Raw genomic sequence first — 57,671 nt, forward strand, 5'->3', positions numbered from 1 at the left:
TTTATTAATCGAGTTCAGGTTATGATGGTTTTTTTAATGTTTTGAAAAAACATAAGACTCACTTTGATCAACATAATGAAAAAATAAAGGTTAAACTCGGGCAAAACGGAAATGAGGCAAAATACCAATCCTATATCAATAGAGAGTTTAATAAAAATAAAACCCTTAGCATTTATATTGGAGAGGAATACACAAACTGGGTACAAGCCAATTTCAAATTGGGTGACACAATGAAAGTAGAGATAGTTAACCCCAATTCAATAATCCTTTATGCAAGGGGAGAAGAGCATTAATCTAAATTGGAGTGTAGGTAATGCCTTTATTCGCTATGTAGGGGGTAATCTAAGATATAGAAATAAAGCGGCGTATAAAAAGGTACGTATTGTCGAAATACAAATTTCTGGCGAACAAATACTTTTGTTCACTATCCAATCTTTTGTTAAAGAAACCCTAGGCATTGCTATGAAAGGACATCATGCCTATCAATTTATTAAAGATGAATGGGTTAAAGTAGAAAAATCATCAGGTGTTGTTTCTAGTGTGATGGTTTCCAATCAAGAGGTTTTTATTAGAGCTAAATTTGGGCACGAAAAAGTAATTAACCAAAATAATGTATATATCGAAAGACATGAAATAGATGCAATTTTTCAAGTAAGTCCGAAACTTATTGAAGTGTTGCAAAAACATGAGATAAAACTTTATGATTTTAGAGTAGCATTAAATTAAGCCTTCATCTATTATAAATGAAAGATAAGCACAATAGTCTATTTGATAGAATTGGGGAGGTCATAAGAAAGTTAATTATTCTTGCTTTCTTACTGTTTTTAATTTATGCTATAATTTCGGGTTTAATTGAGCGAATAACATATGGGTCAAAGCACGGCTATTTTTAGCCTAACTTCGCTGTTCGACATTTGCAATGTCGAACTCCTATCGGTGCATTTGTAATGCACATAGCTATTGCAGATTAAAAACCTGTCGATAAAGCTTCGGAATTGCAAATTCCGAAGAGCAACAGGAACTTTTACCGTTTAGCCAGTACCAATGTGTTTACCCTGCGCATTAACAAAATGCTGATAATGGAAATAACCACAATAATATAAGCTACCAAATTGTAATGCTCCAGTGGTTGTCCTTTACCATTTTGCGTAACAATTAAACCCGAAACAGCGGCGGCTACCCCACCAGAAATTTGTTGTAAAGAGGCGTTAATGCTCATGAAAGCACCTCGGTCTGCCAGTTCGGGAATGGCGCTGGTTAAAGCCTGCGAAGGGATCATTCGGCTCATAATGCCAGCCATCATTAAAACATTTAATAACATTACCCAAACAAGTGGTGTAACAGCTAAATTGGTATAAACAACACAGACCAACATCATCCAGATAGAAGCAAAAGCAAATAGGTTAAGCTTACTAATCTTGTCGCTCATTCTGCCCACTAAAGGCAAAATAATTAGCGAACTTATGCCAGAAACCATGAACAACATGGGCAGTTGGCTTTCGCTAACGCCTAAATTATTAACCGCAAAGGCACTTCCAAAAGGCATCATCATAAAGCCGCCAATAGAAAGTAGTGCGGTAGAGGTAAAGCCAATGCGATGCTTTTTCTGTGCCACGGTATGCCATAGGTGGGCCAACGCCGATTTATCTCTTTGTATCGATAAATGTTGGTTTACAGGTTTTAGTTTTACAGCAATAAGTACCGCAATAATTACGGCCAAACCCACTACCAACCAAAAAGGCGCTTCCCAGCCCCAAATGTTGGCCAAGTAAAGCCCAATAGGTACGCCTAATACTTGGCTGGCGCCAAAACCCATTTGTACAAAGCCCATTACTCTGCCACGTTGCTGTAAACTAAACAAATCGGTAATAATGGCCATGGATATAGAACTAATTACACCACCAAAAAGGCCGGTAATGATACGTGCCGCTACCAACTGAACGTAAGTATGTGCCAAGCCACAAAACGCGGTACCTAAAATAAACCCGATATAAAAAAACAGCAATAACTTTTTACGATCAAACTTATCTGCAAAACCAGCGGTTAATAGGCCAGAAACACCCGCACTAAAAGCATAGGCCGATACTGCAATTCCAAAATCTTTTGGGCTTAAGCTTAACGATTTCATGAGAATATCGCCCAAAGGAGACATGACCATAAAGTCTAAAATTACCGTAAACTGGGTAACCGCCAATAAAAAAATAACTATTTTTTGATAAGAGGTAAAGGTACTGCTTTGTGATTGGGCGGTCATAAATAAGAAATTGCTGTGCAAATATAATTAATCGGCAGCTTCTTCATTTCACCCACTCGTTATAAGATTTCATCAAAGCAATTAGCGCACTTTTTCATCGAAAATTTCGGGGGCTTTAATGCTTTTGGTTTATAACATAAGCTAAAACATTAACCATTATTAAACAAAGCCAAGTAATCGTTAAAAACATACAGTTTGTTACGTTGTGTACCCGATACTTCCCTAATTATCTCTAACCGTTCCAAGTCGGTAAGTAGCTTATAGGCTGTTACGTTTGATTTTTGTATAACCGCCTCAACCTTAGCAACATCAACAATAGGTTGTGTGTACATAAATGCTATTACTTTTTTAGCATCTACACTTCTGCTGCCCAAATCCTTAACCGTTATTTCCAGGTTTTTTTGCAACTGCATAATGCCATCAAAAGTTATAACTCCTTTTTTTGCAGTTTCTATTACTCCAGTTAAAAAGAATTTTAGCCATTGGTTTAGGTCATGATTGGTTCTTACCCGCATCAAATTATCATAATACAATAGCCTGTTTCTTTCAAAAAAGTCGGATAGATATAATATAGGTTGCTTTAATATACCTTTTGCCACCAGATAAAGCGTAATCAGCAATCTGCCAACCCTGCCATTTCCATCTAAAAACGGATGTATCGTTTCAAACTGGTAGTGAATAATGGCAATTTTAACTAAATCTGGCAGGGGGTTGAGCTCATCGTTGGCAAATTTTTCTAAATCAGACATCAATTCGGGAATAGCGCTGTGTACCGGAGGAATAAATATTGCATCGTTTAACGTTGCTCCTCCAATCCAGTTTTGGCTTGTCCTATATTCGCCAGGTAGTTTGTGCTTACCTCTTACTCCTGTTAGTAAAATTTTATGAGTTTCTTTTATCAAACGTGAAGAGAAAGGTAAGCTGTGCAACAACCTTACTGCTTCGTTCATGGCCGAAATATAGTTCTGAACTTCCTCCCAATCGTCTCTTTTTTCTTGCACAATTTCTTCTTTGGTCAAAAAGGCTTCTTCCATATTGGTCTGTGTACCTTCTATTTTCGACGATTGTGTAGCTTCTTTAGCGATGTGCATTCTGATAAACAAATCTATATTTACATATTCAGAATACATATCTAGTCTGCCCAAATGCCTATCGGCAGTACTAAGCAGCTGGATGACCTGCATATCGGTAAGTCGCCACTCTTTATTAATTAAGGAAGGTTGGAAACTCTTGTAATAGCCTTGATTAATTTTACCACCTGATTGATAAGTATTCATAAACACTACATTTTCTTAAACAAAGATATATTTTATTTAAGAAAATAACGAAAAACTTAATTAGCGAAAATGTTATTTAAGAAAATAACGAAAAACTTAACTAAGCGAGATTGCTATTTAAAGTTTTAACAAATATCTCTCTGCTGTTCGACATTTGTAATGCACATAGCTATTGCAGATTAAAGATCTGCCGATAAATCCTATGATAGTGCTTGCAGAAACCGTAATTCGTCAATCTAAAATCGCAAATCCCCTTTACTTCACCGATTCGTTATAAGATTTCACTAAGGCAATTAACACTTTTTCATCAAAAAACTCGGTGGCTTTAATGCTTTCTGTTAAACCGTCATCGCCAGTTAGCTTGGCTAACAATAAATTTTTAGTAGCAGCAGTTCTAGAACCATCGGCAGCAATTTCTTGCATGGGGCCTGTGCCAGGTTTTTCAAGAAAGTAGAAAACTTTTGCCTTTGGTGGTGCGCCAGCAGGACGTTCAACATCGTTTCTTCTCCCTCCAAGGTTGATACTTACACCACCCCCTAAGCCGCCACCCATGCCACCGCCAGTGCCCATGCCCACACCAAATGTAGGGCGAGCTTTTACACGAGGTTGCACAGGCTCTGCCACACCTGAAGATCCACCAACGGCATACAAATTCACTTTTCCACCCTCTACTAATCTAAAAAATTTAACCACGGCTTTTTTGCCTACTATAAAAGGTTTGCTCTCGTAAGTATCACCATTCCAAAGAAACGATTTAATGTCTTTTGCCTTATATTCTTTTAAGCCCAGTTCTTCTGTTTGTATAAAAACAGATTCGTAATCGGTGCCTTTAATTTCGCCACGCACAAAGTTACCTTCGCTAATCAATACCGCATCTTGAGCTTTTGTTGTAAAAACAAGCAAACAAATTAGGGCTATCAATTTTAAAACTCTCATGTTCAAATTAACGGAAAATAATGTAGTATTGTTATGTACAATAACATTAATTAACATCTCGTAGCACTTCCTATGTTAAACGCATAACGGCCTTATTGGATTCAGCAGCAATACGCAGTGAAACTTTTGCAATAACAATAGTTTTGCTTGCGTAGTGCAAAGAAGGCAATACAGCCTTGAACTTTTGTTACTTTTGGTTCAAGCCAAAAGTAAAAGAAAAACAAATTATAAAATATTAACTTTACCAAGGTTGTATAATGCTTTTCTCGTCATTTCGAGTGAAACACAGTGAAGCCGAGAAAATTTTAATCAAGTTAAACCAATTCAAAGATTTCTCCCTATGGCCGAAATGGCGGCAAGAACAACCCAATTAAACGACAAAAAATGAGCAATAAAAAACTTTTCCTTTTAGATGGCATGGCACTCATCTACCGAGCGCATTTCGCACTAAGTAAAAACCCACGTTTTACCTCAACAGGCATTAATACTTCGGCGGTAATGGGCTTTACCAATACACTGTTAGAAGTGCTTAAAAAGGAGAAGCCTAGCCACATTGCCGTAGTGTTCGATACCGCTGCGCCAACCGAGAGGCATACAGAATTTGAAGCTTACAAGGCACACCGCGAGGCTATGCCCGAAGATTTGGCCGCGGCAATTCCCTATATCAATCGTTTAATTGAAGGGTTTAACATTCCGGTAATTACCAAAGATGGTTACGAAGCCGATGATATTATTGGCACGTTAGCTAAAGAAGGCGAAAAGCAGGGCTTTAAAGTGTATTGCATGACACCCGATAAAGATTTTGCACAACTAGTATCAGAAAATATTTTTATTTACAAACCTGCCCGTATGGGTAACGAAATGGAAATATTGGGCGTGCCAGAGGTGTTAGCAAAATGGGAAATTGAACGGGTTGACCAAGTAATTGATATATTAGGATTGTGGGGCGATGCGGTAGATAACATTCCGGGCATTCCGGGCATCGGCGAAAAAACCGCCAAAGCTTTAATTAAGCAATACGGTAGCATGGAAAATATTTTTGCCAATAGCCACGAACTCAAAGGAAAGCAACGCGAAAATATAGAGAACCATGTAGAGCAGGGCTTGATTTCGAAAAAACTGGCAACAATTATTCTTAACGTTCCCGTAGAATTTAATGAACAAGCACTTTTGCTAGAAGAACCAAACAAAGAACTGTTAGAGCCTTTGTTGGCAGAGTTAGAATTTAGAACCCTAGGCAAACGTATTTTTGGCGATAATTTTAGCGTAACCGAGGGCAAAACTAACGGACAGCAAGATTTATTCGGAAATACTGTGGCAACAAAAGAAGTTGAAAATCAACCCTCGTTATTCGACACCCCAATTGATGCCAAAAACATTGATAACACCCCACACGATTACCAATTGGTAGCCACCCCACAAGCTAGAAAAGAACTAATTAACCTGCTATTGCAACAAAAAAGAATTGCTTTCGATACAGAAACTACCGGTACCGATGCCAACTTTGTAGATTTAGTGGGCTTATCATTTTCCGCAGAAATCGGTAAAGCGTATTATATTCCAACACCTCAAAACAAAGAAGAAACATTAGCTATTTTGGAGGAGTTTAGGCCTGTTTTTGAAAACGAAAATATTATTAAAATTGGGCAAAACATAAAATACGACTTGCTTGTGCTAAAATGGTATGGCATTGAGTTAAAAGGCGAACTGTTTGATACCATGTTGGCGCATTACCTTATCGATCCAGATACCAGACATGGCATGGATGTGCTTTCGGAAAATTATTTGGGCTACACGCCAATTTCTATCACTTCGTTAATTGGTGCAAAAGGCAAAAACCAATTAAATATGAAAGATGTTCCGGTAGAGAAAGTAGTGGATTATGCTTCGGAAGATGCCGATGTAACTTTACAGTTGGCCAATATTTTTGAGCCGATGCTGGCCGAAAGAAATGCCAATAAGTTAGCGGCCGAAATTGAAAATCCACTCATTTACGTATTGGCGGACATGGAGAAAGAAGGCGTTAGAATTGATGCTGAAACCTTAGCCAATTATTCGGCGCAGCTACAGGAAGAAATTTTAAAAGCAGAGCTGAATGTTTACGAAAAAGCAGGGCTAAAGTTTAACCTGGCATCGCCAAAGCAATTGGGCGAAGTACTTTTCGATCATTTAAAACTAGATCCTAAAGCCAAAAAAACCAAAACGGGGCAGTACCAAACTGGCGAAGATGTGCTAACCGCATTGGCCAACAAGAGCGATATTGTGCAAGATATTTTGGATTTCCGCCAAATGCAAAAATTGAAATCTACTTACGTGGATGCCTTGCCTTTGTTGGTAAACCCACGTACAGGAAGAGTACACACCAGCTACAATCAGGCCGTTGCCGCAACCGGAAGGTTAAGCTCTAATAACCCTAACTTGCAGAACATCCCAATTAAAACAGACAGAGGAAGAGAGGTAAGAAAAGCATTTATTGCCAGAGATGAAAACCATATCCTCCTATCTGCCGATTATTCGCAAATTGAATTGAGAATTATTGCCGAAATTAGTAAGGAAGCAAATATGCTGGATGCATTTTTAAACGGAATCGACATCCATACCGCAACTGCGGCTAAAGTTTACGGAATTAACATTGATGAAGTTACCAGTACGCAGCGTAGAAATGCCAAAGCAGTAAATTTCGGTATCATTTACGGCCAATCGGCCTTTGGCTTATCGCAAAACTTGAATATTGCACGTAAAGAAGCTGCCGAAATTATAGAACAGTATTTTACGCAATATCCAGGCATTAAAAACTACATGAGCGACACCATGAACTTTGCCCGCGAAAACGGTTATGTAGAAACCATTATGGGCCGCCGTAGGTATTTGCGAGACATTAACTCTGCAAATATGACGGTGAGGGGCTATGCAGAACGAAATGCCATTAATGCGCCAATTCAAGGCTCTGCCGCAGACATGATTAAGATTGCCATGATCAATATCCACCAAGACATGAAGCAACAAAAATTACAATCTAAAATGACCATGCAGGTGCATGACGAGTTGGTGTTTGATGTAGTTAAAAGCGAAAAAGAACAGGTAAAAGAGATTATCACTAATAGAATGAAGACAGCCATTAAAACCGAAGTGCCCATTGAAATTGAGATTGGCGAAGGAAAAAACTGGCTAGAAGCACATTAAAAATAAATAACGTGTAAGGATTAAATATTTTCGCCCCAACCCAAAAAACCACATCCAATATAAAATGAAAAAACTAACGTTTATTCTCCTTTTGGCAATTGCTAAAATCGGCTTTGCGCAACAAGACACTACATTGGTTTATAACAGCCCAATGTACACCAAAGATCCCATTCGCTCTAAATGGCACCCAGTTGTTAAACGTGTTGGCGAGTTTTATCAGGTAACTTTTTATGATAGGAAAGATATTATGCAAGAAGTCATCAGCTTTGAAGACAAAGATTTAACCGTAAGAAAAGGACCATATATAAGCTATAACAAAAATAATTTGAGAGAAAAAGGCAATTACGACAAAGGGCATAAAAATGGCGAATGGATTACCTATACTAACGACGGTTTGCAAGAAAAGAAAATAGAGAATTATAGCTACGGCAAATTAGACGGCAAATTTGTTGAATATTGGCAAGGCAACAAAGAAGAGGGCAGTTACATAAACGGTAAAAAAACAGGTAGCTGGAAGTTCACTTACAAAGATGGCAAAACAGCTGGAGAAGAGGCTTACGATGAGGGCGGCAATAAAATAGAAGCTAAATATTACGACAAAAATGGTAACAAGGTTAAATACGAAGATTTGTTTACGCCACCAACATACAAAGGAGGTATTAGGGAGTTTTACAAATATCTTTCGTCAGAAATAAAGTATCCTGCTCAATCTGCAAAACAGGGCACACAAGGTACGGTATTACTTAGTTTTAGTGTAAAAAAGAATGGTGATGTAGAGGCTGTTAACATAGAAAAAGCACCCAATAACGAACTTGCCCTAGAGGCCGTTAGAGTGCTCAATATGTCGCCAGATTGGATGCCAGGAAAGATGTTTGGCGAGGTGGTGAACGTACGCTACAACATTCCTATTAAATTTTCATTAAACAGATAACATTCTGTATATTAATGTCGTTATTAATCCACTAAAATTAATATAAGCCACATGAAAAAACTCTTAACCCTTGCTGCTATTGCCTTATTTGGCCTTAGCACCACCTTTGCACAAACTGTAACCACAGTTAAACAAACGCCCAAAAAAACTACGGTAACTACAAAAACAAAGTCAACAAGTGTAAAGCTAAAAGCTGATGGCACGCCCGACATGCGTTACAAAGAAAACAAAGCTGTAAAAGCGAATATAGCGGGGCCTAAGAAAAAAGACGGCACTGCAGATATGCGTTACAAAGCGAATAAAGCCGCTGCTAAAAAGAAAAGTTAAACTAAAAAGTCCCGATAAAGCTATCGGGATTTTTTAGTTATAATGCAATAGTTTCGCCAATTGCAGGTAATAACAACTGTTTTTGTGCTCTTTTAAAAATTTCAACAGCGGTGTATTTATCTATGGAAATTACTGGAAACGAATCGTAATGCACGCCAATCACTTTTGGGCAGTTTACATATTCGGCAGCAATAGCCGCATCGCCTGCATCCATGGTGTAGTTGCCGCCAATTGGTAAAATAGCGTATTCCAGCTTGTACAATTCGGCCAAAAGCTTCATTTCTAAAGTTAAGCCAGTATCGCCAGCGAAATAGATTTGCTTACCATCTACATCCAAAACAAAGCCCGCAGGATTACCGCCATAAGAGCCATCGGGCAAACTACTAGAGTGTGTAGCCGTAACCATACGTACCGTACCAAAGTCGAACTTAAACTTGCCAATATTCATGTCGTGAATATTGGTAATGCCCTGCTTTTGTAACCATCCAGCAATTTCTGGCATACAAATTACTTTAGCATTGGTTCTTTTAGCAATAGCTACCAAATCGGCCACATGGTCGCCATGGCCATGGCTTACCAAAATATAATCTGCTTCAATTTTCGAGACATCAATGTCTTTTGCTAATGGATTTCCGCTAATAAAGGGGTCAAACAATAGTTTTGCCAACGAAGTTTCTAACAAAAAACAAGATTGTCCGTAATAGGTATATTTCATAGTTTGCGTATTATTTACCGAATAACCCACCAAGGCCACCAAGCAAATCGCTTGTAGCTGCTTGCATTTCTGTAGCACTTACCAGATCGGCTTGTGCTAGCGCCTTATTTACTGCCGCTTGCAATAGTTCTTCCAGTTCCTCCTTGTCAGAATTTTCATAAAATTCGTCTGTTATTGCGATAGCGGTTATTGCTTTGTTTGCTGTTGCGGTAACTTTTATGGCACCACCCTCTACTTCGCCAAACACCAATATGGTATCTAGTCGTTTTTTTATTTCTTCGGCCTTGCCTTGTGCAGCCATTAATTTATCAAACATAACTTTTTTTATTGATTGCCCTAAATTACAAAAAACCTCCTAGTTAAACGCTGAAGGCGTGGTAAGGTTTAAAAAAATATCGTTTTTTACTTGTTAATGCCCGTAATTTGTAGTTCAACACGCCTATCGTTTTTCTCTCCCCTGCCCAACGGATAATCGGCCATCATGCCTTTGTAGGTGAGACGTTTTTTATCTACACCTTTGTATATTAAATAATCGTAAATGATTTTTGCCCTGGCTTGCGAAAGGTTGTATTCTCCCGTTTCAAAATCTTTTACATCTCTACCTGGCGGATTACAGCAGATATGGCCCAGTATGGCAATGTTATACTGTTTTTTTTCTTTAATTACAGCGGTAATTTGCTCTAGCACCGGAATAGATTCCTCCAACAGAACCGACCTGCTGTTTTCGAAAAGAATGTTTTCGAGAATAATTTTATCTCCAACTTTAAGCGTATCAGAAAGAACAGAGGATTCGGTAGAGAGCTTTTTCTGGGTATAACTGATCACTAAATCTACTCTCCTATTAAAAGATCGTTGCTCGTCAATATTTTTAGGTTCTTTTAAATCTATTTTTCCATTTCCGTTCAAAAAAGTTACCTTTTCGGCATTAATTCCTTTTTCCATTAATAAGCCTTTAATGTGGTTGGCTCTTTTTACAGAAAGCGTATCGTTATAGCCTTTTCTACCTCGGTCATCGCAATAACCAAATATAGAAATCGCAATAATTTCGGTAGAGTCTAGCTCGGTTATAAATTGGGCAAATGCTTCTTGTTGCGTTTCGTAAAGTACGCTCCTATCGGTATCGAAGAAAAAGCTGGTTGTCTTTTTTTTCTGCGCATAAGTTATGCTTATACAGCAATAAAGAAATAGGATTAATATGATCCCTTTATTTAGCATACATGTTTATCAATTGGCTATATAAAGATATAAAAACTTAGAAACTGTTTAAATTTAAGTGAAAATAAATACTTAGGCGGGTATCCCAACCAGCTTATAGCGGAATGCTAGCATTTGGTGCCCTCACCAAACTTAACGATAAAATATTTATATCATTTTTAAGCAGTTGCTAATTCGCTAACACTGTTGAGAGGCCTTTTAAGTGTGAAATTTTAAACATTTCAAATGTGCTTTTCATTTGTAACACTTTATTTTATTCGGGTTTCATTCGGATATTATACGGACCTTATTCGGATTTCAATCGAAATTAAACCACTTTTTGCCGAATGAAACCCGAATGAAACCCGAATGAAACCCATAAAAAACAGCAAGAAAACTAGTTTTTAAGTAGAATGGTGTTTTTTTGCTTTAAGACACCTCACGTGCGTATAGAATAGGGGTATGACGGCGCAGGAAAGGCCGTACAAAATGTACTACAGCATAAGGCCTTGCCAAAAAATTCGAGTGGCACCTTATTTATTCCATTTTTAAACAGTTTTTTAGCTCCCTAAAAAATAGCAGATTTTTATCTTTAAAGATCACCAGAGTAAATTGTATTATGTGCGGGGCGGTGATGATTGCTCTCGGTTGTAGGGATAGCCAAGCTATAATTTATTGATAGGCATATAGCCCAATACTACCTCATCGGTGGGAAAGTTTGTAGCTGGGGTAAAAATTAGTTGATATTTATCTTTCATTTCTTGAGATAACGCTTCTTCTATTTCAAAAATATCATCTATATCCACACCGTATTTATCGTCAATGTGCGGGCTAAAAAATTGCTTAAAAAAGTCACTTTCTTTAGCTTTTTTAATTGCTTCCGATTTTTCTTTGGCCACCATCAGCATTTTATAGTGAGCTTCTTCAAAAATATTGCTTTGGTAGCCGCCTAAATTCATAAAGAATAAACGATTTGCAGACTTTGCCGTACCATCTCTTGCGGTTATTTCTACTTTATAACCACTTACATGGTTAACTATTCTGTAAGCATCTAAATGTATTTTTCCATTTGCCTCGGGCCAAAAAGCATTAATGGCTGGTACCAACTCTTTTACTTCATTCGCAATGGCGAAGAAAATATCGTGCTGCTCTGTATGTCGTCCTTGTGGCTTGCAACCAAGTAAAACCATGAATAATTTTGGTGCAGTCATTGCAGTATTTTTAACGAAGATACTCCATAAGAAGTTAACTAATTAGATAGCTCTTTTACTATTTCTTTACAACGCTCTTCTACTATTAAGCTTACGGGCTCAAACAGATCATTGTCGTAATAAGGGTCGGTTACTTCTCCATTTGGAAGAAAAAGCGTTACTTTTTGGCGGTGTGCTGTTGTTTTGGCTAATTGCAATACATCTCTTAAATTATTGCGATCCATCACCAAGATATGGTCATAATCGTCGAAAAAGCGAACGCTGAAATGCTGGGCTCTTTGCCTAGAAATATCATAGCCTAAATTACGTGCTGCCGCCACACTTCTTTCGTCTGGCGGGTTGCCCACATGCCAATTACCCGTGCCTGCGCTATGTACCTGCCAGTCTAAGTTTTTTTGATCGGCTAAATGTTGCAATATGCCATGTGCCAGCGGCGACCGACAGATATTACCCAAACAAACCATGAGGATTTTCATTTTTTTGAAGTTGGGAAGTCCAGAGTCTGCAAGTACGAGGGCTAAGAGCTTAAAAGCTATATCATCAGACTTGCGGTCTTCGAACTCTAGTCTATTTATAAATCTCGTTCAAAACTTTGGCTAAGCTTATACCGCCTCTTAACAGCTGTTGGTTTAAGGTGCTTATCCAATCAAAATTATAGTTGTAGCCCAATTTGTCGTCGTTTTTGATACCAGTGGCATAAATTTTATTACAAATCTCGTAAGAGTTGTAGATCATGTCTTTAATGCTCGATTTGTTCCATTTCTCTAATACATCTGGGGTTACAAAATTGATGGCGTTGGTGTATTCGGTATAGCTTAACTGTTGATAGTCGATCAATTGTTCGTCCCAAACGCGGTGTAAGTTTGATCTTTGTCCGAACCAAGTTACAAACACTCTGTTACCGCCTAAATCTTCTTTACGAGCCGTGTGCATGGGCTGGTGCATGTCGCCAATTAGGTGCACTAATACACGCATGGCGAATACCCTTTTTTCTGCCGAAGTTTTAGGGTTTTTTAACAAGGCAATCATCTCGTTAGTTTGGCTGTAAATATTAGCCTCGGGATATTTTTCTAAATATTTGTCACAATCACTTTTACTTAAGCCTTCGGGCAAATTAATATAGTGCCAAGAGTTCATAAACTTATAGGCAGTATCCGATTTAATAAAATCGGGCCAATTAGCACTCATGGCCAAAGTTTCGTTGCCTAAAATTGCTTTTACTCCTTTTTTTGCATTGGGCGTTAAATAGCTTTCGGCAATTTGGCCCACTATACGGTGGCCTAATAAACCCCAGGCATTAACAGCAATGGGCGCATACATAAGGGCAATTGCTAAGATTATTCTTTTTAATTTCATGTGCTTTGTATTAAAGTGCTTTTTGTACACAAGTTATTTTTTCTTTTAAGTTAAGCTTTAATTCTGTTTGGTTGCTTAGATTTTCTAATTCTAATTTTTCAGCACTCCAAGAGTTTACCTTAAAACTACTCACATATTGCCCATTACGGTAGCAGCCCGAAACTTTTTGTTTGTAGTTTTCTTTGGTAAAGTTGCCTACCAATATTAAGGTGTCATTGCGCACCTGGTAGGTGCCTTTAGCATGTTCTTTCCATACGCCGTTATTAAAGCAATCTTCTTCATAATAATTTACCTTAGCGTGAGTGGTAAAATCAACATAAAAAGAATCGCAAGTAAACTTAAAATGGTGTTGCGTGTAGTTTTGCAACTGTGCCTGATTAGTAATGCTGTCTTGGTTCCATACGCCTTGCAAAAATGTTTCGCCCTTGCCTTGTACATTGGGCATGCGAGAGCAGGATAAAAAAAGAAGTAAAAAGTTGAAAGTAAAAAGTAAAAAGTAAACGCCTTTCCTATTCATCATTGCTTAAACATTAAACTTTTAACTTTCAACTAAACGACTATTTCAAACTACCAACCATATCTTCTGGCTTAACCCAAGCAGTAAATTGCTCGTCGGTTAATAAACCAGTTTCTATAGCAGCTTCTCTTAATGTTTTATTTTCTTTATGTGCTTTTTTAGCAATTTTAGCAGCATTTTCGTAACCAATGTGCGGGTTCAACGCAGTAACCAACATCAAAGAGTTTTCCATGTGTTGTTGAATTACCGGACGGTTTGGCTCAATACCCTCAGCGCATTTATCGTTGAAAGAAACGCAAGCATCACCAATTAAACGACCGCTTTGCAATACGTTGGCCGCAATTACAGGTTTAAAAACGTTCAACTCGAAATGACCGTTACTAGCACCAATACTCACCGCCACATCGTTACCCATTACCTGCGCACAAACCATAGTTAAAGCTTCTGGCTGCGTAGGGTTCACTTTTCCCGGCATAATTGACGAACCTGGCTCGTTATCAGGAATGACGATTTCGCCAATGCCACAACGAGGACCAGAACTTAACATCCTAATGTCATTAGCAATTTTCATTAACGAAACGGCAACTCTTTTGTAAGCGCCAGATAGTTCAACCATGGCATCGTGAGCGGCTAAAGCTTCGAATTTGTTCGGTGCTGTTACAAATGGCAGGCCCGTTAAATCGGCGATTTTCTGCGCAACCAAAATATCGTAACCTGCAGGTGTATTTAAACCAGTACCTACTGCAGTACCACCAAGCGCCAATTCTTTAATCATCTCTAAAGCATTGTTGATAGCTCTTAAACCATTGTCAATTTGTTGTACGTAACCAGAAAATTCTTGTTTTAAAGTCAAAGGCGTAGCATCCATAAAATGGGTACGACCAGTTTTTACGATATCGCCCCAGCTATCAGCTTTGCTAGCTAAAGTATTTCTCAATTTTTGTAAACCCGGAATAGTCACCTCAACTGCTTGTTTGTAAGCAGCAATGTGCATAGCGGTTGGGTAAGTGTCGTTGCTCGATTGCGATTTATTCACATCATCGTTAGGGTGTAACGATTTTTGTTCGTCTAATAAATTACCACCGCCAATTACGTGGCCACGGTTGGCAATTACTTCGTTACCGTTCATGTTGCTTTGCGTACCCGAACCAGTTTGCCAAATTACCAATGGAAATTGGTCGTCTAATTTACCTGCAATAACTTCATCACAAGCTTTTGCAATTAACTCTGTTTTATCTTTAGAAAGTACGCCTAATTCGTTATTTGCTAATGCAGCCGCCTTTTTTAAGTAGCCAAAAGCGTGTATAATTTCTTTAGGCATCGATGCCTCTGGTCCAATTTTGAAATTGTTTCTAGAGCGTTCAGTTTGTGCTCCCCAATATTTGTCGGCAGGTACTTGTACCTCACCCATGGTATCGTGTTCTATTCTAAAACTCATGGTAATTGAAAATTATTTTTGCCCAAATTTAACCATTTTGAACCTTAACGAAAATTTATTTAGAAACGTTACATAAATAGTAGAAAAGCATTGGATGCGGCTTTTAGGAAACTTCAGTCCCGCTTTCGCTCATAGTCCTCACTACGTTACACTTCGCTGCGGGCTAATCCGCTTAATCGGGTTTATTTAATAAAGGAAAAAGCTTTTGGCAAAACTCAAATACTGCTCAAAACAACACCTTTACTATTTCAAATATCTCTCTTCCTGTTTTATGGTTTTAGTTTTACTTAACTTGCTGCAAGTTTGATGAAAATTAAAACGATGAAAAAACTACCTCTTTACCTAGCTTATACATTGGCAATCTCCTCTGTATTAACTGTAATTGGCGCATTAATGAGAATTTTGCATATAGGCGGTACATTTTCGACTTTCTTTTTAGCTTTTTCAGTAATATCTCCCATTATTTTTATAATCTTAATCATTTTTATGGCAATAAGATTGTATAAAAAGACTGACGAAACCAAGAATGCTAAACTCCAAAAAGAAATCGCTAAACTCCAACTTAATTCCATACGCTCGCAATTAAACCCTCATTTTCTTTTTAACGCACTCTCAGGTATTCAAAATTTGATTAACAAAAACGAAATAGACAATGCGAACAAATACCTCTCGAAGTTTGCCCGATTAACTCGCAATGTACTTGATGATAAAGAACAGATTTCTTTAGCTCAAGAAAAAACTTTGTTAGACGATTATCTACAAATGGAACAGCTACGTTTCGGCTTCAGTTACGAAATTAAAACCGACGATAATTTAGACCTACAGAACATCGAAATACCAAGTATGTTACTGCAACCTTTTGTAGAAAATTCGGTAAAACATGGTATCGCTTCAAAAACTACTGAAGGAAACATAGAAATTGCTTTCAGTAGACACGGCAATAATCTATTATTGAGGGTAGCAGATAACGGCAAAGGTTTCGATGCAGATAAAAAGCATGAAGGTTTAGGGTTATCCTTAAGTAAAAACAGAATATCTTTATTGAACAGCATTTATAAAGAAACGCCTTTTTCGCTTGCAATTAATTCAAGTAGCACAGGCTCCGAAATCAACTTAACCTTAACCGATTGGCTGTAACAACATGAAGGCAATTTTAATAGACGACGAAATTTCGAACCTAGAAAACATACGGATTTTGCTAGAAAAGCACTGTCCGCAGGTTGATATTGTGGCAACAGCACAAAATGTAGCAGATGCCGTTAACGCAATTGAAAAGCACTTACCTGATTTGATTTTTCTAGATATCCAAATGGGGGAGCAAACGGGTTTTGATGTATTAAAAGCATTACCTCAACGAAATTTCGAAGTTATTTTTGTTACTGCATACGACCATTATGGTATACAAGCTGTAAAATTTGCCGCTTTAGATTATCTACTAAAGCCAGTAGATATTGACGAGTTAAAAACCGCCATTAACAAAGCCGAGCAAAAGTTAGCAGCTCAAACGCAAACAGCACAAATAGACTTTTTATTACAGCAAATAAAAACGCCACAACCCACAGTCAGCAAAATTGCGCTGCCCATGCAAAGCGAAATCAGATACATCGCTTTATCAGAAATCATGCGGTGCGAAGCAGATAATACCTACACTTTTTTCTTCTTGACCAATAATGAGAAGTTGTTGGTTTCTAAGTCGCTTAAAGAATATGCCGATTTACTAAAACCAAATGGCTTTCTACGAACCCATCAAAGCCACTTGGTAAACCCAAAGTTTGTAAAGAGTTGGCTCAAAGAGGATGGCGGCGTTTTATTATTAAATTCTGGAGAAAAAATACCAGTTTCCAAACCCAATAAAGAAATAGTTAAACAGGCTTTGCAAGCACTTTAGCAATTTTAATGAGTTACTACAAGCTTTGTAAAACCATATCGGCGGCTTCTTGGCCTGTCTGGCTGCCAATGGCTATGCCCATACCGTTGCACCTAGCAGCACAAAACACGTTTTTGCTTATTGGTTCTATAATAGGCCACAATGCGGGGCCAAAAGCCATAATTCCACTCCATTTGTATTCTATTTCGAAAGCTTGATGCGGCAATATGACCTCTTTTAGCAAGCTCAGCAACGTATTTTGCACTAAGGGCGTTTCGCCAAACTGATGGGTTTCTTCCGTGAAAAAATCGAGATTTCTGCCGCCGCCAAGTAAAACCCTGTTGCCAATGTTTCTAAAGTAATAGTAGCCCTCGTTATAATGAAAAGTACCCTTAAACTTTAAATCTTTAATGGGCGAAGTTACCATTATTTGCCCACGGCCAGGCTTTAATTTAAGCTGCGGAAATAGTTGGTTTGCAAAGGCATTGTTGCAAAACAAGAGCTTTTTAGTGCAAAATTTGCCTTGCGAAGTAAAAACACTAGTGTTATTTCCTTCTTCTGTAAAACTATTTACCGAGCAGTTGTTCAAAATAATTACGCCAAGCGAAGCAGCAATTTCAATTAACGATTTAATCATCTTGCCAGGGTTAAGCTGTGCCTCTAATTTATTTTCGATTAAGCAGTCAGCTCCTTTAAAGCCAAAAGACTCTAATTTTTGGTTAGCAACAGAGAACACGTTTTCAGCTCCTGTAATGTCTTTTACCATCGCATTAAAGTGGCTAATTTTTGATACACATTTGTCTTTTAGTGTTGCCTCGCTGGGTTTAAAAAGTTCGAAACCACCGTTGCTTTGTAGCGCTAAACGTTTGTCGCCCACAATATCGCGTAACTTTTGCAAACCCTGCCAGCGTTTTTTAATGAGCTGATGCAGTTGAGCCGTACCACAACTTTTTTCTTGCGCAATAAGTTCAGATACGCTGCCAAAGCAAGCAAAGCCAGCATTTTTTGTGCTGGCGCCAGAAGGCAGAAAACCCCGCTCCAATAGTATTACAGTTAAGTTTTGCTGCTGTTTTTTTATCGCTATTGCGGCATTTAGGCCAACTATGCCACATCCAACAATGATAACATCTGCTGCATAAAAACTTTCTTTCTCCCAATAAGATAGGTTTATGGCATCCATAAAAAGATTGTAATTTTTTTATTTCTTATAAATATGGGAACACTTTTTGATTTAATGAGAGAAAAACAATGAAAAGGCTGAAAAAGACCTAAAAATAGCACTCATTGTTTAGCACAAAAATGAAAAACAAAGTTTAAAACAAACATTAAAAATGGAAACGTATTTAATTTTAATTGTTCCGATTCTTCTGCTTAGTATGTTTGTACAGTGGCGTTTCAGAAACAAATTTTCAAAATATGCCGAAATGCAGCTCAACTCGGGCTTTTCTGGTAAGGAGGTGGCAGAAAAAATGCTACACGACAATGGCATTTACAATGTAAAAGTGTTGAGCTCGGAAGGACAGTTAACAGATCATTATAACCCCGCAGATATGACGGTAAATTTAAGTACCGACGTATATTACGGCAGAAGTGTAGCTGCTGCTGCGGTTGCCGCTCACGAATGTGGCCATGCCATACAGCATGCCAAAAGCTATAATTGGTTACAGTTACGTTCTAACATGGTGCCTATTGTAAGTATATCTTCTAACTTATTGCAGTGGGTACTTTTAATAGGCGTGTTGCTTATTGGCTTTACCGGTAACCCGGTAGTTTTGGGTATAGGCGTAGTGGGCTTGGCAGTAATTACATTGTTTAGTATTGTAACGCTGCCCGTAGAGTTCGATGCCAGCAACAGGGCGTTACTTTGGTTAAAAAACAACCAAGGCGTAATGCAAACTGCCGAAGAAAATGCGCAAGCTAAAGATGCTTTATGGTGGGCTGCCATGACTTATGTTGTAGCCGCTCTAGGTGCTTTGGCCAACTTGCTATACTACGCATCAATGCTATTTGGCAGAAGTAGAGAATAAGACAATCCATAAATTTACAACGAAAGTCCCGGAGGCCTTGGCTAGCTGGGATTTTTAGTGTGTTAACCTTTGGGCTAGCGCTTTTTAATTGAAATGCTGTAATACTTTGCTATATTGTACCTACACACCTATTGTGATGGTAAAAAAGAAAAAATAAACAACAAACCGTTAACCTTTTAAACTATGTTGCTATGATAAAAATAATTATAGAAATCTTATTAATGGGGCTTGCCATGATGATTGGGGCCTTTTTAGTGCCAGGTGTTACCGTAAGTGGTTATGGTAGTGCCATTCTCGCGGCAGTATTGGTTGCTATTGCTAACGCTACCATCGGGCTAATTTTGAGGATTTTTACTTTCCCGTTAAACTTTCTAACCTTAGGCCTTGTTTCGTTTATTATTTCGGTATTGATGATTTTGTTGGTAGATAGTTGGATGAAGGATTTTAATACCTCGGGCTTTTTATCGGCAACCATATTAGCCCTTGTAGTTACGGTGGTTAAGGTAATTCTAGACGCTGCTTTTGGTGTGGATAAATCATAGCCGTTGTTATTTAACCACCCTAGCTGTTTTGTAAAACCAGTAAAAGGGAATAGCTTTAGCTAGGGTGGTTAAATGAGTAATTAGGCTAAAATATCCCTGCTAATCACCATTTTTTGTATTTCTGAGGTTCCTTCGTAAATCTGGGTAATCTTGGCATCTCGCATTAATCGTTCTACGTGATATTCCTTTACAAAGCCATAACCTCCATGAATTTGTACGGCTTCTATGGTTACCTCCATGGCTACTTTACTGGCAAACACTTTTGCCATAGACCCTGCTAGGGTATAAGATAAACCTTGGTCTTTTAACCAGGCCGCCTTATGAACCAATAACCTGGCGGCTTCAATTTGTGTGGCCATGTCTGCTAATTTAAAGGCAATAGCTTGGTGCTCGGCAATGGCCTTGCCAAAAGCTTTACGTTGTTTTGCATAGGCCAAGGCCAGCTCGTAAGCGCCAGCAGCAATGCCCAAGGCCTGTGCCGCAATGCCTATACGTCCTCCTTCTAAAGTTTTCATGGCAAATTTAAAACCAAAACCATCTTCGCCTATGCGGTTTTCTTTGGGTACTTTTACATCGTTAAACATTAACGAGTGCGTATCAGAACCTCTAATGCCTAGTTTATTTTCTTTAGGCCCAATAGTAAATCCGGGTGTTCCCTTTTCTACAATAAATACATTGATGCCTTTATGCTTTAGCTCTGGATGAGTTTGGGCAATAACTAAATAAATGCTTGCAGTGCTGCCGTTGGTAATCCAGTTTTTTGTACCGTTTAATAGATAATAATCGCCTTTGTCTTCGGCGGTAGTTTGTTGCGAGGTAGCATCAGAACCTGCTTCTGGTTCAGAAAGACAGAAAGCACCAATTTTTTCGCCAGCGGCCAAAGGTTTTAAGTATTTTTCTTTTTGGGCTTCGGTGCCGTATTTTTCTAAACCGTAACATACCAGCGAGTTGTTTACCGATACAACTACAGAGGCCGAAGCGTCTATTTTAGAAAGTTCTTCCATTACCAAGGTATATGATACAGAATCCATACCTCCACCGTTGTACTTTGGATCCACCATCATGCCTAAAAACCCTAATTGGCCCAGCGCTTTTACTTGTTCGGCCGGAAATTTCTGATTTTCATCTCGTTCTATTACACCGGGTTTTAGCTCATTTTGGGCAAAATCCCTTGCAGCTTGCCTAATCATTTGCTGCTCTTCGCTTAATTCAAAATACATAATGTACGATATATTTGGTAAGACAAAGGTATTATTTTTTAATAATACTATGCAAACATAGTAAAATTCTGCAATAGAAAATCCGCTTGTTCACAGAAAAACAAGTAGAAAGTAACTTGGCTGAATTTATTTCAGTAGTCTATTGTTGTCGTCTGGAAAAACTAAAATTGGCTGATATTTTTTGGCTTCTTCTATAGGCAAAGAACCATAAGACATAATGATTAAAATGTCGCCTACCTGCACTTTTCTAGCGGTAGCGCCATTTAAGCAAACAGTTCCGGTGCCTCTTTCGCCTTTAATGGCATAGGTCTCAAAACGTTCGCCATTGTTGTTGTTAACAATCTGCACCTTTTCGTTAGGGATAATGTTGGCCGCGTCTAGCAAATCTTCGTCAATAGTAATACTACCAACGTAATTTAGTTCTGCTTGGGTAACCTTTACACGGTGTATTTTCGATTTTAATATCTCGATAATCATGCTGCAAAGTTAGTAATTAAGGTTGAAGGTAAAAAGAGGGAAGGCATAAGGCTACATTTACCCGACAATCCAATTAATAATTACATTGTCGATTAACCTTGTTTCTCCAACTTTGGCCGCAATTAAAGCAACCGTGTTATGGCCTGTTTTAGTGGTAATGGGTAAAAGTGTATCGCCGTTAGCTATGGTTAAATAATCTAAGGCCACTCCAGGTACATTGTTAATAATTTGCTTAGCTGTTGTCAGTAAATCCTCAAGCGAGTAGCGATGGTAGTTTTCTGCTATAAAAAACAAGGCTTTACTTAAAACAAGCGAGTTTTCCCTATCTTCTTCACTAAGGTGGATGTTTCTAGAACTCATGGCCAAACCATCCTCTTCCCTAATAATAGGACAAGTAACAATCTGTACATCGAGATTTAGGACAGCCACCATGTTTTTAATCATTAGTACCTGCTGAAAATCTTTTTGCCCAAAAAAGGCCACATTTGGTTTAACTGCATTGAACAACTTAAACACAATTTGGGTTACGCCTTGGTAATGTCCTTTCCTAAACTCGCCTTCTAATACAAACTCTGCATTGCCCAAATTAATTTTCCAATTTTCGGGTTCAGGATAAGAAGGATACATTTCTTCTACCGTTGGCATAAAAACAAAGTTGCAGCCAGCTTCGGCCAGCATCTTTATATCGTGTTCCAAGGGACGGGGGTATTTTTCTAAATCTTTAGGGTCTGTAAATTGGGTTGGGTTTACAAATATGCTGCACACTACAACATCTGCCTGTTTTTGTGCCGCTGCAATAAGCGATAGGTGGCCATGGTGCAAAGCCCCCATGGTAGGTACTAGGGCAATTTTTAATCCTTTTGCCCTTAAAGGCATTAACGAGTTTTCAAGCTCGGTAGTGGTAGCTATAACTTCCAATATCTTGTGTTGTTTTGAGGGTGCAAAATTGTACATTTCTGCGCTACTTACAAAGCCACAACAGCAAGATATTGATAAATGTTAATATTTTCCGTACCTTTGCCCCTTGATAATCTTTAAATTAACAGTAATTTAATAATATATGGAGATGGCAAAAACGAAGCTACTGATTATTACCCATGAGATGTCGCCTTTCCTCGAACTCACTAAAATTTCTGAAATTACACGCCAACTACCACAGGCCATGCAAGAAAAAGGATTCGAAATCCGTATCTTGATGCCTAAGTTCGGTAACATTAATGAAAGAAGAAATAGGTTGCACGAGGTAATCCGATTATCAGGTATGAACATCATTATTGATGAAAATGACAACCCTTTAATCATCAAAGTGGCGTCTATACCAGCGGCTCGTATGCAAGTGTATTTCTTGGATAATGAAGATTATTTCCAAAGAAAGTACGTGTTTAGGGACAAAGAAAACAAGTTTTATGCAGATAACGACGAAAGAACGATCTTTTTCTGTAAAGGAGCTTTAGAAACAGTGAAAAAACTAGGCTGGTCGCCTGATGTGGTACATTGCCATGGCTGGATGACTGCTTTAGTGCCTGCTTATGTAAAAACGACTTACAAAAACGACCCAACGTTTAAGAATTCAAAAGTGATTTATTCGGTTTACGAAAACTGCTTTGACGAAAAATTAAGTGCAGACTTTCATAAAAAAGCGATCATGAACCACATGACCGCCGATGACACTAAGGCTTTTGCCGAAGGCGATTGCAGTAGCTTACATATTGGTGCTATAACACATTCTGACGCGGTGGTTTTTGCAGATGAAAAGGTTGATGATGCGGTGTTAAAATTTGTTAAAGATTCTAATAAACCAACTTTAGCCTTTAATTTAACCGAAAATTACGACAACTTCTATTCGTTTTATGAAGAAGTTACGAGTGATGAATTGGTTTCTATAGCATAAAATAAAAGCTTATTTAATTTAAATATGAGATTTTTAAAATTAGACTTATTGACCTTGTTGATAAGTCTTTTTCTTTTCGCTTCATGTGAAAAAACTTCTACCATTGGGCTAGAAATAGATCCTGGCAGTGCCATAGAAGGAAATTTGATTGATACGGCTACCGTTTTTTCGAGAACAGTTAAGGACGATGCGGCAGCCACTAATAATTTAACCAGGTATCCTTTGGGCTTTATTAACGACCCTTTATTGGGAACCACAGGGGCTAGTTTGGCTTTATCGGTAAATTTACCTAACGATGCTTATGATTTTGGTACCAATGCTGTTTTAGATTCGGCAGTTCTAGTACTTAACTTCGGTGGCGAATTTTATGGCGATAGTACGGTGAACTATACTATTGATGTGCATCAGCTCACCAATAACCTGACAAAAGAAAGTTCGTACCTAAGTTCTAAAACTTACCCTATCGAAAATACACTTTTGGCTAATTACACGGGCAAGGTTTTCCCTAGTACGCCTTTTAAAATAACCGATATCGTTACCGGCGCCCTAGATACTTTGAAGAGCGTTACGCCGCAGCTACGCCTTAAATTAGACAATATCTTTATTACAGATAATATTGTAGGGTTGGGCGCTGCATCATTAAAATATAATTCTTATTTTCAAAATGCTTTTAAGGGCTTACATGTTCAAATTAGACCAACTTCGCAAGCAGCAATGGGCAATGGCGGCTTAATGTTCTTTAACTTTGGTAGCTCAGCCAACTCGGGCATAATGCTCTATTATAGAAAGCAAAATGCAACTACAACCACAGCAATAGATACAGTTTCGGTTAATTTTCCGATTGCCAATAGCGTTGCTGCAGTAGCCGCCAGCGTAACCAATACTTATTCTACAGATGTGCAAGCGCAACTTAGCAATACCACCAATACACAGTTTGCTACTACTTATTTAAAACCATTGGGCGGTTTAAGAACTAAGCTTTCATTTCCGTATTTACAGAAAATGAAAGCCGAAGTAGGTAAAATGGTAATTAACAAAGCAGAGCTTGTTGTTGATTTAAGTACAGGAACCGATGTTGCCCCTTTTAAGGCAGCTCCGCGTTTAGCGCTATACAGGTACGATATTGCCGACCAACGTAAAAACGTGCCAGACAATGATGCTGGTGATGGTTATACTACTGCCGGCGACCCGCGTGCAAACTCGGCAACATTTGGCGGTTATTTCGACGCTGTAAACAAAAGGTACGTTTTTTCGATTACAGCTTATTTGCAGGATTTGTTAGATGGTAAGACCGAAAATTACGGAACCTATCTAGCCGTTACGCCTGCTGCTGCCTTTGAACTTTCGCCTTCGTTTGGTACGGCTTATCGGGCAGTAATCGGCAGCTTCAAGAAGAACCCCGCAGCTACAGATAACTTGCTAAAGCTCAATATTTACTATACAAAAATAAAATAGCAAAAATTTTACGCAAACGTTTGATTAAATCGCCCTAAAAAAATACTTTAGGGCGATTTTTATTTTTAAACACCAAATATTATGTGTGGAATTGTTGGTTATATTGGCTATAGAGAAGCTTGGCCTATTGTTTTAAAGGGGCTAAAAAGACTCGAATATAGAGGTTATGATAGTGCTGGAATTGCACTTATTGATAACGAAAATTTGAATATTTATAAGAAGGCCGGGAAGGTGAAAGAGCTGGAAGACTTTGCCGCAGGCAAGAACCTTTCGGGTACAATTGGTATGGGGCATACCCGCTGGGCTACTCATGGAGCCCCTTCTGATAGAAATTCGCACCCTCACACTTCTCAAAAAGGAAACCTGAGCATTATCCATAACGGCATTATTGAGAACTACGCAACACTAAAAGAAGAGCTGATCTCGAGAGGCCACTCTTTTAATAGCGATACCGATACCGAGGTGTTAATTCACCTGATCGAAGACATCTACCAAAACAATAACATTCAACTAACGGAAGCGGTGCGTTTAGCACTAAATGAAGTAACAGGGGCCTACGCCATTGTAATTATGGACGAAGAAAATCCAAACCAGCTAATTGCCGCAAGAAAAGGCAGCCCAATGGTAATTGGCGTGGGTGAAGGAGAGTATTTTATCGCTTCAGACGCTACACCAATTGTAGAGTACACCAAAAATGTAATTTACTTAAACGATAATGAAATTGCCTTTTTAAAACGCGATGAACTTGAGGTAAAGCGTTTAGATAATGTAGTGCAAACACCTTATGTGCAAGAATTAGAGCTTAAGCTAGAAATGCTGGAAAAGGGAGGCTATGAACATTTCATGCTAAAAGAGATTTACGAGCAACCACGTTCAATTCGCGACTGTATGAGGGGCCGCATTTACCCAGAAGAGGGAAAGGTGCAGTTGGGCGGAATTAAAGAGTTCGCAGATAAACTTAAAAACATTGATAGGATTATTATTGTTGCCTGTGGCACTTCTTGGCATGCGGGTTTGGTGGGCGAGTATTTAATTGAGGAGTATGCCCGTATTCCTGTAGAAGTAGAATACGCCTCGGAGTTTAGGTACAGAAATCCAATTATTACAGAAAAAGACGTGGTAATTGCTATTTCGCAATCTGGAGAAACTGCCGATACCATGGCCGCTATTGAAATGGCCAAAGAAAAAGGCGCTACTATTTTTGGTGTTTGTAACGTGGTTGGTGCTTCTATTCCGCGTATATCTCATGCTGGCGTTTATACCCATGCTGGTCCAGAAATTGGCGTAGCATCTACCAAGGCATTTACCGCTCAAGTAACGGTACTTACGCTAATGGCTTTTTACATGGCACAACAAAAGGGCACTTTAAGCAATTCTACATTAAGAGAACTGCTTACAGAGTTAGATTGCATTCCTGACAAGATACAGGTGGCCCTTCAATCAGACAAGTTAATTAAAGAAATTTCTGCGAAGTTTAAGGACGCAAGGAACTGCCTGTTCTTAGGCAGGGGTAGTGGTTTTCCTGTGGCATTAGAAGGTGCATTGAAATTAAAAGAGATCTCTTATATTCATGCCGAAGGTTATCCGGCAGCCGAAATGAAACATGGCCCTATTGCTTTAATTGATGAAGAGATGCCAGTGGTTTTTATTGCTACCAAAAACTCGTCTTACGAGAAAGTAATTAGTAATATACAAGAAGTAAAAGCCAGAAAGGGGCAAGTAATTGCCATTGTAACCGAAGGCGATACCGAAGTGAAAAAAATGGCAGATTACTATATCGAAATACCGGATGCTAGCGAAGCGTTTTTACCTTTGCTGGCCACTATTCCATTGCAACTTTTATCGTACCATATTGCGGTAATGAGAGGATGCAATGTAGATCAGCCTAGAAACTTGGCAAAATCTGTTACGGTAGAGTAAGCTTAGCTATTGGTACAAAAATGCCCCGAACAGTTAGTGCTCGGGGCATTTTTGTATAAGTAAGTTAGTTTTATGATAAGCTAAAAAGGCAAATCTCCAGTTTCATCAATAGAGGTAGAAAAATCGTCTTCTATTTTATTAGCAGTATTGCCATTAACCTGTGCAGGTTCAAAATCGCTCTTTCTGCCCAACATTGTAAAATTTTCGGCCACTATCTCGGTCACATACTTTTTAACTTTCTCTTTATCCTCAAAAGAGCGAGTTCTTAATTTACCTTCTATGTAAACCAATTTGCCTTTTTGAAGGTACTTTGAGGCTACTTCGGCCAAGCCCCTCCACAGTACAATATTGTGCCATTCGGTTTGCTCTACTCTTTTTCCGTCTTTGTTAAATGTTTCTGATGTAGCCAAAGGAAAGCTTGCTACGGTAACACCACCTTCTAAATGTCTAACTTCGGGATCTTTTCCTAAATGACCCACTAAGATTACTTTGTTAATACCTGACATAAATATATTTGATTAGTCTATATGTTTTTCAATAAAATCCCCTATAATTTTGGGATGAGGTAATTGTTTAAAAGCTTTAATTTTAACCGATTTAACTTCGGCAGATTGATTAAAGTTAATAATATAATTATCTATTGCAAAAAAATTAACATATATTATTTGGTGTGTTAAAAGATGTTTTTTGCTTTCTAAATGCCTAATATGTGCACCTTTACCAAATATTTCTGCAACTCTTTCTAAAAATGCTACGTTTGTTTCGGTATGTTCTGCTTCCATTTCTATTAGTGGAAAATCATAGAGATGCTGCCAAATATCGCCCGGTTTGCGCTGCCTAGTTAAAATATGGCTATCGGTAATGCCTACAAAATAGTTAAACCATCTTTTTTTAATCTTTAGCTTTTTTAATTTTAAAGGCAGGGTTTCCACCTGGTCGTTTTTAAACGCCTCGCAGCTTAAGCGTAAAGGGCATTCGCCGCATTTTGGCAATTTGGGTTTGCAGTGTAGCGCCCCAAACTCCATTATCGCTTGGTTGTATAAGCTCGATTGTTGGTCTGTGATGAGTTCTTGAGCCAAGAGCGCAAACATTTTTTGCCCTGTACTGGTATTAATAGGTTCTTTTATTCCAAAATATCTTGCTAAAACCCGGTAAACATTGCCATCTACTACCGCTTTTTTTTCGTTACTGGAAAATGATGCGATGGCGGCAGCCGTGTACGCTCCAACCCCCTTTAACTTTATCAGGTCTTGGTACACCGTGGGGAAGCGGCCATTAAAGTGCGCCATGATATGTTTAGCGGTATATAGCATGTTGCGCCCACGAGAATAGTAGCCCAAACCCTGCCATAGTTTCAGTACTTTTTCTTCTGTTGCATTGGCAAACGCTTCTACATTAGGGAAATTTTCTAAAAACCTTAAAAAATATGGCAAGCCCTGCTCTACTCTTGTTTGTTGTAAGATAATTTCTGAAAGCCAAATAACATAAGGATCGGTTGTGCCTCTCCAAGGCAAATCTCTTTTATTTTTGTGGTACCAAGCCACAATTTCAGACTGAAATGACATTGTAACAAAAGTACAACAAAATGGCACCAAAGTGTAAAACTTACGTCACTAAGATTAGCTTGTACCAAATAAATCATCTTTTATTTTCCTATCTCATTAAAAAGCAATACTTTTGCAACCCCAAAACAGAGGTAATATTAAAATACACACACAATAATTAATTAATTTTTAGAAGTATGACTAAGGCAGACATCATTGCTGAAATATCAACAAAGACAGGGATTGAGAAAGTTGACGTTCAAGAAACAGTAGAGGCGTTTTTCAAAGTAATCAAGAACAACATGATTGCAGGTGAAAATGTATATGTAAGAGGTTTTGGCAGTTTCGTAGTGAAAAAAAGAGCTCAAAAAACTGCAAGAAATATCTCTAAAAATACTGCCATTATTATTCCAGAGCACTTTGTGCCTAGCTTTAAACCAGCTAAAGTATTTGTTGACAAAGTAAAAAACAGCACTAAAAAAGCTAAAGCAGAATCTTAAATATTTTTTAAATGAAAAGCCCTCGCACCACACAGATTGTAATTGTTGCAAGCATTGTATTGCTTGTGGGCTTTTTGTTTAGCCAAGATATTAAAGGATTGGTAAAGCCTAAAGAAGAGGCTGCGGCAGTTATGCCAGAAGAAACACAAACTCCAGGTGTAAGCTTAACAGAAGCCTCGGCAACTGCAAAAAACCTAGTCAGCAACGCTGCCGCTAAAGAATTTACTTCTTTAGAAACTGCCTATCAAAAAGCAGAGGGCGAAAACAAAATTAGCCAAGCAAAAGTTTTGGCCCAAAAGTGGGATGATTTAGAGCAAGCTATTCCGAGTGCGCTGTACCTAGAAGAAGTGGCCAATGGCCAACCTTCTTTAGTAAACTGGGTAAATGCAGGTGCTAGGTTCTTAAAAGCTTTTGACAATACGCAAGACAGCCTTTCGAAAGCAGTAATGCTACAAAAAGCAAATGTGTCTTATACCAATGCCATAGCTATAGATTCTACAGATTTAGATGCTAAAACAGGGATGGGAATTACCATGGTTAATGGCGCAGGAGCACCAATGGCAGGTATTACCATGTTGTTGGATGTGGTAAAAAATGACCCAAAAAACTTTAAGGCCAATATGAACTTAGGTTTGTTTGCCATAAAATCTGGGCAATTTGATAAGGCTATTATCCGCTTTGAAAATATCATAAAAAACATCAAAGCTACGCCCGATACTTATTTTTATTTAGCCACGGCCTACGAAAACCTTGGCAAAAACCCAGAAGCTATTAACGCCTACTTACAAAGTAAAAAACTTGCAGCCAACCCAACGTTATCTAGTTTCATAGATAAAAAGGTGGCTGAGTTGAAAAAATAAAAGAATTAATACAACATTTAAAAATTTAAAATTATGCCAAGCGGTAAAAAAAGAAAAAGACATAAAATGGCTACCCACAAACGCAAAAAACGTTTAAGAAAAAACAGACACAAGAAAAAATAATTTTTAAGTGTTATGGCTAAAAGTAAATACTTTTTTAGGTATTTACTTTTGGATTCTAAGTTTTTTGGTCCATGTGTTAATAAGGTGTAAAAGCCTTAAAATCTGTAGCTTTGGTAAAAGAATTAATTATAGATTCTACTCCCACGGGAGTAACCATAGCTTTAATAGAAGACAAACAACTTGTTGAGCTTCACAAAGAGCACGTTAACAACAACTACGCTGTAGGCGATATTTATTTAGGCCGCATTAAAAAGATTATGCCTGGCCTAAATGCTGCATTTGTAGATGTTGGTTACGAAAAAGATGCATTTCTGCATTACTTTGATTTAGGCCCACAAGTTCAATCTCTGATAAAGCTAACGAAGATTAGACGTAACGGCACACCAGGCACTTTATTGGATAACTTTAAGTTAGAAGCAGACATCAACAAAGCCGGTAAAATATCGGAAGTTGTAAGCAAGAACTTATTGGTACCTGTACAAATTGCCAAAGAACCCATTTCTACTAAAGGCCCCAGGTTAAGTTCAGATCTTTCCATAGCAGGAAGATACACTGTACTGGTTCCTTTTTCTAATGTTATCTCCATCTCTAAAAAGATAAAGAGCAATACCGAACGTAATCGTTTAAAAAAGATTATTGAAAGTATTAAGCCTAAAAATTTTGGAGTAATCATTAGAACAGTTTCTGAGGGAAAAGGCGTTGCCGAATTACAAAAAGACTTACTCGATTCTATTTCTAAATGGGAGAGCTTTATGAAAAAGCTGCCAGAAACAGAACCTGCTAAGCGTGTTTGGGGCGAAATGGATAGGACATCAACGCTTATCCGCGATATTTTAAATACCGATTTCGCTAATGTATATGTAAACGACCAAACATTATTTGAAGACATTCGTTCTTACGTGCACGAAATTTCTCCAGAAATGGAGCGAATTGTAAAACATTACAAGCACAAAGAACCTATTTTTGACCATTTTGGGGTCGAAAAGCAAATTAAAAACGGTTTTGGAAAAACCGTAAACTTGGCCGGAGGTGCCTACTTAGTGGTAGAACACACCGAAGCTTTGCACGTTATAGACGTAAATAGTGGCAATAGAACTGCTAGCAAAGAAAACCAAGAAGAAAATGCGCTGCAAGTTAATAAAGAAGCAGCAAAAGAAATTGCCCGCCAATTAAGGCTAAGAGATATGGGCGGTATTGTGGTTATCGATTTTATTGACATGCACAAGCCTGCCAACAGAAAAGTGTTGTTTGATTACCTGAAAGAGCTGATGCTTTTAGACAGGGCTAAACATACCATTCTGCCTCCTAGTAAATTTGGATTGGTACAAATAACCCGTCAAAGGGTACGCCCCGAGATGAACATTGTAACGGTAGAAAAATGCCCTACCTGCGATGGAACCGGTGAAATTAAAGCTAGTATTGTTTTAATGGACGACATTGAAAGCAATTTGACCTATATTCTGCGTGAGCAGAACGAAAAAGGTATTACGCTATGTGTGCACCCTTACATAGCTGCCTTTATTAAAAAAGGATTGATTTCTTTACAATGGAAATGGTTCTTTAAATTTGGGCAATGGGTAAAGGTTAAAGAAGTATCTTCTTACCATTTAACCGAGTTTCACTTTTTATCGTCAAAAGACGAAGAAATAAAACTTTAAGTATTTAAAGTCCCGATGCAAATCGGGACTTTTTTGTTTGAACAGCACTAGCATTTCCAGTCAATTAAATCTAAATTCGTAATTCGTAAAATCTAAAATCAATTGGCTAAAATCAAATCAGCATATTTCTGTCAAAGCTGTGGCTACGAGTCGGCTAAGTGGTTGGGCAAATGCCCTTCATGCAACCAGTGGAATACCTTTGTAGAAGAAGTAATAGAAAAACCATCGGCGGCAAACGCGGCAGTTTGGAAAACAACCGTTGGCGGAACACAAAGGGTAAATAAACCTAGCAAGCTAGAAGAAATACAAAGTGTAACAGAAGATAGGCTGTTAACTGGCGATGCCGAATTAGACCGAGTTTTAGGCGGTGGTTTGGTGCCAGGGTCGGTAACATTAATTGGTGGCGAACCGGGCATTGGTAAATCTACGTTAATGTTGCAATTGGCTCTCAATATTAAGCAAAAACGTGTTTTATACGTTTCGGGAGAGGAAAGTGAACAGCAAATAAAAATGCGTGCCGAACGCATTACCAAAACGCCACAGGCCAATTGCTTTATACTTACAGAAACCTCCACCCAAAATATATTTAAACAACTAGAACAGCTAGAACCAGAAATTCTGATAGTAGATTCGATACAGACCTTACATTCGGCACACATAGAATCTACGCCCGGAAGTGTTTCGCAAGTTCGTGAGTGTACAGCCGAATTGCTTCGCTTTGCTAAAGAAACCGCTACCCCTGTGTTTTTAATTGGCCACATTACCAAAGATGGGGCTATTGCCGGGCCTAAAATTTTGGAACACATGGTAGATACCGTCTTGCAGTTTGAAGGCGACAGGCATCATATCTATCGTATTTTGCGTTCCATTAAAAACAGATTTGGTGCTGCGGCTGAACTGGGCATTTACGCCATGCATGGCAACGGGTTAAGGGAGGTTTCCAATCCTTCGGAAGTATTGCTCTCACAACGAGACGAAGAACTAAGCGGCATTACGATAGGAGCAACTATTGAGGGCGCCAGGCCAATGCTCATAGAAACACAAGCGCTGGTGAGTATTTCGGCCTATGGTACACCACAACGGTCGGCAACTGGCTTTGATACCAAGCGAATGAACATGCTATTGGCCGTATTGGAGAAAAGATGTGGTTTTAGGTTAAGTGCAAAAGATGTCTTTCTAAATATTGCAGGTGGTATTAAGGTAGAAGATCCCGCCATCGACTTGTCCATTATTGCGGCAATTATTTCCTCGCACGAGGATATCTCTGTATCTTCTAAAATCTGCTTTGCCGCAGAAGTGGGGTTATCGGGCGAAATTAGAGCGGTAAACAGGATAGAACAACGTATTTTAGAAGCAGAGAAACTGGGGTTTGAAAAAATATTTATCTCTAGCTACAACCTAAAAGGAATAAACAAAGACAAGTTTAAAATAGAACTAATAACGGTGGCAAAAATTGAAGAGGTGTTTTCGGCGTTGTTTGGGTAAATTAAGAAATGCTTTTATTTAAAGCTTTTAAATATCTTTGTATCTCAATCTTAACTAGATAAAATAAAAAATAATGAAAAAAATAATTTTAAGTTTAGCTTTTTGCGCTATGGCAACTTTAGCTTTTGCGCAAGATAACGTAGAAGGTCAAGCGTTTGGCGAAGGTGTTAAACAAGGGAACATCATTCCGGCAACAAAAGTAGAAGCGCAATTAGGAAAGGCCAAGAAAGCCGACATGAAAGTAGAAGGCGAAGTGGTTAGCGTATGCAAGAAAAAGGGCTGCTTCATGAACATTAAAATTTCTGACAAAGAAACCATGATGGTTAAATTTAAAGACTATGGTTTTTTTATGCCGAAAGATATGGCGCCAGGAACAAAAGTGGTAATAGATGGCTTTGCCGAAAGAAAGATAACTTCTGTGGAAGATTTACAGCATTACGCTAAAGATGCTAAAAAATCTGAAGAAGAAATTGCAAAAATAACAAAGCCTAAAAAAGAAATTGTTTTTGAAGCTAAAGGTGCGGTTATTTTAAAATAATCGGAAGTCTCTTTTTTAAAAGTAAATGCAAAGCCCCAACTGGAAATGGCGAGGAACAAACCATTAAGTTAACCTATTCGCCTCCAGGCGCATCTTGTTTGCCAACGCCGCTGGTATTTGTTCCTGTAGATTTATAATAACTAGGAGTATTCGGAAATTAAGTTTTTAGAATTGCTGACAAGGAGCCCGATTCTCTTTAACGGGGCACTCTCATCAATAACAACTTTAGTTCGGATACTCCTAATTTTAGCGCTATTTAACAGCTTAAACTAAGCCTAATAATCGGTTCCTTACCAATAGGCAGGCACCGATTACACCGGCTTTTTCGCCCAATTTCGACATTTTTAATTGCGTGTCGTTATTTACCAAGCTTAAAGAGTACTTATTTAAAGCGCTTTTTATTGGTAAACGGATATATTCGCCAGTTTCTGCTAAGCTCCCGCCAAGAATTACCATTTCTGGGTTGAAAATGTTAATGAGTACCGCAATTCCCTTGCCCAGCTTTTCTCCTACTTCTGCCACCAGCTCAATAGCCAAAACATCGTCTTTAATCGAAGCTTCAATAATGTCGTTCAATTTGATGTCTTCCACAGGCATGTTCGATAAAATGGAAGAAGAACCTTCGGCGAGTTTTGCTTTAAAGTTTCTTACTAAGGCCCATCCAGAAACCTCTGTTTCTAAGCAGCCCTTTTTGCCACAACTACAGATAATTTCGTTATTAAAAAATGGGATATGGCCAAACTCTCCAGCAAAACCAGATTTACCGTAATAAAGCTGACTGTTGATCATAATCCCTACGCCCATGCCGTAGTCCATATTTAAAAAGAGTACGTTTTCTTCTTCTTTAACCACCCCTGCAGAAAACTCGCCGAATGCCATTGCCCTCGAATCGTTTTCTAGGAAAATTCGCAATCCAATATTTCTTTCAATTACTCGACTAAGAGGCTCTTCGTTAAAATGAAAAAAATTGTAACTGTAGCCTGTAGAATAATTAATTCGGCCAGAAAGATTTATGCCAGCACCCAATATTTTGTCCCTTTTAATGGGGCTTTCTTTTATAAAGCCATTAATAAGTTCGCAAAGCTCGTCTAACGATTCTTTGTTGTTGGTTAAACTATATGGAATATTAGATTTAACATGCACCAAGTTTTTCTGCAAATCGGTTAAGCCAATATTAAGGTGAGAATTTTTAACATCTATACCCAAAAAGTAACCAGATTCTGTTACCAAACCATAAATATTTGGCTTTCTGCCTCCTCTTGATTGCAGTTTCCCATAATCTTTCACCAAGCCTTCGGCAATTAATTCATTTAATATATTATTAATTTTTGGAGTACTCAATCCTAATTCGGTACATAAGTCTGCGATTGTGCAGTTGCCATTTTTACTGAAATAAACAATTATTGCTTTCTTTAGCGTAAGGTTTTTATAAGCAACCCCAGAGGTGCCTTCATTATTCAATTCGGTGAAAAACGTCATGTTATTAATATATTTTAAAAATCAAAATTAAGACAATATCTGATTTAACCTAATAAGAAGCTTTTTTTCTTGTGTTTTAGCGGTTTAAAGAGCAAAAAAATTAAAAAATATACACCAGTTATTAATTTTTTTAAAAAAGTGTTTATATTTACCAAACCTACTAACTCTAAACTGAATGAAAAAAATATTACTTAGCCTTCAGGTGCTTGCTATAAGTTTAGCATTATCTGCCTGTGGTAAAACAGAAAAGAGAGAATACAAACCTGAGCCAGAAAAAAAACCAGCAGACTCTGCTGCATTAACCGTACTGCCTACCAATTGGAAAAAAGCAGTGCATTTAATGAAAGGCTTTCCTACAGGGATCCAAGTTTTTCTTAACAACAAACCTATTAATGGAAAATCGGCATTAATGTACAGCGTTGTTTTTGACCCAAAACTTATTGAGTTAAAGCCTGTGGCTGCTGCAACCAATAAAAAGGTAAGTGATTTTTATAGAGACGAGGTGGCGGCAAAATACGTTTGTATGAATGGAGGCTTTTTTGGTACAAATACGTCATACAGTTTAAGTATGTTTAATAAAACGATTAGCGCTGTTAACATCAAATCGTTAAACACATCCTTTTAATGGTTCAAATATTCCTTATTATCCAACTCGTGCCGCTTTTGGCATAAGCACAAACAGTACTGCAGATGTGGCATGGATTTATCATGTGGGCAGTGGCAATGGAACAATCTATAGCTATCCAGCTCCTTCTCCTAACTTGTTAAATACTGCTCCCCAAGCTATTCCTAGTTCAAGTTTCCCTGTGGGAGATACTATATGGGACATGAATTCAGCTATTGGGGGTCTCCAATGCTAATTAAAAATAACAGCATTAACATTACAGATAATGAAGAGTTAATCACCTTAAACAAAATTACTTATTCTAGTAGTAGTAGCTCTATTACCCAAGAGCTAGATAAGAACAACAAAGAAAGCAGGGCTCGCTTGGATGTTTCTTTGGGCGCTCGGTTTAACTTCTAAAGCATTCACTTTAAGCGGTATTATTTGTTTAATAAAAATGTTTTTGTACCTTTGCAGAGCAAAACAAGAAAAGGGGGGGCGTGTGTCCCCTCTTTTTATTTAGCAATAATTTATACTATGCAGCTAGAAAAGAGAGTTAGAGAACTGGTAGAAGTGAAAATTGCAGATAGACCGGAGCTGTTTTTGGTTGATGTAAAGATGTTGCCCAACAACAAGCTTATTGTTCACGTAGATGGAGATCAAGGCATTAGCATACAAGACTGTGTGGGCATTAGCAGGCATGTGGGTTTCCATTTAGAGGAAGAGAACGCCATTGCAACGGCTTATAATCTAGAAGTATCGTCGCCGGGTGTTGGCGAACCTTTACAGCTACCTAGGCAATATGTAAAAAATATAGGCAGAACAATAGCTGTAAAACTAACCAATGGCGATAAGAAAGAAGGAAAGTTGTTGGAAGCAGGCGAAACCTCTATTACGATAGAGGAACAAGTTAAAGAAAAAGGAAAAAAAGCAATTTTGGTAAGTAACCAAATTGCTTTAAACGATATAATAGAAACAAAGGTTTTAATTTCATTTAAGTAAAAATGAACAACATTAATTTAATTGATTCTTTTCAAGAATTCAAAGACTTTAAGAACATCGATCGCCCTACGGTAATTAGTGTATTAGAAGAGGTGTTTCGTAGTATGTTGCGTAAAAAATACGGAACAGATGAAAACTGCGATGTGATTGTGAATCCAGATAATGGAGATTTGGAGATTTGGAGAACCAGAAAAGTAATGGAAGACGGTTTCTCTGAAGATGATGATTTGGAGATTGAATTAGCAGAAGTACACCAGTACGATGCCGATTTAGAGGTGGGTGATGATTACATAGAGCAAATTACCTTAGAAAGTTTTGGCCGTAGAGCAATTTTAGCAGCCCGCCAAACGCTGGTTTCTAAGGTATTAGAGTTAGAGAAAGACGAGATCTTTAAAAAATATAAAGACAGGGTTGGCGAAATTGTTACTGGAGAAGTTTACCAGGTTTGGAAAAAAGAAACGCTAGTGCTAGACGACGAAGGTAATGAGTTGTTGATGCCTAAAACAGAGCAAATTCCTGCCGATTATTTCAAAAAAGGAGATTCGGTAAAAGCGGTAATCTCAAAAGTAGATATGGTTAATGCTACACCTAAAATTATTATTTCTAGGGTAGCACCAGAATTTTTACAGCGCTTGTTCGAAATTGAGGTTCCGGAAATATTCGACGGTTTAATCACCATCAAGAAAATTGTTCGCGAACCAGGAGAACGTGCTAAAGTAGCTGTAGAATCTTACGATGACAGAATAGATCCGGTAGGGGCTTGTGTGGGTATGAAAGGTTCTCGTATTCATGGTATCGTAAGAGAGCTAAAAAATGAAAATATTGATGTGATTAACTTTACAAACAACATTTCATTATATATCCAGCGTGCTTTAAGTCCGGCAAAAATTACTTCTATTAAATTAGATGACGAGACAAAGCGTGCGGCGGTTTACCTTAAACCAGACCAAGTGTCGTTAGCCATTGGTCGTGGTGGGCATAACATTAAGTTGGCAGGTAAATTAACCGGCTACGAAATAGATGTTTACCGTGAGGCGGGCGAAGAAGATGAAGACGTTGATTTAGAAGAATTCTCAGACGAAATTGATAGCTGGATTATTGATGAGTTGAAGGCAATTGGTTTAGATACGGCAAAAAGCGTATTGTCGCTTTCTGTAGATGAGTTGGTAAAACGTACCGATTTAGAAGAAGAAACCATTAAAGAGGTAGTTGCTATTCTACAGTCGGAATTTGAATAAAAGGTAGAAACTTGAATTAAATCAGAATAAACGTTACTTTTGTATTAATTAGAAAAAACAGGATAATCAATGTCAGACGACAAAACCATAATGTTGTTAAAAGCAGCAAAAGAGCTTAACATAGGATTGGCTACCGCGGTAGAATTCCTTGCTAAGAAGGGCTATGCTGTGGATAATAAGCCTAATACCAAGCTTTCTGGGGAGATGTACAATGCTTTATCTAGAGAGTTTCAAGGAGATAAAATAGTTAAAGAAGAGGCTAACCAAATTGTTATTGGCAAAATTCGTCGTGATGAACCTGAAGTAACAACTGAAAAAGCTCCCGAAGCTCCTAAGAAAACCCAAGAGTTTGAGGGTGAAGGCGTGTTGATCAAAAATCTTCATCAGTACACCCCACCGGTAGAAAAACCTGTGGCCGAAAAGCCAGCAGAAGTAGTAAAAGAAGCGCCGAAAGCACCTGAAGTTGCACCTGCTGAGCCTTTTGAGGAATCGGCTTTGCCTGGTGTTAAAGTGGTGGGTAAAATCAATCTTAATGATTTAAACCCCAAAACCAGACCAAGTAAAAAAGAGGAAGCTCCTGCGCCAGCTCCTGTAGCAAAAGAAGAGCCGCCGGTAGAGGCAGCACCAAAAGCTCCAGAAAAGCCCGTAGTGCCTACTAAGGTTGAAGAAAAACCAGCAGCGAGTAAGCCGCCAGTAGAGGTAGTGGCTAAGCCTGTAGAAAATAAACCTACACCTGTGGCAGAGAAACCGGTGGTTGAGAAAAAACCTGAAGACGAGGTTATTAAAGCTCGTTCGGTTAAATTGTCGGGGCCAAATATTATTGGTAAAATAGAACTTCCAACTACGCCAGATAGAAGAAACCAACCGGTTGCCTCATCGAGCGATAGCGAAGCAGCTAGGCGTAAACGCAAGCGTAAAAAAACGCCTGGAGCTCCTGGTGCTGGCGGACAGCAACAAGGACAAGGTACTGGTACGCCTGGTACTAACCAACAAGGTGGTGGCCAAAGACAACCTTATCAAGGTAACAACAACCGTCCGGGAGGTCAAGGTGGTTATCAAGGAAATAGAAATAATAATCGCCCAGGTTATCAGGGTAATAGAAATAATGCAGGTGGCAACACTCCAAAAGAGGAACCAACTGAGAAAGAAATCCAAGACCAAATTAAGGCAACGCTTGCTCGTTTAAGCGGCGCCGGTAAATCTGGTAAATTTGCTCAGCGAGCTAAACTTCGCCGTCAAAAGCGTGATGATGTAGCACTTTCGGCAGAAGAGGCGGCATTAGAGGAAGAATTACAATCAAAGGTGTTAAAAGTAACAGAATTTGTTACGGCTAACGAATTGGCAAACATGATAGACGTACCGGTAACCAAAATTATTGGAACTTGTATGAGCTTGGGCATGTTCGTGTCGATTAACCAACGTTTAGATGCAGAAACTTTAACAATTGTTGCTGATGAGTTTGGCTATGAAATACAATTCGTAAAACCAGACGAAGAAGAAGACATTAACATTGAAGAAGAGGACGCAGAAGAAGACTTAAGTCCAAGAGTTCCGGTGGTAACCATTATGGGGCACGTGGATCATGGTAAAACTTCATTGCTAGATTATATTCGTAAGGCAAATGTGGTAGCTGGAGAGGCTGGCGGTATTACACAGCACATTGGTGCTTACAAGGTAACTACCAGTGCAGGAAAAGAAATTACGTTTTTAGATACGCCGGGTCACGAAGCTTTTACGGCAATGCGTGCTCGTGGTGCTAAAGTTGCTGATATTGCCATTATCGTAATTGCATCTGACGATGCGGTGATGCCACAAACTAAAGAGGCAATTAACCACGCACAAGCTGCGGGCGTGCCTTTAGTATTTGCTTTCACCAAAATAGATAAACCAGGTGCAAATTCTGATAGAATACGCGAACAACTATCTGTCATGAATATTTTGGTAGAAGATTGGGGCGGTAAATATCAATCTCAAGAAATTTCGGGTAAGAGCGGCTTAAACGTTGACTTACTATTGGATAAAGTATTGCTAGAAGCTGAATTATTAGAATTAAAAGCTAATCCGAATAAGAGGGCTACAGGTACTGTAATTGAAGCAACACTTGACAAAGGGCGTGGTATTGTAACTACGGTTTTGGTACAAGGTGGTACGTTAAGAGTTGGAGATCCAATTTTAGCGGGTAGCTACAGCGGTAGAGTAAAGGCATTATTTAATGAGCGTGGTGCTAAGGTAAACGAAGCAGGCCCATCTGTACCAGTACAGGTATTGGGTATGCAGGGGGCACCAACCTCTGGAGATAGGTTTAATGCTTTAGAAAGTGAGAACGAAGCAAGAGATATTGCCAATAAGCGTTTGCAGTTAATGCGTGAGCAGGGATTGCGTACCCAGAAACACATTACATTGGCCGAAATTGGTCGTCGTTTAGCTATTGGAAACTTTAAAGAACTGAACTTAATCATTAAAGGTGACGTAGATGGTTCTATTGAAGCGTTAGCAGATTCGTTATTGAAACTTTCTACGCCTGAGATACAAATCAACGTGATTAGTAAAGCGGTAGGTCAAATTTCTGAAAGTGATGTATTGTTGGCTTCAGCTTCTGATGCGATTATTGTTGGTTTCCAAGTGCGCCCATCAACTGGAGCACGTAAGTTGGCAGAGCAAGAGCAAATCGATATCCGTTTGTACTCTATCATTTACGACGCCATTAACGAGATTAAAACTGCGATGGAAGGTATGTTGGCGCCAGAATTTGAAGAGAAGATTGTGGCTAACGTTGAGATTAGAGAGACTTTCAAAATTTCTAAAGTGGGTACCATTGCAGGCTGTATGGTGTTAGACGGTAAAATCTCTAGAAACAGCAAGATCCGTATTATACGTGATGGCGTGGTAATCTACACAGGCGAACTGGCTTCGTTAAAACGCTTTAAAGACGATGTGAAAGAAGTTTCTAAAGGCTACGAATGTGGTTTAAATATCCAAAACTTTAATAACATTGAAGTAGGCGATATTGTAGAAGCTTACGAACAAGTAGAGGTTAAACGCAAGTTGTAACTTTAACTTATTTGATATAGAAAAGGAGCGAATATTCGCTCCTTTTTTGTCTGCTATCTTTTAAACCAAAAACAACCACAGCCATAAATTTGCTTGTTCAATAAAGCTTCGTCGGGGTTTACCACTAGCCCCCCATCTTCTTCATCTTCTGGAATAAGAGCAAATTCTTTAAGGGTTAAGTTGGAAAACAAGGATAATACACTTTCTTTAGTGTATATGCGATGTGCATTAAACATTATTTTACTTTCTCTTCCTAATGGAACAACAAATAATAAATTTCCTCCCTCTGCTAAAACTCGTTTAAGTTCGGCTATAGCTTTTAAATCCCCATCATAATCTAGGGGGTCAGAATATCTTCCCAGACCAATATGTTCAACAGTGTGCATGCATGAAATAGATGTAATGCTCTTATCCTTAAAAGGCAGGTCTAACAAGTTTCCAGATAATGAATTTAAATTTGACAATGAAAGGTTTGCTGGCCTATAATCATAAAAATCAACTGGGATGAAAGCAGATAAGATAGAGCAGAAATGCAAAGTAGAGGATATGTCAATGTGTCTGACTGGGTTGTAGGATTTAATTATTCTCGTAGCCCAAGCAGGGTGATAAACATAATGCCTATCAAAACCAGTATTAGCTGTAGCATCTTCTAGGCAAGGGTATAAATCAACTTTATTTAAATGAAATCTCTTGAGTGTAGCCCTTTCTTGTTCTTTTAAAATGTCAAACTGATTTAGAAAAGGTCTTGATGGCGATTTTATGTATTTAAAAAAGCGTGTTATTTTTTTAAGCATAATTAAAAATGTGTTTTACCGATTTTTTAAATACTTTTCTAAATTGTTTAGATGTAAAAGATTTTAAATTAAAAACTTCGGATGTAATAAAGATTTTTAGCGCATTTGTTTTAATATTTTGATTCATAACGATAGCGTACCATAATCGGTGTAAGATACCTTTAAATTCTTGTTTGTTATATTTTCCAATTCTATCATTAGCTAATTTAATTTCACCTAATAATTGATGATAGGATTCCAAATGGAAATGTGATAACTGATTAGAAAAAATCTCATAATACAAATCTGTTTTGGTGTCTATTCCCTTAAGCCCAAGGGAAGACAGTATATATGCAATTACCTTTTTTTGGTAAGTAATTAAATTATCAGCATATATCTTAGTTGTATTTGTGTTATGAATGCGGTAATCAACTAGAACATCATCTAAGTTAGTGACCACTCCTTTTTCTGACATCCTTACAAAACAATCATAATCTTCGGCTAGCGGAAAATCTTTATATCCTCCAATGGCCATAAAGGCATCATGCCTAAACATTGTTGAGGAGTTTATAAATGGATTATTCAATATCATATAGGGACCCAAATCCTTCCCAGTTATTACTTCAATCATTTTGCCCTCGAACTTACCATTTTCGTCGATTTGGCGACCGTGACCTCCGCATAAAACAACATGAGGGTTTGCGGATAGATACTCATATTGCAATTTAATTCTATCAACATGAGCAATGTCGTCACTATCTAATACAGCTAGGTATTTGCCCTTAGCAAGCGTTTTTAACCTATTACGGGTAAACACTAAGCCCATATTTTGTTCGTTTTCGTAATAACGGATTCTGTTATCAGAAAATTTTTGTATTACGCTGCTGGTTCGATCTGTTGAACCGTCGTTGACAATAATTATTTCAAAATCAGTGAAGGTTTGTTCAAGAAGGCTATTAATTGCTTCTTCAATATAGTTTTCTGCGTTAAAGGCTGCGATAAACACCGATACTTCTGGTATTTTTATAGTTTTATCCATTCTTTTAATGAAAGAGTAAGCTCAGAATTTTTTATCCATATTGATGGGCTTATTACGATTTTTGATGGGTTATTATTAAGCCAAGCGCCCCACCAGCTAAAAGAACTGTTTGCAATAATGTTATGCTTGCAATTACTCATTAAGTACATATCAATATAACTGTTTGAACCAGTATTCCAATCTATAAATGTCACATCCTCATCTTTAAAGAGATGATTTCTGCACCATGATATATCGTCAGAAAAAATAAAGAACTTTGGGTTTTCTACTTTATTCTTTATGTAGGCTATCGCCAAACGGTAATATTCGGAAGTACATATTTCTCCTAGATTGTGGTCTTTTAGGTAATCACCCCTTCTCACGTGCACGCTAATACTAGCATTATTTATTATGCTGTTTAAAGTGTTTTTATTTTTTTTGTTTTCAAGGTTAGGAAAATTAAAATCGTTTAAAAGATTCTCTCTAATGTTTAGGAAATAGGTTTCATTTTGCCAGTATCCCCACAAGTAGTTATTTCCCTTAGAATAAACATTTGGGTCATAAGAAAACTCTCTTTTTTCTTCTTGATAGCTTTTTCTCAAGCCTAGAATTCTCCGTGCTTTCCTATAAACCCATTTTTTTTGCTCTGGCTTCAATAATTCTAAGATGAGCTTTGGAGCTTGTCTAATTTGTATTCCAAAAATTCGTGATAGTTCATAGCCGTTATGTCGGTTGTAATTCTCAAAATGAGAAAGATCTACATAGGCACGTATATTTTTATGTTCTAAACTTTTATAGAAAGCATATTGAAACATTTGATTTCCTAGACCGCCCAAAAACCTTACAATTTTCATATTGTTTACAAATAAACGTATAAATTTACTAACTTATATATTAATAAAAGTTTTTGAATCAGATGTTAGTCTCAATTATTATACCTTGCTATAATTACGGAAAATTTATTGGACAAACCCTAGAAAATGTAATTGCTCAGAGTTACCATAATTTAGAAATTATAGTAATAGATGACGGTTCTACAGATAATACTAAGGATGTAGTTTTAGCTTTTATTGAAAGAGACCAAAGGGTACAATATTTTTTTCAAGAAAACAAAGGTCTTTCAGCTGCTAGAAATTTTGGTATAGAAAAATCATCTGGTTATTATGTACAGTTCTTAGATGCAGATGATGCTCTTTCGCCTAAGAAAATACAAATACAAGTTGAATATCTTGAAAAAAACACTGAAATAGCGATATGTTATGTCGATCCATTTTATTTTAAAGACCAGAAGGGAGAGCAACGATTTAGCAATATTAACCTAACTGATGTGAGTTGGATGCCCAAATTAACCAAAGAAGCAGATAAGATTGAAACAATAGAACTATTATTAGAAGGCAATATAATGCCTGTTAATTCGCCTCTATTGAGACGAAATGTGATTAATACAATTGGAGGGTTTAATGCTCATTTAAATAGTTTAGAAGATTGGGACTTTTGGTTGAGAGCCGCCTTTTCATTTAAAATAGTTTACTTGCACCATCCCGAAGCTTACTGTTTAATTAGAGTTCATAGAACGAGTATGAGCCAAGACAGGATGAGGATGATTAAAGCGGAAAATGAAGTTAGGCTACTAATTGACGATTATGTTAGAGGACAGATAGAAATTACTCCAAGTTTAAAAAGGAAATTCTTAAAAAAGAATAACAATCATCTGAAATATATTTATAGTTATTTTATACGGATTAAAGGCTTGGGGGCAATACATCTTTTAATTTCAATTTTAAAAAGATCAGGATTCTGGCTTTTGGTTAGGTCTTATAAAAAAGCTATTAAGGATTTTAAAAAGGAAGGAATATAAAGAGAAGTTTATTTTTGATTAGATAATATAGAGATAATTGCTTTTTTAGCGCTTTCTGGCGAAAAGTTAGCTATAGCATCTTCTGCATTATTATGCAAGTGGTACCAAAGCGTTTCTGACTGATACAGCTTAATAATGGCATTTGCGAATGTTTGGCTAGTATTTGCAAGCAGTATATGCTTCTCGTTTTCCAGACTCATTCCTTCGGCGCCTATGTCGGTAGTAACTATTGGTAACCCATAGCTCAATGCTTGGCCAATTTTTCCTTTCATACCAGCTCCGTACCTCAGTGGGGCAACGAATAACCTGCATGAATTAAAAATTTCATCAAGATTCTCAACATAACCATGAACAATGATGTTTTGATTTTGTAGAGCAAGAACTTGGTCTGTCGGATTGCTTCCCACTAAGTGTATTTTAATTTGTGGTAAATGAGCCCAAACTATAGGCATAATTTCATTACAAAGCCATTTTACCGCATCAGTATTTGGCTCATGAGCATAACTTCCTATAAAAAGCAAATCTTTTCTCTCAGAAAACGAATAGCTATCTTTTACAGTGGAGATAATTTCATGTATGTTAGGAATGACTACAGTATTCTTTATTCCTTCTTTTTGCAACATAGTCTGCTCAATATCAGTTATACAGATCGTTGTATCTGCAAGTTTCGCTAGATTCAGCTCTAGTGCTTTGTAGTACTCTGCTAGCTCCTTTTTTTTGGCAGATCCAGTCAAGTCAGCATCACGTTGGATCCTAACGTAGTGAAGATCTACGGTGTCGTAGAACCATTTTGCTTTTTCATTAGTATCCTTGATATAACTATATTTATGGTTGTTTTCTGGTCTTGAGGCCCAAACATATGTACAGTCTTTAGCTGCGCTAATAATGTCTTCTCTAAATTTGCGACGTCCTATATATTTTACTATTACTTCTATTCCGTTTCCAACCAATAAATCGTAATAGGGCTGTTGAGGGACGCCTTTATTGGTAATAAATATGATTTGTAAATCTAGTTCTTTAAAAATTTTTAATAATTGATACATGCGATAAGAACCAGAGTCTTTATCGAAAAGAGGTAAGTCCCAGTCAATTACAACAATTTTTTCCGATTTAAGATACCTGCGATAGGCAGAAGGGTCGTTTGGCAATGCGTGATTTCTAAGAACCTCCTTCCATTTACTAAAAAACTTTTCTTTGTTAATATCTTGATAGCTTTTTATATTGCCTTTTTTTGCTGTTTTCCCAGAACTTGCCCCTTCAAAATGAACAAGCGATGATAAAGGTTGGTAAACTACTTTTTTATTGAGCACATTCTTTATAGAAAGACATAAATCGGTGTCTTCATAATAGGCAGGAGCAAATCTCTCGTCAAATCCTCCTAAGAGATTAAAATCTTCTTTCCTAAACAGGATGCTAGCTCCAGAGCAATAGTCTGTTTCTCTAGAAAAATTGTAAGCAAAGTAATTAGGGTCTCCATAATTGCCAAAGTTGCATGCCGAGGCATCATTATATACCAAACCACCTGCTTCTTGTAGTAACCCAAAAGGATAGATCAATTTAGAGCCTACAAGTCCAATTGATGAATCCCTTTCGATAGTTTTTACAAGTTCAGATAACCAGTTGTCTAGAATAATAGTGTCATTATTTAAAAGACATATATATGGGCTCGAAGCCAAAGTTATCCCTCGTTGGCAAGAATGTAAAAACCCTAAATTAGTATCGTTGTTAATTAAATTTAGACCTTTTACTTCTCCTAAAATTTCTTTAGTTTGATCAGAAGATGCATCATTTACAACGATAATCTCGTAAGGAATTTCTTCTGTTAAGTTGATTTTTAGAGACTTTAAACAAGTTATTGTGTGTGAAAATTGATTATGTACTGGGATGATGATTGAAACTTTGGGACTGTCGTATTTCTTGAAATTTAGTTGGTCGTCTTTTAATGCTATATGATAATAAGCTGGAAGATATTTTGGGTGTACAAAAAAGCGTAATCCGAAAAACCGAGCAAGTAACTCTAAAAAGTTCTCTTTTAATGTAATTCCTTTTTTTAAAGGGAGAGACTTCGATTCAAAATTAAACCCACGCAATAAGATGAGCACAGCTCTAATAAGGAAGGATAAATATGTTAATGGGTTTACAAAAAACTTTAATAGTAAACCCTGATCCTTTTTTCTATAGTATTTCTTGTTTATTCTTAGACATACTTTATAATCAATTTTAGCTATCCATTTTGGGCCTTTACTTTTGCTCATTTCATTAATCATTAAAGGTTTGCATTTCTATTAAGCGATGGTATAGCCCTTTTTCGGCCAGCAGTTCGCTGTGGCTGCCTTGTTCTACTACTTCACCTTTGTCTATCACCACAATTTTATCAGCATGCTGTATGGTGCTTAATCGGTGGGCAATAACAACAGAGGTTCTGTTTTGCATGAGGTTGTTTAGCGCATTTTGCACCAATTTTTCCGATTCGGTATCTAAGGCAGAAGTAGCTTCGTCTAAAAGCATAATAGGAGGATTGGCAAGTACGGCCCTAGCAATACAAATTCGTTGCCGTTGGCCCCCAGATAACTTGTTGCCCCTATCGCCAACGTTGGCTTGGTAACCATCTTCGCTGTTTATAATAAAATCGTGGGCATTGGCAATTTTAGCCGCATTAATTACTTCTTCTTCTGTTGCTTCTGGTTTTCCGTAAGCAATATTGGCAAATATTGTGTCGTTAAATAAAAACGACTCTTGGTTAACAATACCCATTTGCGCCCTAATGCTTTCTACTTTTAGGTCTTTATAATTAAAGCCATCAATTACTAACGAGCCGTTTTTTGGGTCGTGAAAACGAGGTATTAAATCCATTAAAGTGCTTTTTCCTCCTCCAGATGGACCTACTAGCGCAATGGTTTTGCCTTTTTCAATAGTGATGTTGATATTCTTTAAAACCTGTTTGTCGCCATAAGAGAAACTTACATCTTTTAGTACAATAGCTTGATTAAAATCTGAGAAGATTTTTGCATCTTCTTTATCAACCAGTTCTGGTTTGGTATCGATCAGTTCTAAAACCCGTTCGCCAGCGGCAATTCCAGAATGTATGCCGCTAAACGAGTTGCCAATTGCTTTTGCTGGACGCATTACCTGAGAAAAAATAGCGATGTAGGCAATGAAGTCTGAGGCGGCAAGGGCGTTTTTATCGTTATGTAAAATCAATGAACCACCATACCAAACAATAATAGCCACCATAAGCACACCTAAAAACTCGGAAACAGGCGAGGCTAATTGCTGCCTGCGAACCATCTTTCTGTTTAAGTTAGAATAGAAAATATTCTCCTGGTTAAATTTGTCTTTGGTTCTTTCTGTGGCGTTAAATGCCTTAATAATCTTAATTCCGCCCAGCGCCTCATCTAAAAAGCCAATCATTTTTGCAAAAGATTCATGCGCTTCTTTTGCTTGTTTCTTTAATCGTTTTACAATTTTACTAATGATAAAGCCCGCAACCGGAATAACAAGTAAAGAAAACAAGGTTAGCTTAACGGAAATAGTAAGCAGCATGATGATATAGACAATTAGCGTAAGCGGCTCTTTAAAAACAACCTGTAAGGTATTGGTTACGGTAAACTGAACCACTTGCACATCTGAGGCTACTTTAGAAATGATGTCGCCTTTTCTTTCATTGCTAAAGAAACCTACATGAAGATTCATCACATTATCAAATACTCTTTTTCTGAAGTTAAGCAGCGTGTGCACTCTTAGATCTTCCATTGTTCTTTGAGAAAGATACCTGAATATATTTGATAGCAATACCGAAATTACAATGACAATACAAACATAGAACAATGTTTTTTCGGCTCCTGCACTGTTGATGGAGTTGTTAACAAATTGCCTGAACTTACCCAAAATATCAAAACTTGAAGAAGGGTCTGTGGTGATGTTGTTGATCAAATTAGATTGCTTTGCTTTTAATAAAGTCTCAAATAATGGAGATAGCAAAGCTAGATTTAACGTGCCAAATAAGATGGATAGAAGCGTGGCAATAATATATGGAATGGCAAACTTTTCAATTGGTTTGGCAAATGATAATAACCTAAAATATGTCTTCATCTAAAATGTTATAAGAGTGCAAAGTTATGGTTTTTGATAAATCTTCTGTCATTGCAATATATTAAGCAACTGCTTTTGTCCCTAAAGCAAGGCACAAGGGCAACGAGCATATTTTTCTTTCGCATTAGGATGGCGTTTGAGCCCCCTATCGAAGCAAGCCCGTAAAAATACTTGCGATGTTTTTAAACAGTTTCTAACCGTTATGATAAATGTAATTGATTTATTATGTTTATTTGTTAATATGGTTGCTAAACGAATAGACCTTGAACATATAATAACTCCAATTAAAAATGGGAGCTTTGTTGCTTTGGCAAGAGCTTTAACCTTGGTCGAAAATGATATTGATCCAGCGGCAGCATTATTAAAGAAATTAGCAATTAACCGCGAGGTGCCGGTAGTGGGTATAACGGGCCCGCCAGGTGCTGGGAAAAGCACATTGGTAAATGCCATTACAGCAGCGTTTTGTGCAGCAAATAAAAGGGTGGCTATTCTTGCCATAGACCCTACTTCTCCTTTTAATTACGGATCCTTATTAGGAGATAGGATAAGAATGTCCAAGCTTTTTAACCATCCAAATGTATATATTAGATCTGTTGCTACCCGGGGTTCTTTGGGCGGAATTTCTGCGAAAACCTTAGAAATGGTAGATGTTTTGAGATCGAGTAATTTTGATCTGGTTATTGTAGAAACTGTTGGTGTTGGGCAATCGGAGGTAGAGATTGCAGGCCTTGCAGATAAAACAATTTTAGTGTTAGTGCCAGAAGCAGGAGATGAAATACAACATATAAAATCTGGGTTGATGGAGGTGGCGCAAGCTTTTGTAGTTAATAAGGCCGATAGAATAGGTGCCGATGTTTTTGCCAACGGATTGCAAAAAATGTTAAAAGACCAACATCAACAAATTCCTGTGTTTAAAACCATTGCCGATAAAAATGTTGGAATAACAGAAGTATGCGATTGGATTTTAACAGCTGATACTGTTGCTGTAATAAAAAAAGAACAGTTACTTGCAAAACAAGCATTCCAACTCATTCAACATAAGAGAATGGCCAATGTAGATAAGCAGAAAATTTTATCTGCCATTACCGAAGCGTTGAAAAAAGGAAACTTTAATATGTACACTTTTATAGCGCAATGGTGTTGAGATTAACCTATAGGTGTATAAAATTTAGGACTACATGTACAATGTGTGCTTTAAAGGGGTTTTATTGTGCTATTCCAGTTAAAAAGCAGTGTTTTTAAACTAGAGTATCTGGATGTCAGTATTTTAAAATATTATTTTAGCTGTATTTTAAAAGCCGATTGTGTTTGGAACAATGTTTGTGTAAGGGTTTTGAGATTATAAAAATTTGTTTAATTTTGTCTTACAAAAAATTATACAATAAAATATTTTGTTTAACCTTAAAAAGAAAATTATGAATTATTCTACTTTAAAAAAGGGCGTTGCAGCTTCTTTAGTAGCACTGATAGGAGTTTCTTCTATTGCTAGTGCTCAAGATGCGCCTGCAACTACTTCTTCTGCCAAGGTATTTGGTGGTAGGGCTCAGTACAGAACTTGGTCTTTAGGTGTTAACGCAGGCGTTTTAGCTCCTGTTGTGGTAACTGGCGGAACAAACGATTACTCTAATTGGGACGTTAACTTAGGTTATGGTCTTTCATTGCGCAAGCAATTGGGTCATGCTTTCGGTTTAGAAGGGAATGTTTTCCGTGGTAAAGTTTCTGGTCACAATGAAAAAGCAGGTAACCAAGGTAAATTCGAAACTGAATTACAGTATGCGGTTGACTTAAGAGGTGTTGTTAACGTAGCAACTGTAGATTTCTTGCGTCGTGAGAACTCAGTTAACTTCTTCGTTACTGGTGGGTACGGTGTTGCAGCTTACAATCCTATTGTAACAGCTCAAAATGGTACAGTAACTAACTGGAAAGATGTTAAAGAAGCTGCTGGTGGCGATTCTTACGTAAAACAAGCTTATATCCCTGTAGGTGCTGGTATCAAATTTAAAGTTTCTGATCGTGTATCTTTCAACTTAGCTTATACCATGAACTTTGTTGACGGAGATAACTTTGATGGAACTCGTGCTAACGGATTTACTAAAGATAAATTCTCTTACACTTCAGCTGGTTTAGAATTCTCATTAGGTTCTAAAGCTAAACCTAACTTGGATTGGGTTAACCCTCTTGCGATGATGTATGATGAATTGAAAGATCCTTCATTACGTCAAGAAGTTGAGGCATTGAAAAACCGTGTTGCTAATGTTGAAAAATCAGTTGATGATTTGAAAAAAGATAGCGATGGTGACGGTGTTGCCGATATGTTTGACAAAGAGCCTAATTCAGCTCCAGGTGCTGTAGTTGATGGTTCAGGTCGTACTATCAAATTCCCAGAAACTACTTCGGTAACAGCTCCTAACTCTGGTGTTACTGGTTTCGAAACTATCGGTTTTGAATTCAATAGCTCAGTATTAAAAACAGAATCTTACCCTACTTTAGATAAATTATCTTCAGTATTGCGTGAAAACGGTGGTAAAGTAACAGTTGCAGGTCATGCATCTAGCGAAGGTACTGCTGCATACAATATGAAATTATCTAAGGACAGAGCTAACTCTGTTAAAACTTACTTAGTAAACTCTGGCGTTAGTGCTAGCAGTGTAGTTACTAAAGGTTTTGGCGAAACTAAACCAATTGCTTCTAACGATACAGAAGAAGGTCGTATCCAAAACCGTCGTGTTGAAACTTCAAGAAACTAATATTTCTTTAAAGTAATAACAATATAAAAGGTCCCGATTTTAACATCGGGACTTTTTTTATGCCTAAATTTGCGGAGATAATTTAGTTGAATTTTTTATCAGATCAACTTGTTAGCCTAACCAATTAATCATTAAAATTAAACAAATGAAAAAAACAATTTACACCTCTAACGCTCCCGAGCCTATTGGGCCTTATAGCCAAGCTATTGTGGCTAATGGCTTTTTATTTGCTTCTGGTCAAATTGCTATTAATCCCGAAAACAGCGAATTAAATAACGGCTCTTTAGAAGAAGAAACTCATCAAGTAATGCGTAATATTAAAGCGTTATTGGTAGAGTCTGGCTATGAGTTTGATCATATTGTTAAAACAACTATTTTCTTGTCTGATATGGCTTTATTTGCACAAGTAAACGAAATTTATGGTTCTTATTTTAAAAGTGATTTTCCTGCTAGAGAAACCGTGGCGGTAAAGGGATTGCCTAAAGGGGTAAATGTAGAAATTTCTGTAACTGCTTATAAAGGATAATCTTGGCTCCCAGTAAATCAAAATACCTGTTTTCTGGAGTTTTATCGGCGGTAATTTGGGGTTTCTTTGCTATTCCGCTAAGAAACCTCAAAGCCTATTCGCCCGAGCAGATTTTGTACTACCGTATTTTTACCTCGCTAGTGGTAATCTGGTTGGCCATCTTTTTATTCAGAAGAAAAGAGTTAAAGAAAGACATCAGCTATTTTAAGCACATTACTACTCGCGAGAAAAAAATTGTTGTAAGCCAGGTTATTGGCGCAACTGTGCTATTGGTATTTAATTGGTACACATTTATCTATGCCATTAACAATATCAGTATCAAATCTGGTGCTTTTGCCTATATGGTTTGCCCGCTCATTACTGCTTTTGGTGGTTTTGTAATATTAAAAGAACATCTTTACAAAGTTCAAATTGTAGCGCTAATTTTGGCTACCGCTAGTATTTTAATGCTAGCTACGGGCTCTGTGGTAGAAGTAACTTGGTCGGTAGTTATTGCGGCGCTTTATGCTTTTTATTTAATTATACAGCGTAAAATGCAAAATCTCGACAAGCTAAATGTATTGGCGGTACAGATTACAATCGCTGTACTATTAATGTTGCCGTTTTTCTTCTATCAGCATACCAGTTTACCAATGGAAGCAGGTTTCTGGTTAAACATAGTTTTAATTGCTATCGTGTTTACCGTTATTCCATTGTTTTTAAGTCTATTCGCTTTGGTGGGTATCCCATCTTCTACCTTGGGCATTATTATTTACATCAATCCTATCATTGCTTTTGCAGTAGCTATTTTCTATTTTAACGAGCAGATTGATTCGCATCAACTAATGGCTTATTTGCTGTTGCTATTTGCCGTTTTTTTATTTAATTGGAACATGATTAAAGATATGCTTACTTTTAGAAGAAAATAGTAAGTTTTGTTCGCATCCAATTTAGAAACACCTCTAGTTTATTTAAAGGGCGTTGGGCCTAAACGAGCCGAGTTGCTACAAAAAGAGCTTGGGGTTTTTACCTACGAACAACTTTTGCATCATTATCCTTTTAGGTACATTGATAGAACTCGTTTTTACAAGGTTAACGAACTAACTCCAGATATGCCATTGGTGCAGGTGATTGGTAAAATCATGACCAAAGAAACTATTGGAGAGAAACACAAAAAGAGAATTGTAGCCAAATTTGGTGATGAAACAGGTACGATGGAACTGGTTTGGTTTCAAAGTTTAAAATGGGTAGAAGAAAATATTTACAGAGGCAATGCCTATATCGCCTTTGGCAAACCCAATTTCTTTAACGGAGGCTTTAGTATTTCCCATCCAGATTTAGAAAGTTACCCTAGGCAAACTTCTGGAGGTGTAACCGGAAATTTAACCTTGCAACCTATCTATAATTCTACCGAAAAGCTCAAAAAAAGTTTCTTAGATAGCAAGGGGATTCAGAAACTGATTTATCAAATTTTAGAGCTTCATGCCAACGAAGTGAGGGAAACCTTGCCCAAATATATTCTCGAAAAGTATAAGCTGATTGGCAAAAAGGAAGCACTGATTAACATTCATTTTCCTATAAACACAAAGGCATTACAGCAAGCAGAAAGACGGTTGAAATTTGAGGAACTGTTCTTTATTCAGCTGCAATTGCTGTACAATAAACACCTCAGAAGCTTAAAATTTAAGGGTGCTTTATTTAGTAATGTTGGAGAACGAGTAAACCAATTTTATAATGAAATTATCCCTTTTGATTTAACTAATGCACAAAAGCGGGTAATTAAGGAAATTAGAACTGATACACAGCGTGGTGCACAAATGAACCGTTTGGTACAAGGCGATGTAGGTAGCGGAAAAACGGTTGTGGCCTTAATGAGCATGCTGTTGGCTAATGATAACGGCTGCCAAGCTTGTATGATGGCTCCTACAGAAATTTTGGCCCGCCAGCATTACGAATCGTTGGTAGGGATGTTGAAAGGACAATTGGCAAACGTGGCTATCTTAACAGGTAGCACCACAAAGAAACAGCGTACAGTTTTACACCAGCAATTAGAAAGCGGTGAGATTGATATGCTAGTAGGTACACATGCGCTGATTGAAGATAAAGTTCAGTTTAAGAATTTAGGACTGGTGGTCATAGATGAGCAGCACCGATTTGGTGTAGAACAGCGTGCCAAACTTTGGCGAAAGAATGCTGTTCCGCCACATATTTTGGTAATGACTGCTACACCAATTCCGAGAACTTTGGCCATGACTTTATATGGCGATTTGGATGTTTCTGTAATAGATGAATTACCTGCGGGAAGAAAACCGATAGAAACGCTTCATTTTGTGGAAGGCAGGCGTATGCGCATGTTTGGGATGATGAAGGAAGAGATAGGCAAAGGGCGACAGGTATATATCGTTTATCCTTTAATTAAGGAAAGTGAAAAGTTAGATCTGCTGCATTTGGAAGCGGGTATTGAGCAGCTAAGCTATCAATTTCCACGCCCTCAGTATCAAATTAGTATTGTGCATGGTAAGTTGAGCAATGCAGATAAAGCTTATGAAATGCAGCGCTTTATTGATGGCAAAACTCAAATTATGGTAGCTACTACTGTAATTGAAGTTGGCGTAAATGTGCCTAATGCTTCGGTAATGGTAATAGAAAATGCAGAACGATTTGGGCTATCTCAGCTGCACCAATTGCGTGGAAGGGTTGGTCGTGGTGCCGAGCAGTCTTTTTGTATCTTAATGTCTAAGGATAAGCTAAATCCCACTTCTAAAAAACGATTGGAAACCATGGTGCGCACCAATAACGGTTTCGAGATTTCGGAGATAGATTTGGAGCTACGTGGTCCAGGCGATATTACTGGAACCATGCAAAGCGGAACGGTAGAGTTGAAAGTGGCAGATTTGGCTAAAGATCAAGTAATTTTACAAGAGGCAAGAAACACTGTAATAGCGCTACTGGACAAAGATCCAAATGTAGAAAGCCCTGAAAATACTTTGTTAAAAAGCTTCCTTTCTAAGAAAAATGTAGGCATTAGTTTCGATAAGATTTCGTAATTTGTTGTAAGCCTACCTCCTCGTAACTAGGCCTCTTAACAGTGCAATACGTTACTTATTGTACATTTTTTGCTTATATAAGTACGATGCTAGTTGGTAATTAGCGATAGCCTCGTTAACTAGATTAGTATCTTCGGCTATTGGCATAGCGGTACCATTGATAAAATCGGCCTTAAACGTAGTTGCTTTTTTATTAGGACTTAGAATAACTAGCTTATTATTTTTAATATAGCCCAAGCTTTGGTAAGTACTAATAAAAACCCTTTGGTCTTCGTCTTTCATCTTAAAAACATTTTGGCCAAAAAATTTACTTTCATAGCTGAAATTTAAGAAGCCTAAAATACTTGGCGCCACATCTATTTGTGCCGTTAATTTTTCAAACTTCGATGGACTAATATACTTCGGGGCATAAAATATCATCGGAATATGATATTTGTTGATAGGCAATTCCACTTTTCCGGCGCTAGATGCACAATGGTCGGAAACGATGATGAACAACGTATTATTAAACCAAGGTTTTTGTTTTGCTTCCTTAATAAATTTGCCAATGGCATAATCGGTATATTTAACTGCCCCAGACCTGCCTGTATGCGAAGGAATATCTATGCGCCCTTCTGGATAGGTATAGGGGCGATGATTAGAGACCGTCATGATTTGTGCAAAGAACGGTTTTTTGCTTTCGTATTCTTTATCGAGTTCTCGTAACGACAAGGTGAAAAGATCTTCATCGGCCACGCCCCAAATATTAGAATAGTGGATTTCGTTGTCTTTTAAGGAACTTCTGTCTATTACTTGATAACCATTGTTAGAGAAAAACTCGTTCATGTTATCGAAATAACTGTAACCACCATAAATGTATTTGCTACTATAGCCTTTGCTTCTAAAAATATTGCCCAAAGTAAACAGGTCTTTATTGTTGGGGCGCTTTACAATAGATTGCCCAGGGGTTGGCGGAATGCTTAAGGCAAGGGCTTCTAGGCCACGCACCGTTCTGGTTCCCGATGCATACAGGTTGGTGAACAGCATACCTTGTTTAGCAAGCGAATCTAGATTTGGTGTAATGTTTTCTTCATTGCCATAGCTGCCTAAAAAATCGGCACTTAAGCTTTCTACACTAATCAAAACCACATTCATCTTTTTTTCGGGCTCATTACTGGTAATTTTTCTAGGTTGGAAATTACCAGTATTGCTGTTTAATTGTTGGTTTACTATGGCTGCCGCTTTTTCTATTGGGATGGTTTTGTAAAAAAAGTCATAATCGAGCTCGTTGTGCCAAAAGGCGTAGCTAAAATCGTACATGCCGTTACCCGAAAGTTCGTTAACGTAGGTGTTTGTACTATGTTCTTTCCATTTGTGGCTTACCAAAAAATAAGTAGCCAAAGGGAGTAACAATAACATTAGCGCATATTTAGAACGCTCTTTAAAGTGCATTTTATGGTAGGTAGAGGCCCAAATTTTACGTCTAATTAAAAAGACAATAGCCAAAGTAACCACTAACAGTACGGCAATAATCGTATTTATGGGATACGATTGACGAATGTTGCCAATTACCTCGGTGGTATAAACCAAATAATCTACCGCAATAAAATTATATCGTACCGAAAACTCTTGCCAAAAAAACCACTCAGAAACAGCATTAAAAATCAAGGAAAAAACAACCAACAAAAAATAAATGCTAAGCAATACACGATTAAACTTAGTGTTGTACCATTTAGAAGGCCAAAGCCACAAATACAGCACTAAAGGAATACTCGCGTACGATGCCACACATAGATCGTAAAATAGCCCAATAAAAAAGACTTTAATTAGATTTAAAAACGACCATTCGAAAGAAGATGCAGAGTGGCAAAGTAAAACGATGCGTGTAATTAAAGAGCTTACAGCAAGTAATATAACTGCTAAAACCAAAGGCCCATACCTATGTTTAAATAATTTATTTAGCTGATTGGAAACTGACATTAATTTTTTAAGATGGTTTGATTGATGATATTATCGATGCTAAAAACGGAAAGAGCTACGCTGTATTATAATTACAAATGTATATTTTTCATATAAAACTTGTATCATAATAATTTTAGAAGTTTTTGCAAAGATAGAAAGCGAATAGCATTAAGCTTGTGGTATTTCAATAAGCTATATGGTTGATAATATCAATCATTCTTTAATTTCGAGTAAATAGCAATGCTTAAGAATTTATTGTCTTTTATTTCGCAATTTCTCATGGTGCCTTCGTGCTTGAAATTAAGTTTTTCAATTGCTTTTTTGCAGTTACTATTTTCGGTTTCCACAAAAGCTTCAATTCTATTTAAGCCAAGCGTATCGAAACCATAGCTACAAATTAAAGGAAACGCTTCTTGCATCAAGCCTTTAGCCCAAAATTCGGGGAGTAGCCAAAATCCTATTTCTGCCTTTTTATGTGCTTTGCTGAGATTGTTAAATCCGCCAGCACCATAAAATGTTCGACCATCTGCCGAGCAAATTGCCCACCATCTGCCAGTTTCATTTTCCTCCAATTCTCTATACCAAATCATTTGCTCTTCGGTGGCCTCTAACGAGTGAAAGCTAACGCCGTAGAACTTTATCACCTCGGGATGCGAAAGACCTTTATAGATATTTTGTTTGTCTTCTGGCGTTATTGGCCGTAATAAAAGCCTATCTGTTTTCATTGAAGTCATCGAATGCATTTTAGCTTTCAAGGTAGGAATTTTAATCTTCATCTGTGCCTGGCGCAGCACCTGCCCCTGTATAAGCGCCTTTTCTAATTACAGGCATTTTTAGGTATTTGTACAGTTCGTCTAATTGCATTAAACT

General features: G+C 37.7%; 54 protein-coding genes (1 of these 54 running past the window's edge). 28 read left to right on the forward strand and 26 right to left on the reverse strand.

The window, feature by feature from the left end:
• Positions 1–41 precede the first annotated feature (41 nt).
• Positions 42–293, forward strand: coding sequence for a hypothetical protein (locus tag B3I52_RS10070; protein WP_293300912.1), 252 nt, complete (start codon positions 42–44; stop codon positions 291–293).
• The gene (locus B3I52_RS10075) at positions 271–726 is read left to right on the forward strand and encodes a hypothetical protein (RefSeq protein ID WP_293300914.1); all 456 of its coding nucleotides are present in this window, start codon (positions 271–273) and stop codon (positions 724–726) included. The genes B3I52_RS10070 and B3I52_RS10075 overlap by 23 nt, the downstream gene beginning before the upstream one ends.
• A gap of 298 nt (positions 727–1,024) precedes the next feature.
• Here B3I52_RS10075 and B3I52_RS10080 read toward each other — a convergent pair whose 3' ends face one another.
• The 3 genes from B3I52_RS10080 to B3I52_RS10090 form a co-directional block, all read right to left on the reverse strand.
• A complete protein-coding gene (locus B3I52_RS10080) occupies positions 1,025–2,254 on the reverse strand; it encodes an MFS transporter (RefSeq protein WP_293300916.1) in 1,230 nt (409 codons plus the stop codon).
• A 149-nt stretch (positions 2,255–2,403) separates the two neighbouring features.
• A complete protein-coding gene (locus B3I52_RS10085; RefSeq protein WP_293300917.1) occupies positions 2,404–3,531 on the reverse strand; it encodes a Fic family protein in 1,128 nt (375 codons plus the stop codon).
• 255 nt (positions 3,532–3,786) lie between these two features.
• Positions 3,787–4,467, reverse strand: a complete 681-nt coding sequence (locus tag B3I52_RS10090) for a hypothetical protein (RefSeq protein WP_293300918.1) — start codon at positions 4,465–4,467, stop codon at positions 3,787–3,789.
• Positions 4,468–4,851: 384 nt separating this feature from the next.
• Here B3I52_RS10090 and polA point away from each other — a divergent pair, with 384 nt between their 5' ends.
• The 3 genes from polA (at position 4,852) to B3I52_RS10105 (ending at position 8,908) form a co-directional block, all read left to right on the forward strand.
• Complete coding sequence (gene polA / locus B3I52_RS10095) at positions 4,852–7,650, forward strand: DNA polymerase I (protein WP_293300919.1); 2,799 nt, start codon at positions 4,852–4,854, stop codon at positions 7,648–7,650.
• A gap of 64 nt (positions 7,651–7,714) precedes the next feature.
• Entirely contained in the window at positions 7,715–8,581 is an 867-nt protein-coding gene (locus B3I52_RS10100; protein ID WP_293300920.1) for an energy transducer TonB, read from the forward strand.
• A 51-nt stretch (positions 8,582–8,632) separates the two neighbouring features.
• Positions 8,633–8,908 (forward strand): hypothetical protein, encoded by a 276-nt coding sequence (locus B3I52_RS10105; RefSeq protein ID WP_293300921.1) that lies wholly within the window; start codon positions 8,633–8,635, stop codon positions 8,906–8,908.
• A gap of 37 nt (positions 8,909–8,945) precedes the next feature.
• Here B3I52_RS10105 and B3I52_RS10110 read toward each other — a convergent pair whose 3' ends face one another.
• From B3I52_RS10110 to fumC, 8 genes are all read right to left on the reverse strand, one after another.
• Entirely contained in the window at positions 8,946–9,623 is a 678-nt protein-coding gene (locus tag B3I52_RS10110; protein ID WP_293300923.1) for a metal-dependent hydrolase, read from the reverse strand.
• A 10-nt stretch (positions 9,624–9,633) separates the two neighbouring features.
• A complete protein-coding gene (locus tag B3I52_RS10115; RefSeq protein ID WP_293300924.1) occupies positions 9,634–9,939 on the reverse strand; it encodes a YbaB/EbfC family nucleoid-associated protein in 306 nt (101 codons plus the stop codon).
• Between the two features lie 86 nt (positions 9,940–10,025).
• Positions 10,026–10,838 carry an OmpA family protein gene (locus B3I52_RS10120; protein ID WP_293300925.1) on the reverse strand — a complete coding sequence of 271 codons (813 nt, stop codon included), beginning with the start codon at positions 10,836–10,838 and terminating at the stop codon, positions 10,026–10,028.
• Positions 10,839–11,482: 644 nt separating this feature from the next.
• Positions 11,483–12,028, reverse strand: a complete 546-nt coding sequence (locus B3I52_RS10125; RefSeq protein WP_293300927.1) for a DUF1543 domain-containing protein — start codon at positions 12,026–12,028, stop codon at positions 11,483–11,485.
• Between the two features lie 38 nt (positions 12,029–12,066).
• Entirely contained in the window at positions 12,067–12,504 is a 438-nt protein-coding gene (locus B3I52_RS10130; protein WP_293300929.1) for a low molecular weight protein-tyrosine-phosphatase, read from the reverse strand.
• A gap of 91 nt (positions 12,505–12,595) precedes the next feature.
• Positions 12,596–13,384, reverse strand: coding sequence for a S1/P1 nuclease (locus B3I52_RS10135; RefSeq protein ID WP_293300931.1), 789 nt, complete (start codon positions 13,382–13,384; stop codon positions 12,596–12,598).
• A gap of 10 nt (positions 13,385–13,394) precedes the next feature.
• Entirely contained in the window at positions 13,395–13,904 is a 510-nt protein-coding gene (locus tag B3I52_RS10140) for a fumarate hydratase (protein WP_293300933.1), read from the reverse strand.
• Positions 13,905–13,941: 37 nt separating this feature from the next.
• Entirely contained in the window at positions 13,942–15,339 is a 1,398-nt protein-coding gene (gene fumC, locus B3I52_RS10145; protein WP_293300935.1) for a class II fumarate hydratase, read from the reverse strand.
• A 321-nt stretch (positions 15,340–15,660) separates the two neighbouring features.
• Between fumC and B3I52_RS10150 the strand changes: the two genes are divergently transcribed.
• Positions 15,661–16,476: a sensor histidine kinase gene (locus B3I52_RS10150; RefSeq protein ID WP_293300937.1), complete on the forward strand. Its 816-nt coding sequence runs from the start codon at positions 15,661–15,663 to the stop codon at positions 16,474–16,476.
• A 4-nt stretch (positions 16,477–16,480) separates the two neighbouring features.
• Positions 16,481–17,227, forward strand: a complete 747-nt coding sequence (locus tag B3I52_RS10155) for a LytR/AlgR family response regulator transcription factor (RefSeq protein ID WP_293300939.1) — start codon at positions 16,481–16,483, stop codon at positions 17,225–17,227.
• 16 nt (positions 17,228–17,243) lie between these two features.
• Here B3I52_RS10155 and B3I52_RS10160 read toward each other — a convergent pair whose 3' ends face one another.
• Positions 17,244–18,386, reverse strand: a complete 1,143-nt coding sequence (locus tag B3I52_RS10160; protein WP_293300941.1) for an NAD(P)/FAD-dependent oxidoreductase — start codon at positions 18,384–18,386, stop codon at positions 17,244–17,246.
• Between the two features lie 151 nt (positions 18,387–18,537).
• Here B3I52_RS10160 and B3I52_RS10165 point away from each other — a divergent pair, with 151 nt between their 5' ends.
• Together B3I52_RS10165 and B3I52_RS10170 are read left to right on the forward strand one after the other, a co-directional pair.
• The gene (locus tag B3I52_RS10165) at positions 18,538–19,233 is read left to right on the forward strand and encodes a zinc metallopeptidase (RefSeq protein WP_293300943.1); all 696 of its coding nucleotides are present in this window, start codon (positions 18,538–18,540) and stop codon (positions 19,231–19,233) included.
• Positions 19,234–19,427: 194 nt separating this feature from the next.
• Positions 19,428–19,775 carry a phage holin family protein gene (locus B3I52_RS10170; protein ID WP_293301188.1) on the forward strand — a complete coding sequence of 116 codons (348 nt, stop codon included), beginning with the start codon at positions 19,428–19,430 and terminating at the stop codon, positions 19,773–19,775.
• Between the two features lie 80 nt (positions 19,776–19,855).
• On the opposite strand, the gene B3I52_RS10175 is transcribed toward B3I52_RS10170, so the two are convergent.
• From B3I52_RS10175 to panC, 3 genes are all read right to left on the reverse strand, one after another.
• Positions 19,856–20,995 (reverse strand): acyl-CoA dehydrogenase, encoded by a 1,140-nt coding sequence (locus B3I52_RS10175; protein ID WP_293300945.1) that lies wholly within the window; start codon positions 20,993–20,995, stop codon positions 19,856–19,858.
• A gap of 126 nt (positions 20,996–21,121) precedes the next feature.
• Entirely contained in the window at positions 21,122–21,472 is a 351-nt protein-coding gene (gene panD / locus B3I52_RS10180) for an aspartate 1-decarboxylase (RefSeq protein WP_293300946.1), read from the reverse strand.
• Positions 21,473–21,529: 57 nt separating this feature from the next.
• The gene (gene panC / locus B3I52_RS10185; RefSeq protein ID WP_293300948.1) at positions 21,530–22,426 is read right to left on the reverse strand and encodes a pantoate--beta-alanine ligase; all 897 of its coding nucleotides are present in this window, start codon (positions 22,424–22,426) and stop codon (positions 21,530–21,532) included.
• 112 nt (positions 22,427–22,538) lie between these two features.
• On the opposite strand from panC, the gene B3I52_RS10190 reads away from it, so the two are divergent.
• From B3I52_RS10190 to glmS, 3 genes are all read left to right on the forward strand, one after another.
• The gene (locus B3I52_RS10190) at positions 22,539–23,363 is read left to right on the forward strand and encodes a glycogen/starch synthase (protein WP_293300949.1); all 825 of its coding nucleotides are present in this window, start codon (positions 22,539–22,541) and stop codon (positions 23,361–23,363) included.
• A gap of 24 nt (positions 23,364–23,387) precedes the next feature.
• Complete coding sequence (locus tag B3I52_RS10195) at positions 23,388–24,818, forward strand: DUF4270 domain-containing protein (protein ID WP_293300951.1); 1,431 nt, start codon at positions 23,388–23,390, stop codon at positions 24,816–24,818.
• 81 nt (positions 24,819–24,899) lie between these two features.
• On the forward strand, positions 24,900–26,738 hold the full coding sequence (gene glmS, locus B3I52_RS10200; RefSeq protein WP_293300953.1) for a glutamine--fructose-6-phosphate transaminase (isomerizing): 1,839 nt from the start codon (positions 24,900–24,902) through the stop codon (positions 26,736–26,738).
• An 80-nt stretch (positions 26,739–26,818) separates the two neighbouring features.
• On the opposite strand, the gene B3I52_RS10205 is transcribed toward glmS, so the two are convergent.
• The gene (locus B3I52_RS10205) at positions 26,819–27,244 is read right to left on the reverse strand and encodes a single-stranded DNA-binding protein (RefSeq protein WP_293300955.1); all 426 of its coding nucleotides are present in this window, start codon (positions 27,242–27,244) and stop codon (positions 26,819–26,821) included.
• A 12-nt stretch (positions 27,245–27,256) separates the two neighbouring features.
• A complete protein-coding gene (gene mutY / locus B3I52_RS10210; RefSeq protein ID WP_293300956.1) occupies positions 27,257–28,303 on the reverse strand; it encodes an A/G-specific adenine glycosylase in 1,047 nt (348 codons plus the stop codon).
• 176 nt (positions 28,304–28,479) lie between these two features.
• Between mutY and B3I52_RS10215 the strand changes: the two genes are divergently transcribed.
• The 5 genes from B3I52_RS10215 to B3I52_RS10235 all read left to right on the forward strand — a co-directional run bounded on the left by B3I52_RS10215 (position 28,480) and on the right by B3I52_RS10235 (position 33,446).
• On the forward strand, positions 28,480–28,782 hold the full coding sequence (locus B3I52_RS10215; protein ID WP_293300958.1) for an HU family DNA-binding protein: 303 nt from the start codon (positions 28,480–28,482) through the stop codon (positions 28,780–28,782).
• Between the two features lie 11 nt (positions 28,783–28,793).
• On the forward strand, positions 28,794–29,642 hold the full coding sequence (locus tag B3I52_RS10220) for a tetratricopeptide repeat protein (protein ID WP_293300960.1): 849 nt from the start codon (positions 28,794–28,796) through the stop codon (positions 29,640–29,642).
• 233 nt (positions 29,643–29,875) lie between these two features.
• Complete coding sequence (locus B3I52_RS10225; protein WP_293300962.1) at positions 29,876–31,423, forward strand: Rne/Rng family ribonuclease; 1,548 nt, start codon at positions 29,876–29,878, stop codon at positions 31,421–31,423.
• Between the two features lie 102 nt (positions 31,424–31,525).
• On the forward strand, positions 31,526–32,908 hold the full coding sequence (gene radA, locus B3I52_RS10230) for a DNA repair protein RadA (protein ID WP_293300963.1): 1,383 nt from the start codon (positions 31,526–31,528) through the stop codon (positions 32,906–32,908).
• A 73-nt stretch (positions 32,909–32,981) separates the two neighbouring features.
• Entirely contained in the window at positions 32,982–33,446 is a 465-nt protein-coding gene (locus tag B3I52_RS10235; RefSeq protein WP_293300965.1) for a DUF4920 domain-containing protein, read from the forward strand.
• 264 nt (positions 33,447–33,710) lie between these two features.
• Here the strand turns inward: B3I52_RS10235 and B3I52_RS10240 are convergent, their stop codons facing one another.
• Positions 33,711–34,925: an ROK family transcriptional regulator gene (locus tag B3I52_RS10240; RefSeq protein ID WP_293300967.1), complete on the reverse strand. Its 1,215-nt coding sequence runs from the start codon at positions 34,923–34,925 to the stop codon at positions 33,711–33,713.
• A gap of 175 nt (positions 34,926–35,100) precedes the next feature.
• On the opposite strand from B3I52_RS10240, the gene B3I52_RS10245 reads away from it, so the two are divergent.
• From B3I52_RS10245 to infB, 5 genes are all read left to right on the forward strand, one after another.
• The gene (locus tag B3I52_RS10245; RefSeq protein ID WP_293300968.1) at positions 35,101–35,550 is read left to right on the forward strand and encodes a hypothetical protein; all 450 of its coding nucleotides are present in this window, start codon (positions 35,101–35,103) and stop codon (positions 35,548–35,550) included.
• 195 nt (positions 35,551–35,745) lie between these two features.
• Entirely contained in the window at positions 35,746–35,949 is a 204-nt protein-coding gene (locus B3I52_RS10250; protein WP_293300970.1) for a hypothetical protein, read from the forward strand.
• 117 nt (positions 35,950–36,066) lie between these two features.
• The gene (gene rimP, locus B3I52_RS10255) at positions 36,067–36,531 is read left to right on the forward strand and encodes a ribosome assembly cofactor RimP (RefSeq protein WP_293300972.1); all 465 of its coding nucleotides are present in this window, start codon (positions 36,067–36,069) and stop codon (positions 36,529–36,531) included.
• A 2-nt stretch (positions 36,532–36,533) separates the two neighbouring features.
• Entirely contained in the window at positions 36,534–37,769 is a 1,236-nt protein-coding gene (nusA, locus tag B3I52_RS10260) for a transcription termination factor NusA (RefSeq protein ID WP_293300974.1), read from the forward strand.
• Between the two features lie 69 nt (positions 37,770–37,838).
• Positions 37,839–40,820 carry a translation initiation factor IF-2 gene (gene infB / locus B3I52_RS10265; RefSeq protein WP_293300976.1) on the forward strand — a complete coding sequence of 994 codons (2,982 nt, stop codon included), beginning with the start codon at positions 37,839–37,841 and terminating at the stop codon, positions 40,818–40,820.
• A 53-nt stretch (positions 40,821–40,873) separates the two neighbouring features.
• Here infB and B3I52_RS10270 read toward each other — a convergent pair whose 3' ends face one another.
• From B3I52_RS10270 to B3I52_RS10280, 3 genes are read right to left on the reverse strand one after another with little or no spacing between them, the layout of a single operon-like run.
• Positions 40,874–41,614 carry a DUF268 domain-containing protein gene (locus tag B3I52_RS10270; protein WP_293300978.1) on the reverse strand — a complete coding sequence of 247 codons (741 nt, stop codon included), beginning with the start codon at positions 41,612–41,614 and terminating at the stop codon, positions 40,874–40,876.
• Positions 41,607–42,632, reverse strand: coding sequence for a glycosyltransferase family 2 protein (locus B3I52_RS10275; protein ID WP_293300979.1), 1,026 nt, complete (start codon positions 42,630–42,632; stop codon positions 41,607–41,609). The genes B3I52_RS10270 and B3I52_RS10275 overlap by 8 nt, the downstream gene beginning before the upstream one ends.
• A complete protein-coding gene (locus B3I52_RS10280) occupies positions 42,617–43,465 on the reverse strand; it encodes an alpha-1,2-fucosyltransferase (protein WP_293300980.1) in 849 nt (282 codons plus the stop codon). The genes B3I52_RS10275 and B3I52_RS10280 overlap by 16 nt, the downstream gene beginning before the upstream one ends.
• 62 nt (positions 43,466–43,527) lie before the next feature.
• Here B3I52_RS10280 and B3I52_RS10285 point away from each other — a divergent pair, with 62 nt between their 5' ends.
• On the forward strand, positions 43,528–44,469 hold the full coding sequence (locus B3I52_RS10285; protein WP_293300982.1) for a glycosyltransferase family 2 protein: 942 nt from the start codon (positions 43,528–43,530) through the stop codon (positions 44,467–44,469).
• A gap of 8 nt (positions 44,470–44,477) precedes the next feature.
• Here the strand turns inward: B3I52_RS10285 and B3I52_RS10290 are convergent, their stop codons facing one another.
• Complete coding sequence (locus tag B3I52_RS10290) at positions 44,478–46,724, reverse strand: glycosyltransferase (protein WP_293300984.1); 2,247 nt, start codon at positions 46,722–46,724, stop codon at positions 44,478–44,480.
• A gap of 4 nt (positions 46,725–46,728) precedes the next feature.
• Positions 46,729–48,561: an ABC transporter ATP-binding protein gene (locus B3I52_RS10295; protein ID WP_293300986.1), complete on the reverse strand. Its 1,833-nt coding sequence runs from the start codon at positions 48,559–48,561 to the stop codon at positions 46,729–46,731.
• A gap of 202 nt (positions 48,562–48,763) precedes the next feature.
• Here B3I52_RS10295 and meaB point away from each other — a divergent pair, with 202 nt between their 5' ends.
• The 5 genes from meaB (at position 48,764) to recG (ending at position 54,860) form a co-directional block, all read left to right on the forward strand.
• Positions 48,764–49,705, forward strand: coding sequence for a methylmalonyl Co-A mutase-associated GTPase MeaB (gene meaB / locus B3I52_RS10300; protein WP_293300988.1), 942 nt, complete (start codon positions 48,764–48,766; stop codon positions 49,703–49,705).
• Between the two features lie 271 nt (positions 49,706–49,976).
• Positions 49,977–51,308: an OmpA family protein gene (locus B3I52_RS10305; protein ID WP_293300990.1), complete on the forward strand. Its 1,332-nt coding sequence runs from the start codon at positions 49,977–49,979 to the stop codon at positions 51,306–51,308.
• Between the two features lie 145 nt (positions 51,309–51,453).
• Positions 51,454–51,834 (forward strand): RidA family protein, encoded by a 381-nt coding sequence (locus tag B3I52_RS10310; RefSeq protein WP_293300992.1) that lies wholly within the window; start codon positions 51,454–51,456, stop codon positions 51,832–51,834.
• A gap of 2 nt (positions 51,835–51,836) precedes the next feature.
• Positions 51,837–52,742: an EamA family transporter gene (locus B3I52_RS10315; RefSeq protein WP_293300994.1), complete on the forward strand. Its 906-nt coding sequence runs from the start codon at positions 51,837–51,839 to the stop codon at positions 52,740–52,742.
• Between the two features lie 6 nt (positions 52,743–52,748).
• Positions 52,749–54,860, forward strand: a complete 2,112-nt coding sequence (recG, locus tag B3I52_RS10320; protein ID WP_293300995.1) for an ATP-dependent DNA helicase RecG — start codon at positions 52,749–52,751, stop codon at positions 54,858–54,860.
• A gap of 51 nt (positions 54,861–54,911) precedes the next feature.
• Here recG and B3I52_RS10325 read toward each other — a convergent pair whose 3' ends face one another.
• From B3I52_RS10325 to B3I52_RS10335, 3 genes are all read right to left on the reverse strand, one after another.
• On the reverse strand, positions 54,912–56,819 hold the full coding sequence (locus B3I52_RS10325; protein WP_293300997.1) for an LTA synthase family protein: 1,908 nt from the start codon (positions 56,817–56,819) through the stop codon (positions 54,912–54,914).
• Positions 56,820–57,010: 191 nt separating this feature from the next.
• Entirely contained in the window at positions 57,011–57,577 is a 567-nt protein-coding gene (locus B3I52_RS10330) for a GNAT family N-acetyltransferase (RefSeq protein ID WP_293300999.1), read from the reverse strand.
• Positions 57,567–57,671 carry the 3' end of a serine hydrolase domain-containing protein gene (locus tag B3I52_RS10335; protein ID WP_293301001.1) on the reverse strand. 1,131 nt of this gene lie beyond the right edge of the window, so the window shows 105 of its 1,236 coding nt (coding positions 1,132–1,236); its start codon lies off the right edge, out of view; its stop codon occupies positions 57,567–57,569. Before B3I52_RS10335 ends, B3I52_RS10330 begins: the two co-directional genes overlap by 11 nt.

Origin of the sequence: Pedobacter sp. UBA4863 (assembly GCF_002399615.1) — a bacterium.
GTDB lineage: Bacteria > Bacteroidota > Bacteroidia > Sphingobacteriales > Sphingobacteriaceae > Pedobacter.

What these genes read in the sequence shown, in the direction of transcription:
- B3I52_RS10240 (WP_293300967.1), bottom strand. Translation starts at nt 34,925, where the DNA reads ATGACGTTTTTCACCGAATTGAATAATGAAGGCACCTCTGGGGTTGCT.
- meaB (WP_293300988.1), top strand. Translation starts at nt 48,764, where the DNA reads ATGATAAATGTAATTGATTTATTATGTTTATTTGTTAATATGGTTGCT.
- infB (WP_293300976.1), top strand. Translation starts at nt 37,839, where the DNA reads ATGTCAGACGACAAAACCATAATGTTGTTAAAAGCAGCAAAAGAGCTT.
- B3I52_RS10120 (WP_293300925.1), bottom strand. Translation starts at nt 10,838, where the DNA reads ATGCTAAATAAAGGGATCATATTAATCCTATTTCTTTATTGCTGTATA.
- mutY (WP_293300956.1), bottom strand. Translation starts at nt 28,303, where the DNA reads ATGTCATTTCAGTCTGAAATTGTGGCTTGGTACCACAAAAATAAAAGA.
- B3I52_RS10245 (WP_293300968.1), top strand. Translation starts at nt 35,101, where the DNA reads ATGAAAAAAATATTACTTAGCCTTCAGGTGCTTGCTATAAGTTTAGCA.
- B3I52_RS10190 (WP_293300949.1), top strand. Translation starts at nt 22,539, where the DNA reads ATGGCAAAAACGAAGCTACTGATTATTACCCATGAGATGTCGCCTTTC.
- B3I52_RS10275 (WP_293300979.1), bottom strand. Translation starts at nt 42,632, where the DNA reads ATGGATAAAACTATAAAAATACCAGAAGTATCGGTGTTTATCGCAGCC.
- B3I52_RS10330 (WP_293300999.1), bottom strand. Translation starts at nt 57,577, where the DNA reads ATGAAGATTAAAATTCCTACCTTGAAAGCTAAAATGCATTCGATGACT.
- B3I52_RS10280 (WP_293300980.1), bottom strand. Translation starts at nt 43,465, where the DNA reads ATGAAAATTGTAAGGTTTTTGGGCGGTCTAGGAAATCAAATGTTTCAA.
- panC (WP_293300948.1), bottom strand. Translation starts at nt 22,426, where the DNA reads ATGTACAATTTTGCACCCTCAAAACAACACAAGATATTGGAAGTTATA.
- B3I52_RS10295 (WP_293300986.1), bottom strand. Translation starts at nt 48,561, where the DNA reads ATGAAGACATATTTTAGGTTATTATCATTTGCCAAACCAATTGAAAAG.
- B3I52_RS10195 (WP_293300951.1), top strand. Translation starts at nt 23,388, where the DNA reads ATGAGATTTTTAAAATTAGACTTATTGACCTTGTTGATAAGTCTTTTT.
- B3I52_RS10150 (WP_293300937.1), top strand. Translation starts at nt 15,661, where the DNA reads ATGAAAAAACTACCTCTTTACCTAGCTTATACATTGGCAATCTCCTCT.
- polA (WP_293300919.1), top strand. Translation starts at nt 4,852, where the DNA reads ATGAGCAATAAAAAACTTTTCCTTTTAGATGGCATGGCACTCATCTAC.
- B3I52_RS10105 (WP_293300921.1), top strand. Translation starts at nt 8,633, where the DNA reads ATGAAAAAACTCTTAACCCTTGCTGCTATTGCCTTATTTGGCCTTAGC.
- B3I52_RS10270 (WP_293300978.1), bottom strand. Translation starts at nt 41,614, where the DNA reads ATGCTTAAAAAAATAACACGCTTTTTTAAATACATAAAATCGCCATCA.
- B3I52_RS10110 (WP_293300923.1), bottom strand. Translation starts at nt 9,623, where the DNA reads ATGAAATATACCTATTACGGACAATCTTGTTTTTTGTTAGAAACTTCG.
- B3I52_RS10090 (WP_293300918.1), bottom strand. Translation starts at nt 4,467, where the DNA reads ATGAGAGTTTTAAAATTGATAGCCCTAATTTGTTTGCTTGTTTTTACA.
- B3I52_RS10125 (WP_293300927.1), bottom strand. Translation starts at nt 12,028, where the DNA reads ATGACTGCACCAAAATTATTCATGGTTTTACTTGGTTGCAAGCCACAA.
- B3I52_RS10310 (WP_293300992.1), top strand. Translation starts at nt 51,454, where the DNA reads ATGAAAAAAACAATTTACACCTCTAACGCTCCCGAGCCTATTGGGCCT.
- B3I52_RS10215 (WP_293300958.1), top strand. Translation starts at nt 28,480, where the DNA reads ATGACTAAGGCAGACATCATTGCTGAAATATCAACAAAGACAGGGATT.
- B3I52_RS10325 (WP_293300997.1), bottom strand. Translation starts at nt 56,819, where the DNA reads ATGTCAGTTTCCAATCAGCTAAATAAATTATTTAAACATAGGTATGGG.
- B3I52_RS10100 (WP_293300920.1), top strand. Translation starts at nt 7,715, where the DNA reads ATGAAAAAACTAACGTTTATTCTCCTTTTGGCAATTGCTAAAATCGGC.
- B3I52_RS10080 (WP_293300916.1), bottom strand. Translation starts at nt 2,254, where the DNA reads ATGACCGCCCAATCACAAAGCAGTACCTTTACCTCTTATCAAAAAATA.
- B3I52_RS10130 (WP_293300929.1), bottom strand. Translation starts at nt 12,504, where the DNA reads ATGAAAATCCTCATGGTTTGTTTGGGTAATATCTGTCGGTCGCCGCTG.
- B3I52_RS10160 (WP_293300941.1), bottom strand. Translation starts at nt 18,386, where the DNA reads ATGGATGCCATAAACCTATCTTATTGGGAGAAAGAAAGTTTTTATGCA.
- glmS (WP_293300953.1), top strand. Translation starts at nt 24,900, where the DNA reads ATGTGTGGAATTGTTGGTTATATTGGCTATAGAGAAGCTTGGCCTATT.
- B3I52_RS10115 (WP_293300924.1), bottom strand. Translation starts at nt 9,939, where the DNA reads ATGTTTGATAAATTAATGGCTGCACAAGGCAAGGCCGAAGAAATAAAA.
- B3I52_RS10135 (WP_293300931.1), bottom strand. Translation starts at nt 13,384, where the DNA reads ATGAAATTAAAAAGAATAATCTTAGCAATTGCCCTTATGTATGCGCCC.
- rimP (WP_293300972.1), top strand. Translation starts at nt 36,067, where the DNA reads ATGCAGCTAGAAAAGAGAGTTAGAGAACTGGTAGAAGTGAAAATTGCA.
- B3I52_RS10155 (WP_293300939.1), top strand. Translation starts at nt 16,481, where the DNA reads ATGAAGGCAATTTTAATAGACGACGAAATTTCGAACCTAGAAAACATA.
- B3I52_RS10235 (WP_293300965.1), top strand. Translation starts at nt 32,982, where the DNA reads ATGAAAAAAATAATTTTAAGTTTAGCTTTTTGCGCTATGGCAACTTTA.
- panD (WP_293300946.1), bottom strand. Translation starts at nt 21,472, where the DNA reads ATGATTATCGAGATATTAAAATCGAAAATACACCGTGTAAAGGTTACC.
- B3I52_RS10165 (WP_293300943.1), top strand. Translation starts at nt 18,538, where the DNA reads ATGGAAACGTATTTAATTTTAATTGTTCCGATTCTTCTGCTTAGTATG.
- nusA (WP_293300974.1), top strand. Translation starts at nt 36,534, where the DNA reads ATGAACAACATTAATTTAATTGATTCTTTTCAAGAATTCAAAGACTTT.
- B3I52_RS10250 (WP_293300970.1), top strand. Translation starts at nt 35,746, where the DNA reads ATGGGACATGAATTCAGCTATTGGGGGTCTCCAATGCTAATTAAAAAT.
- B3I52_RS10290 (WP_293300984.1), bottom strand. Translation starts at nt 46,724, where the DNA reads ATGAGCAAAAGTAAAGGCCCAAAATGGATAGCTAAAATTGATTATAAA.
- B3I52_RS10085 (WP_293300917.1), bottom strand. Translation starts at nt 3,531, where the DNA reads ATGAATACTTATCAATCAGGTGGTAAAATTAATCAAGGCTATTACAAG.
- fumC (WP_293300935.1), bottom strand. Translation starts at nt 15,339, where the DNA reads ATGAGTTTTAGAATAGAACACGATACCATGGGTGAGGTACAAGTACCT.
- B3I52_RS10075 (WP_293300914.1), top strand. Translation starts at nt 271, where the DNA reads ATGCAAGGGGAGAAGAGCATTAATCTAAATTGGAGTGTAGGTAATGCC.
- B3I52_RS10140 (WP_293300933.1), bottom strand. Translation starts at nt 13,904, where the DNA reads ATGATGAATAGGAAAGGCGTTTACTTTTTACTTTTTACTTTCAACTTT.
- B3I52_RS10205 (WP_293300955.1), bottom strand. Translation starts at nt 27,244, where the DNA reads ATGTCAGGTATTAACAAAGTAATCTTAGTGGGTCATTTAGGAAAAGAT.
- B3I52_RS10220 (WP_293300960.1), top strand. Translation starts at nt 28,794, where the DNA reads ATGAAAAGCCCTCGCACCACACAGATTGTAATTGTTGCAAGCATTGTA.
- B3I52_RS10285 (WP_293300982.1), top strand. Translation starts at nt 43,528, where the DNA reads ATGTTAGTCTCAATTATTATACCTTGCTATAATTACGGAAAATTTATT.
- B3I52_RS10305 (WP_293300990.1), top strand. Translation starts at nt 49,977, where the DNA reads ATGAATTATTCTACTTTAAAAAAGGGCGTTGCAGCTTCTTTAGTAGCA.
- B3I52_RS10175 (WP_293300945.1), bottom strand. Translation starts at nt 20,995, where the DNA reads ATGTATTTTGAATTAAGCGAAGAGCAGCAAATGATTAGGCAAGCTGCA.